General features: G+C 72.2%; 59 protein-coding genes and 1 tRNA gene (2 of these 60 only partly in view). 35 read left to right on the top strand and 25 right to left on the bottom strand.

What is annotated here, in order from left to right; genetic code table 11:
- On the bottom strand, window positions 1-344 hold the 5' portion of the coding sequence (locus ACF09E_RS21150) for an NUDIX hydrolase (protein WP_392206499.1). It extends 127 nt beyond the left edge of the window; the window shows 344 of its 471 coding nt (coding positions 1-344); the start codon lies at window positions 342-344; its stop codon lies beyond the left edge, outside the window.
- Window positions 345-362: 18 nt separating this feature from the next.
- Here ACF09E_RS21150 and ACF09E_RS21145 point away from each other — a divergent pair, with 18 nt between their 5' ends.
- The 10 genes from ACF09E_RS21145 (at window position 363) to ACF09E_RS21100 (ending at window position 7,283) form a co-directional block, all read left to right on the top strand.
- Window positions 363-1,142: a GntR family transcriptional regulator gene (locus tag ACF09E_RS21145; protein WP_392206498.1), complete on the top strand. Its 780-nt coding sequence runs from the start codon at window positions 363-365 to the stop codon at window positions 1,140-1,142.
- 138 nt (window positions 1,143-1,280) lie between these two features.
- The gene (locus ACF09E_RS21140; RefSeq protein ID WP_392206497.1) at window positions 1,281-1,637 is read left to right on the top strand and encodes a hypothetical protein; all 357 of its coding nucleotides are present in this window, start codon (window positions 1,281-1,283) and stop codon (window positions 1,635-1,637) included.
- A gap of 2 nt (window positions 1,638-1,639) precedes the next feature.
- Window positions 1,640-3,007 carry an FtsK/SpoIIIE domain-containing protein gene (locus ACF09E_RS21135; RefSeq protein WP_392206496.1) on the top strand — a complete coding sequence of 456 codons (1,368 nt, stop codon included), beginning with the start codon at window positions 1,640-1,642 and terminating at the stop codon, window positions 3,005-3,007.
- Between the two features lie 88 nt (window positions 3,008-3,095).
- Window positions 3,096-3,725, top strand: coding sequence for a DUF2637 domain-containing protein (locus ACF09E_RS21130; RefSeq protein ID WP_392206495.1), 630 nt, complete (start codon window positions 3,096-3,098; stop codon window positions 3,723-3,725).
- Window positions 3,726-3,742: 17 nt separating this feature from the next.
- The gene (locus ACF09E_RS21125; RefSeq protein ID WP_062753302.1) at window positions 3,743-3,937 is read left to right on the top strand and encodes a mobile element transfer protein; all 195 of its coding nucleotides are present in this window, start codon (window positions 3,743-3,745) and stop codon (window positions 3,935-3,937) included.
- Window positions 3,938-3,950: 13 nt separating this feature from the next.
- Window positions 3,951-4,109 (top strand): hypothetical protein, encoded by a 159-nt coding sequence (locus ACF09E_RS21120; RefSeq protein ID WP_104860443.1) that lies wholly within the window; start codon window positions 3,951-3,953, stop codon window positions 4,107-4,109.
- Window positions 4,110-4,135: 26 nt separating this feature from the next.
- Complete coding sequence (locus ACF09E_RS21115; protein WP_392206494.1) at window positions 4,136-4,453, top strand: SpdD-like protein; 318 nt, start codon at window positions 4,136-4,138, stop codon at window positions 4,451-4,453.
- A gap of 90 nt (window positions 4,454-4,543) precedes the next feature.
- Window positions 4,544-5,935, top strand: a complete 1,392-nt coding sequence (gene repSA, locus ACF09E_RS21110; protein ID WP_392206493.1) for a replication initiator protein RepSA — start codon at window positions 4,544-4,546, stop codon at window positions 5,933-5,935.
- Window positions 5,932-6,123 (top strand): helix-turn-helix domain-containing protein, encoded by a 192-nt coding sequence (locus ACF09E_RS21105; protein WP_062753308.1) that lies wholly within the window; start codon window positions 5,932-5,934, stop codon window positions 6,121-6,123. Before repSA ends, ACF09E_RS21105 begins: the two co-directional genes overlap by 4 nt.
- Window positions 6,123-7,283 (top strand): tyrosine-type recombinase/integrase, encoded by a 1,161-nt coding sequence (locus ACF09E_RS21100; protein WP_392206492.1) that lies wholly within the window; start codon window positions 6,123-6,125, stop codon window positions 7,281-7,283. Before ACF09E_RS21105 ends, ACF09E_RS21100 begins: the two co-directional genes overlap by 1 nt.
- 76 nt (window positions 7,284-7,359) lie before the next feature.
- Here the strand turns inward: ACF09E_RS21100 and ACF09E_RS21095 are convergent.
- Window positions 7,360-7,436, bottom strand: a tRNA-Thr gene (locus tag ACF09E_RS21095).
- Window positions 7,437-7,618: 182 nt separating this feature from the next.
- Here ACF09E_RS21095 and ACF09E_RS21090 point away from each other — a divergent pair.
- The 3 genes from ACF09E_RS21090 to ACF09E_RS21080 all read left to right on the top strand — a co-directional run bounded on the left by ACF09E_RS21090 (window position 7,619) and on the right by ACF09E_RS21080 (window position 10,170).
- Window positions 7,619-8,716 carry a sn-glycerol-3-phosphate ABC transporter ATP-binding protein UgpC gene (locus tag ACF09E_RS21090; RefSeq protein WP_361853245.1) on the top strand — a complete coding sequence of 366 codons (1,098 nt, stop codon included), beginning with the start codon at window positions 7,619-7,621 and terminating at the stop codon, window positions 8,714-8,716.
- A 232-nt stretch (window positions 8,717-8,948) separates the two neighbouring features.
- Entirely contained in the window at window positions 8,949-9,359 is a 411-nt protein-coding gene (locus ACF09E_RS21085; RefSeq protein WP_073911627.1) for a hypothetical protein, read from the top strand.
- Between the two features lie 94 nt (window positions 9,360-9,453).
- Entirely contained in the window at window positions 9,454-10,170 is a 717-nt protein-coding gene (locus ACF09E_RS21080; protein WP_361853242.1) for a nucleotidyltransferase family protein, read from the top strand.
- A gap of 101 nt (window positions 10,171-10,271) precedes the next feature.
- Here ACF09E_RS21080 and ACF09E_RS21075 read toward each other — a convergent pair whose 3' ends face one another.
- The 6 genes from ACF09E_RS21075 to ACF09E_RS21050 form a co-directional block, all read right to left on the bottom strand.
- Window positions 10,272-11,876, bottom strand: coding sequence for a DoxX family membrane protein (locus tag ACF09E_RS21075; protein WP_361853134.1), 1,605 nt, complete (start codon window positions 11,874-11,876; stop codon window positions 10,272-10,274).
- A 107-nt stretch (window positions 11,877-11,983) separates the two neighbouring features.
- Window positions 11,984-12,943 carry a 23S rRNA (guanosine(2251)-2'-O)-methyltransferase RlmB gene (gene rlmB, locus ACF09E_RS21070; RefSeq protein WP_361853131.1) on the bottom strand — a complete coding sequence of 320 codons (960 nt, stop codon included), beginning with the start codon at window positions 12,941-12,943 and terminating at the stop codon, window positions 11,984-11,986.
- 76 nt (window positions 12,944-13,019) lie between these two features.
- The gene (gene cysS, locus ACF09E_RS21065; protein ID WP_392206491.1) at window positions 13,020-14,417 is read right to left on the bottom strand and encodes a cysteine--tRNA ligase; all 1,398 of its coding nucleotides are present in this window, start codon (window positions 14,415-14,417) and stop codon (window positions 13,020-13,022) included.
- A gap of 124 nt (window positions 14,418-14,541) precedes the next feature.
- The gene (ispF, locus tag ACF09E_RS21060) at window positions 14,542-15,051 is read right to left on the bottom strand and encodes a 2-C-methyl-D-erythritol 2,4-cyclodiphosphate synthase (protein WP_392206490.1); all 510 of its coding nucleotides are present in this window, start codon (window positions 15,049-15,051) and stop codon (window positions 14,542-14,544) included.
- Window positions 15,041-15,790, bottom strand: a complete 750-nt coding sequence (gene ispD, locus ACF09E_RS21055; protein WP_361853124.1) for a 2-C-methyl-D-erythritol 4-phosphate cytidylyltransferase — start codon at window positions 15,788-15,790, stop codon at window positions 15,041-15,043. The genes ispF and ispD overlap by 11 nt, the downstream gene beginning before the upstream one ends.
- 341 nt (window positions 15,791-16,131) lie before the next feature.
- Window positions 16,132-16,614 (bottom strand): CarD family transcriptional regulator, encoded by a 483-nt coding sequence (locus ACF09E_RS21050; protein WP_003953493.1) that lies wholly within the window; start codon window positions 16,612-16,614, stop codon window positions 16,132-16,134.
- A 659-nt stretch (window positions 16,615-17,273) separates the two neighbouring features.
- Between ACF09E_RS21050 and ACF09E_RS21045 the strand changes: the two genes are divergently transcribed.
- Window positions 17,274-17,915 (top strand): DUF461 domain-containing protein, encoded by a 642-nt coding sequence (locus ACF09E_RS21045; protein ID WP_388792259.1) that lies wholly within the window; start codon window positions 17,274-17,276, stop codon window positions 17,913-17,915.
- A 119-nt stretch (window positions 17,916-18,034) separates the two neighbouring features.
- Here the strand turns inward: ACF09E_RS21045 and ACF09E_RS21040 are convergent, their stop codons facing one another.
- Window positions 18,035-18,715 (bottom strand): response regulator transcription factor, encoded by a 681-nt coding sequence (locus ACF09E_RS21040; protein WP_015035162.1) that lies wholly within the window; start codon window positions 18,713-18,715, stop codon window positions 18,035-18,037.
- Window positions 18,712-19,941 carry a sensor histidine kinase gene (locus ACF09E_RS21035; RefSeq protein ID WP_388792257.1) on the bottom strand — a complete coding sequence of 410 codons (1,230 nt, stop codon included), beginning with the start codon at window positions 19,939-19,941 and terminating at the stop codon, window positions 18,712-18,714. Before ACF09E_RS21035 ends, ACF09E_RS21040 begins: the two co-directional genes overlap by 4 nt.
- A gap of 279 nt (window positions 19,942-20,220) precedes the next feature.
- Between ACF09E_RS21035 and phoU the strand changes: the two genes are divergently transcribed.
- Both phoU and ACF09E_RS21025 read left to right on the top strand, forming a co-directional pair.
- On the top strand, window positions 20,221-20,901 hold the full coding sequence (gene phoU, locus ACF09E_RS21030) for a phosphate signaling complex protein PhoU (protein ID WP_148003163.1): 681 nt from the start codon (window positions 20,221-20,223) through the stop codon (window positions 20,899-20,901).
- Between the two features lie 91 nt (window positions 20,902-20,992).
- Complete coding sequence (locus ACF09E_RS21025) at window positions 20,993-21,151, top strand: hypothetical protein (RefSeq protein WP_361853118.1); 159 nt, start codon at window positions 20,993-20,995, stop codon at window positions 21,149-21,151.
- A 169-nt stretch (window positions 21,152-21,320) separates the two neighbouring features.
- Here ACF09E_RS21025 and ACF09E_RS21020 read toward each other — a convergent pair whose 3' ends face one another.
- Entirely contained in the window at window positions 21,321-21,788 is a 468-nt protein-coding gene (locus ACF09E_RS21020; protein ID WP_392206489.1) for a GNAT family N-acetyltransferase, read from the bottom strand.
- A 582-nt stretch (window positions 21,789-22,370) separates the two neighbouring features.
- Window positions 22,371-22,790 (bottom strand): hypothetical protein, encoded by a 420-nt coding sequence (locus tag ACF09E_RS21015; protein WP_392206488.1) that lies wholly within the window; start codon window positions 22,788-22,790, stop codon window positions 22,371-22,373.
- 859 nt (window positions 22,791-23,649) lie between these two features.
- On the opposite strand from ACF09E_RS21015, the gene ACF09E_RS21010 reads away from it, so the two are divergent.
- Window positions 23,650-23,904 carry a hypothetical protein gene (locus ACF09E_RS21010; protein ID WP_392206487.1) on the top strand — a complete coding sequence of 85 codons (255 nt, stop codon included), beginning with the start codon at window positions 23,650-23,652 and terminating at the stop codon, window positions 23,902-23,904.
- Between the two features lie 159 nt (window positions 23,905-24,063).
- On the opposite strand, the gene ACF09E_RS21005 is transcribed toward ACF09E_RS21010, so the two are convergent.
- Both ACF09E_RS21005 and ACF09E_RS21000 read right to left on the bottom strand, forming a co-directional pair.
- Complete coding sequence (locus ACF09E_RS21005; protein ID WP_392206486.1) at window positions 24,064-24,624, bottom strand: AAA family ATPase; 561 nt, start codon at window positions 24,622-24,624, stop codon at window positions 24,064-24,066.
- Window positions 24,621-25,379, bottom strand: a complete 759-nt coding sequence (locus tag ACF09E_RS21000; RefSeq protein WP_392206724.1) for a GntR family transcriptional regulator — start codon at window positions 25,377-25,379, stop codon at window positions 24,621-24,623. Before ACF09E_RS21000 ends, ACF09E_RS21005 begins: the two co-directional genes overlap by 4 nt.
- A gap of 235 nt (window positions 25,380-25,614) precedes the next feature.
- Between ACF09E_RS21000 and ACF09E_RS20995 the strand changes: the two genes are divergently transcribed.
- From ACF09E_RS20995 to ACF09E_RS20970, 6 genes are all read left to right on the top strand, one after another.
- Window positions 25,615-26,004: a hypothetical protein gene (locus ACF09E_RS20995; RefSeq protein WP_392206485.1), complete on the top strand. Its 390-nt coding sequence runs from the start codon at window positions 25,615-25,617 to the stop codon at window positions 26,002-26,004.
- Window positions 26,001-26,453: a helix-turn-helix domain-containing protein gene (locus ACF09E_RS20990; protein WP_392206484.1), complete on the top strand. Its 453-nt coding sequence runs from the start codon at window positions 26,001-26,003 to the stop codon at window positions 26,451-26,453. The genes ACF09E_RS20995 and ACF09E_RS20990 overlap by 4 nt, the downstream gene beginning before the upstream one ends.
- Window positions 26,450-26,995 (top strand): HNH endonuclease, encoded by a 546-nt coding sequence (locus ACF09E_RS20985; RefSeq protein ID WP_392206483.1) that lies wholly within the window; start codon window positions 26,450-26,452, stop codon window positions 26,993-26,995. Before ACF09E_RS20990 ends, ACF09E_RS20985 begins: the two co-directional genes overlap by 4 nt.
- Window positions 26,992-28,647, top strand: coding sequence for an ATP-binding protein (locus ACF09E_RS20980; protein ID WP_392206482.1), 1,656 nt, complete (start codon window positions 26,992-26,994; stop codon window positions 28,645-28,647). Before ACF09E_RS20985 ends, ACF09E_RS20980 begins: the two co-directional genes overlap by 4 nt.
- Before the next feature lie 241 nt (window positions 28,648-28,888).
- Complete coding sequence (locus tag ACF09E_RS20975; protein ID WP_365548806.1) at window positions 28,889-29,110, top strand: helix-turn-helix domain-containing protein; 222 nt, start codon at window positions 28,889-28,891, stop codon at window positions 29,108-29,110.
- A 551-nt stretch (window positions 29,111-29,661) separates the two neighbouring features.
- Window positions 29,662-30,897, top strand: coding sequence for a tyrosine-type recombinase/integrase (locus tag ACF09E_RS20970; protein WP_392206481.1), 1,236 nt, complete (start codon window positions 29,662-29,664; stop codon window positions 30,895-30,897).
- A gap of 78 nt (window positions 30,898-30,975) precedes the next feature.
- Here the strand turns inward: ACF09E_RS20970 and ACF09E_RS20965 are convergent, their stop codons facing one another.
- Complete coding sequence (locus ACF09E_RS20965) at window positions 30,976-31,737, bottom strand: phosphoglyceromutase (protein WP_392206480.1); 762 nt, start codon at window positions 31,735-31,737, stop codon at window positions 30,976-30,978.
- 126 nt (window positions 31,738-31,863) lie between these two features.
- On the opposite strand from ACF09E_RS20965, the gene ACF09E_RS20960 reads away from it, so the two are divergent.
- Window positions 31,864-33,333 carry an MDR family MFS transporter gene (locus ACF09E_RS20960; protein WP_392206479.1) on the top strand — a complete coding sequence of 490 codons (1,470 nt, stop codon included), beginning with the start codon at window positions 31,864-31,866 and terminating at the stop codon, window positions 33,331-33,333.
- Here the strand turns inward: ACF09E_RS20960 and ACF09E_RS20955 are convergent.
- The gene (locus tag ACF09E_RS20955) at window positions 33,296-34,354 is read right to left on the bottom strand and encodes an MBL fold metallo-hydrolase (RefSeq protein WP_392206478.1); all 1,059 of its coding nucleotides are present in this window, start codon (window positions 34,352-34,354) and stop codon (window positions 33,296-33,298) included. The two genes, ACF09E_RS20960 and ACF09E_RS20955, sit on opposite strands and share 38 nt — an antisense overlap.
- 104 nt (window positions 34,355-34,458) lie before the next feature.
- Here ACF09E_RS20955 and ACF09E_RS20950 point away from each other — a divergent pair, with 104 nt between their 5' ends.
- On the top strand, window positions 34,459-35,436 hold the full coding sequence (locus ACF09E_RS20950) for an AraC family transcriptional regulator (RefSeq protein ID WP_392206477.1): 978 nt from the start codon (window positions 34,459-34,461) through the stop codon (window positions 35,434-35,436).
- Between the two features lie 21 nt (window positions 35,437-35,457).
- Here ACF09E_RS20950 and ACF09E_RS20945 read toward each other — a convergent pair whose 3' ends face one another.
- The gene (locus tag ACF09E_RS20945) at window positions 35,458-35,973 is read right to left on the bottom strand and encodes a YbjN domain-containing protein (RefSeq protein WP_392206476.1); all 516 of its coding nucleotides are present in this window, start codon (window positions 35,971-35,973) and stop codon (window positions 35,458-35,460) included.
- The gene (mshA, locus tag ACF09E_RS20940; protein ID WP_388792244.1) at window positions 35,966-37,333 is read right to left on the bottom strand and encodes a D-inositol-3-phosphate glycosyltransferase; all 1,368 of its coding nucleotides are present in this window, start codon (window positions 37,331-37,333) and stop codon (window positions 35,966-35,968) included. Before mshA ends, ACF09E_RS20945 begins: the two co-directional genes overlap by 8 nt.
- A 364-nt stretch (window positions 37,334-37,697) precedes the next feature.
- Between mshA and ACF09E_RS20935 the strand changes: the two genes are divergently transcribed.
- The 3 genes from ACF09E_RS20935 to ACF09E_RS20925 all read left to right on the top strand — a co-directional run bounded on the left by ACF09E_RS20935 (window position 37,698) and on the right by ACF09E_RS20925 (window position 41,604).
- Window positions 37,698-38,531: a class I SAM-dependent methyltransferase gene (locus ACF09E_RS20935; RefSeq protein WP_392206475.1), complete on the top strand. Its 834-nt coding sequence runs from the start codon at window positions 37,698-37,700 to the stop codon at window positions 38,529-38,531.
- 202 nt (window positions 38,532-38,733) lie between these two features.
- On the top strand, window positions 38,734-39,783 hold the full coding sequence (locus ACF09E_RS20930; RefSeq protein WP_392206474.1) for a C40 family peptidase: 1,050 nt from the start codon (window positions 38,734-38,736) through the stop codon (window positions 39,781-39,783).
- Window positions 39,784-40,341: 558 nt separating this feature from the next.
- On the top strand, window positions 40,342-41,604 hold the full coding sequence (locus ACF09E_RS20925) for a PP2C family protein-serine/threonine phosphatase (protein WP_392206473.1): 1,263 nt from the start codon (window positions 40,342-40,344) through the stop codon (window positions 41,602-41,604).
- 227 nt (window positions 41,605-41,831) lie between these two features.
- Here the strand turns inward: ACF09E_RS20925 and ACF09E_RS20920 are convergent, their stop codons facing one another.
- From ACF09E_RS20920 to ACF09E_RS20910, 3 genes are all read right to left on the bottom strand, one after another.
- Window positions 41,832-42,173, bottom strand: coding sequence for a DUF2516 family protein (locus tag ACF09E_RS20920; protein ID WP_361860015.1), 342 nt, complete (start codon window positions 42,171-42,173; stop codon window positions 41,832-41,834).
- A gap of 89 nt (window positions 42,174-42,262) precedes the next feature.
- Window positions 42,263-42,859 (bottom strand): hypothetical protein, encoded by a 597-nt coding sequence (locus ACF09E_RS20915; protein ID WP_392206472.1) that lies wholly within the window; start codon window positions 42,857-42,859, stop codon window positions 42,263-42,265.
- Between the two features lie 53 nt (window positions 42,860-42,912).
- A complete protein-coding gene (locus tag ACF09E_RS20910; protein WP_392206471.1) occupies window positions 42,913-43,416 on the bottom strand; it encodes a helix-turn-helix domain-containing protein in 504 nt (167 codons plus the stop codon).
- 190 nt (window positions 43,417-43,606) lie between these two features.
- Between ACF09E_RS20910 and ACF09E_RS20905 the strand changes: the two genes are divergently transcribed.
- From ACF09E_RS20905 to ACF09E_RS20885, 5 genes are all read left to right on the top strand, one after another.
- Window positions 43,607-44,128, top strand: a complete 522-nt coding sequence (locus ACF09E_RS20905; protein WP_392206470.1) for a hypothetical protein — start codon at window positions 43,607-43,609, stop codon at window positions 44,126-44,128.
- The gene (locus tag ACF09E_RS20900) at window positions 44,125-44,538 is read left to right on the top strand and encodes a hypothetical protein (protein WP_392206469.1); all 414 of its coding nucleotides are present in this window, start codon (window positions 44,125-44,127) and stop codon (window positions 44,536-44,538) included. Before ACF09E_RS20905 ends, ACF09E_RS20900 begins: the two co-directional genes overlap by 4 nt.
- Before the next feature lie 245 nt (window positions 44,539-44,783).
- Entirely contained in the window at window positions 44,784-45,476 is a 693-nt protein-coding gene (locus ACF09E_RS20895; RefSeq protein ID WP_392206468.1) for a TOPRIM nucleotidyl transferase/hydrolase domain-containing protein, read from the top strand.
- Window positions 45,477-45,580: 104 nt separating this feature from the next.
- Entirely contained in the window at window positions 45,581-45,976 is a 396-nt protein-coding gene (locus ACF09E_RS20890; protein WP_392206467.1) for a helix-turn-helix transcriptional regulator, read from the top strand.
- A 109-nt stretch (window positions 45,977-46,085) separates the two neighbouring features.
- A complete protein-coding gene (locus ACF09E_RS20885; protein WP_392206466.1) occupies window positions 46,086-46,502 on the top strand; it encodes a VOC family protein in 417 nt (138 codons plus the stop codon).
- Between the two features lie 238 nt (window positions 46,503-46,740).
- Here the strand turns inward: ACF09E_RS20885 and ACF09E_RS20880 are convergent, their stop codons facing one another.
- Entirely contained in the window at window positions 46,741-47,490 is a 750-nt protein-coding gene (locus tag ACF09E_RS20880) for a methyltransferase domain-containing protein (protein WP_392206465.1), read from the bottom strand.
- A gap of 569 nt (window positions 47,491-48,059) precedes the next feature.
- Between ACF09E_RS20880 and ACF09E_RS20875 the strand changes: the two genes are divergently transcribed.
- Both ACF09E_RS20875 and ACF09E_RS20870 read left to right on the top strand, forming a co-directional pair.
- Window positions 48,060-48,545 carry a MarR family winged helix-turn-helix transcriptional regulator gene (locus tag ACF09E_RS20875; protein ID WP_388792222.1) on the top strand — a complete coding sequence of 162 codons (486 nt, stop codon included), beginning with the start codon at window positions 48,060-48,062 and terminating at the stop codon, window positions 48,543-48,545.
- A gap of 183 nt (window positions 48,546-48,728) precedes the next feature.
- Entirely contained in the window at window positions 48,729-50,216 is a 1,488-nt protein-coding gene (locus ACF09E_RS20870; protein WP_392206723.1) for an MFS transporter, read from the top strand.
- A gap of 122 nt (window positions 50,217-50,338) precedes the next feature.
- On the opposite strand, the gene ACF09E_RS20865 is transcribed toward ACF09E_RS20870, so the two are convergent.
- From ACF09E_RS20865 to ACF09E_RS20855, 3 genes are all read right to left on the bottom strand, one after another.
- Window positions 50,339-52,546: a HelD family protein gene (locus ACF09E_RS20865; protein ID WP_392206464.1), complete on the bottom strand. Its 2,208-nt coding sequence runs from the start codon at window positions 52,544-52,546 to the stop codon at window positions 50,339-50,341.
- Between the two features lie 71 nt (window positions 52,547-52,617).
- On the bottom strand, window positions 52,618-53,271 hold the full coding sequence (locus ACF09E_RS20860) for a TetR/AcrR family transcriptional regulator (protein WP_392206463.1): 654 nt from the start codon (window positions 53,269-53,271) through the stop codon (window positions 52,618-52,620).
- On the bottom strand, window positions 53,268-53,949 hold the 3' portion of the coding sequence (locus tag ACF09E_RS20855) for a TetR/AcrR family transcriptional regulator (RefSeq protein WP_392206462.1). The gene runs 71 nt beyond the window's last position; the window shows 682 of its 753 coding nt (coding positions 72-753); its start codon lies off the right edge, out of view; its stop codon occupies window positions 53,268-53,270. Before ACF09E_RS20855 ends, ACF09E_RS20860 begins: the two co-directional genes overlap by 4 nt.

Below are 53,949 nucleotides of genomic sequence, written 5' to 3'. Positions count from 1 at the left end.
AGCCACTCGACCGCGGTCGACTCCGTGGAGGTTCGTTCCTCGCCGCCCGACGGCTTGCAGCGGAAGACCAGGGCCACGATGCCGCGGGTCGTGTTCTTGTAGACCCCGGTCAGTTCCTCGACCTCTACCTGGATGCCGGTCTCCTCCCAGACCTCGCGGGCCACGCCCTCTTCCGGGGCCTCCGTGAGTTCGAGGACGCCGCCCGGGAGTTCCCACGTGCCGTTGTCCGCGCGGCGGATCGCGAGGAGGCGGCCGTCTTCGCGTACGACTGCGCCCGCGACCGACACGGAGTGCAGTGGCGTTGACGTCGTCTCTCGGGCGCTGTTACTCATGTACAGGAGCATAGGAGAGTGAGAAGGACTATGGGAACGACAGCAGGAGGTGGGAGGGCCGTACCCCGGTACGTCCAGATCGCCGAGGAGATCGTGCAGCAGATCAAGGCCGGTGTTCTCAAGCCCGGCGACCTGGTGCCGAGTGAGTCCGAGCTCGTCGAGCGGTACGGCGTCGCCGGCGGGACCATCCGTAAGGCGATGGTCGAGGTCCGTGCGAGCGGGCTCGTGGAGACGCGGCACGGCAAGGGGTCGATCGTGAAGGACCGGCCGCCCGTGCGGCTGCGCTCCTCGGACCGGTTTCGGGCCTCGCACCGCCGGGGCGGGAAGGCTGCCTACCTCGCCGAGTCCGCCCAGTCCGGCGCCACCGCCAAAGTGAGCGTCCTCTACATCGGGCCGATGGCAGCGCCGGAGGACATCGCCGAGCGCCTGGGCGTCGACACCGGTACGCAGGTGCTCGCGCGGCGGCGTCTGTACTTCCGTAACGGCGTTCCCGTCGAGACGGCCTCCTCCTACCTCCCGTGGGACGTGGTCAAGGACATCCCTCAGCTCTTCTCCGAGAACCCCGGCCCCGGCGGGATCTACGCCCGGCTGGAGGACGACGGACACGTCTTCACCGAGTTCGTCGAGACGTTGCAGGCTCGGCCGGCAGCCAAGGCTGAAGCCTCCGAACTCGCCCTGAGCCCCGGGGCCCCCGTCGTTCACCTGCTGCGGAACGCCGTCACCAAGACCGGTCGCGTCGTCGAGGTCTGCGACACCCTCATGGCCGCTGACCAGTTCGTCTTCGAGTACCGGATCCCTGCCGCCGACTGACACACGGTCAACTCACCTCAACCCGCTTGGACTTCTTCGTCCGGGCGGGTTGACTCATGTATAGGAGTCAGGCACTCTTCTTCATGTCACTCATATACATGAGTGACGGAGTCCAGCACTTCTAGAGGAGTGATCTCTGTGCGTCAGATCCCCGTCGACACCTCTGCGGCCTCCGTGATGGTCGCCCAGCCCCCGCAGCCCAAGGTGAAGGACCGCCGTACCGGCGAGCGCGCCATGGACACCGAGACCGGCGCCGCGCTGTCGACCGTGGACGTGATGTTCGCGGCGAACGGCGAGGTCGAGATCCTGACCGTGACCGTCCCGGAGACCGGCGTCTCCGCCGACCTCGTCATGGGCACCCCGGTCGCCGTCACCGGCCTGATCGCCCGTCCCTGGGAGAACGAGTTCAACGGCCAGCGCCGGCACGGCATCGCCTTCCGCGCCGTCGCGGTCACCTCGCTCGTCGGCAGCGCGGCGAACCAGAAGGCCGCTTGATCATGGAATGGTCGATCCTCTCCGCCGTGGTGGTCGTCGTCGCCCTCGCCGGTCTCCTGCGATGGCGGCGGCCCGCCTGGTACTGGATGACCTTCGGGGTCGTACTCGCCACCCTTCGGGTCCTGGGTCGGTACTCCTCGGTCATGGACGCCTGCGGACTGACCGTTCCTCCGCCCCGCTGGCGCCTCGCCATCGCCCGGATGGCCAACCGGCCCGTGCCGGAGCCCCGCGCCCCGCGCATCCTGCGGCTTCGACCCACCCGCACCGGCCTCGTCTTACGGCTGGGGCTCCGGCCCGGACAGGACGCCTTCGACGTGGCCGCCTCGTGCGACCGGCTCCGGCACTCGTTCGGCATGCACGGCGTCGCCTCGCGAGAGATCCGCTCCGGCGTCGTCGAACTGCGGATGACCGGTTACGACGTACTCAAGCGGGTCCAGATGCCCGCGGGCGTCGAGCGCTCGACCATGCGCTTGCCGGTCGCCCTGCGGGAGGACGGCGCCGTCCACTACCGCGACTACCGCACCACCCCGCACGCCCTCACGATCGGAGCCACCAAGTCCGGGAAGTCCGTCTACCAGCGGAACCTGGTCGCCGAACTCGCCGCCCAGAAAGTGGCCTTGATCGGGATCGACTGCAAGCAAGGAGTCGAGCTGTTCCCCCTGGCCCGTCGCTTCTCCGCCCTCGCCGACAACCCCGACACCGCCGCCGACCTCCTCGACGCCCTCATCTCGCACATGGAAGGCGTCTACCAACTCATCCGCGCCGAACAACGCATCACCGCCGACACCCCGGACGCCGACATCGCCGCCGACATCTGGGACCTGCCCGACCACCTCCGTCCCGTTCCCGTGGTCGTCCTCGTCGACGAGGTCGCCGAACTCGCCCTCTTCGCCACGAAGGAAGAGGAGAAGCAGCGGGACCGGATCATCACCGCACTCGCCCGGCTCGCCCAGCTCGGCCGCGCCGCCGGCATCTACCTGGAGATCTGCGGGCAGCGCTTCGGCTCCGAACTCGGCAAGGGCATCACCATGCTCCGCGCCCAGCTCAGCGTCCGTACCGCCCACCGCGTCAACGACGAGACCAGCGCCAACATGGCCTTCGGCGACATCGCACCGGACGCCGTGCTCGCCACCGTCCAGATCCCCGTCGAGTCGCCCGGCCTCGCGATCACCGGCGACGCCTCCGGCGGCTGGGCCCGCATCCGTACGCCCCACACCTCGCTCCGTACGGCCGTCAACGCCTGCAACAAGTACGCGCACCTCACCCCGGACCTGCCCGGCCTCGCCGCGTTCCGGCCCGCCGTCGAGCCGCCCGCGCACCCGGCCAAGGTTCCGGCCCCGGCATCCACCGAGTCCCCGGCCACCGCCTGACCCTCCCCGTCCCACCCGGTCGGCGCGACCACACCGCGCCACATCCCTACCCCGCCATGCCCGGAACGCCCGAAAAGGAGGTGCCGACATGACCAGCAAGCTCCGCGTCGACGCCGTGCTGGTCCAAGCCCTGATCGCCGGTGCGCTGTCCTTCGCCCACCTTCACGACCTGGCCGCTGCTGCCGGTCAGACCGGATGGAAGGCGTGGGCCTACCCCGTCTCCGTCGACCTGCTCCTGGTCGCCGCCTGGCGTCGGCTCCGCTCGGACGGTTCGTCCCGGCTCGCCTGGTGCTGGTTCCTGGTCTCCCTGTTCGCCTCGCTCGGTGCGAACGTCGCCACCGCCGGGTTCCTCGACCTCGCCCATCCACCCGGCTGGCTGCGCTTCGGCGTCGCCGGATGGCCCGCGGTCGCCTTCCTCGGCGGCACGCTGCTCGCGCACTCGCCGGCTCCGACGGCCGCAGAGTCCCGCCCGGTGGTCGAACCGGAGCCGACCGAAAGCGTGTCGACCGAGGTGGAGCCCACCCGGCCCGCGCCGACAACCGCGCTCTCCGTGCCCGCACCCCCCGTGCCCGTCCCCGCCGCCCTCGTCGAGCACGCCCGCAAGCTCGCCGACGACCACCACGCCCGCACGGGCCACCCCATCGACACCGAGACCCTGCGAGCCCGTCTCGGCGTCCCCGCGCCCATGGCGGACGCCATCGCCGCCCAACTCTCCTGATCAGAACGGAGAACGCCATGTCCCCTCGCGACCACTTCCACTCCGTCATGCGCATCGGCCCCGTGCAGATCGGCACCCACCGCGACCGCCACGGCCGCACCAAGTACGCCGCCGTCTGCACCTCCGACCGCTGCGGCTGGTCCTCCGACTACTCCAGCTCCTCCGCCGCGCAGCTCGCGGCCCGTACCCACCGCTGCCGCATCTCCGACTGAACGGACACCGCTCGTGGACGTCCCGCTCTGGCTCGCCCTGGTCGTCGTCGGCGCCCTCGGCATCAAGCTCATCCGCCCGCCCTGGTGGCTCGTCGCCGTGCTTCTCCTCGGCGGCTTCCTCCTCGCCGACAGCCTGCTGGCCCCCGTCATCGACACCGCGATCTCCAAGTGACCCGACCCGGAAGGGAGAACCACCCCATGTTCCGACCCAAGATCCCGACCATGCCGACGCCGACCGGCCTCGTCTCCCCGCCCGCCGTCGTCCGGTCGACCGCCTTCGAGCCGACCACCGTCGAGCCCGTGCAGACGCCCCCGGCTCCGGTCGCCCAGCGCCCCACCGTCCAGATCACTCCCGGCACCGCACTCGCCGTCATCGGCGCCGGCACCGCCGTCGTCCTGGTCGTCGGAACGGTCCTGGTCTCGATGCTCCTCGCGACCGCCGTCACGGCGGCATCGGTCGCCGTCTGCGCCGTCGTCGTCCGTTCGCTGATCGCGTCCTCGGCCAAGCGCCGCTGACCGGCCCCCGGGCGGCCTCGATACCGCCAAGCATCCGCCGCCCGGGAGCCGTACCCCTCACCGATCTCTCAACCGGAAGGAACACCCATCATGGATCAGCGCGCCGCCGCCACCGCGGCGGGCCTGGACCCGGCCACCCTCCACGACGTCCTCCGCGTCGCCGCCGCCCCCGACTTCGACCGCTGGCGGGACCAGGTGCACCGCACCGGCGGTTGTTCCGACCCCGTGCACCTGACCGGCTGGTCCCTCGCCAAGGACCGCACGTCCGGCGAGACCCTCCGCCGATACTCCACGGAGGCCGAGCCCGGCGGCCGTCTCCGCGTCGCCTGCGGCAACCGCCGGGCCTCCCGCTGCCCCTCCTGCGCCCACACGTACTCCGGGGACACGTACCACCTGATCCGCGCAGGCCTGGCCGGCGACGAGTCCAAAGCCATCCCCGCGACCATCCGCGACCACCCCCGGGTCTTCGCCACCCTCACCGCCCCGTCCTTCGGCCCCGTGCACAACCGGCCCGACCGCGGCGCCTGCCGCTGCGGCGCCCGCCACCCGGAGAACGACCCCGTCCTGGGCACGGCGCTCGACCCCGAGTCGTACGACTACGCCGGAGCCGTCCTCTTCAACAACCACGCCGGTCAGCTCTGGCAGCGCTTCACCAACCGGCTGCGGCGCGAACTCGCCGCCCGTGCCGGGCTCACCCAGCGAGAGCTGAAGGACGTCTTACGGGTCTCGTACGGGAAGGTCGCCGAGTTCCAGAAGCGCGGCGCCATCCACTTCCACGCCGTGATCCGGCTCGACGGAGCGGACGGACCCGGCACCGTCCCGCCCTCGTGGGCCACTGTGCAGCTCCTCGACGATGCGATTCACGCCGCCGCCGTCCACACGTACACGACCATCACCGTCCCGGCCGCCGGAGACCAGCCGCTCCGACGGTTCCAGTGGGGCCGCCAGCTCGACATCCGTCCGGTCAAGGCGTTCGGAGACGGCTCCGACATCACCGAAGAGGCGGTGGCCGCGTACGTCGCGAAGTACGCCACGAAGGCCGCCGAGGCCACCGGCAGCCTCGACCGACGGATCGGCAACCGGGAGGTGCTCGACCTCCTGGACGTGGCCGACCACCCCCGCCGCCTCATCGAGGCCTGCCTCGACCTGGCCCCGCTCTACCCGGACCGCAAGCTCACCGCCTGGGCCCACATGCTCGGCTTCCGCGGCCACTTCTCCACCAAGTCCCGCCGCTACTCGACCACTCTCGGCACCCTCCGCCAGATCCGCGCCGACTACCGCGCCGCTCAGGAACGCGTGGACGCCGACCCGGACACCGTGCTCGTCCTCGCCTCCTGGCAGTACGCCGGACACGGCCACACCCTCGGCGAGGCTGCCCTCGCCGCGACCATCTCGCGCGGAATCCAGCTCAACCGCCAGACCGCCCGCGAAGCCCTGCGCGACCAACTCACCTCGGAGACACCGGAAGGAGCCGCAGCATGACCACCGCCACCACCGACGAACTGCTGACCGTGCCCGAGGTCATGGCGCGGCTCAAGCTCGGACGCTCCACCGTCTACGACCTCATCCGCTCGCGCCGCCTCACCTCGATCACCGTCGGCCGTGCGCGCCGCATCCCGGTCGACGCGGTACGGGATTTCATCTCGTACGAGATCGGGGAGGCCGCCTGATGGCCGCCCAGCGCAAGCGCAACCCCAACGGCGCCGGCACCATCACCCAGCGGAAGGACGGACGCTTCCAGGCCGCCGTCTACGTCCTCCAGCCCGACGGCACCCGCGCCCGGAAGTTCGCGTACGGCAAGACCTGGGCCGAGTGCGACACAAAGCGCCGCGCGCTCCTCGACAAGGTCGCGACCGGCACCCCCGTGCCCACCCGTTCGGCGAAGCTCTCCGAGTGGCTGACGTACTGGCTGGAGAGCGTCGTCGAGCCGCGCCGCAAGCTCAGCACCTACGACAAGTACGAGGCGCACGTCCGCCTCTACCTCTCCCCCATGCTCGGCACGAAGCGGCTGGAGTCCCTCAGCGTGCCGGACGTCCGGCGCTTCCTGCTCCAGCTGGAGAAGAAGACCACCGCCGCCACCGCCAAGGAGTCCCACCGCGTGCTGCGTACGGCCCTCTCCGCCGCCTGCCGGGAGGAGTTGATCGTCCGGAACGTCGCCAAGCTCGTGGAACCGCCCAGGGCCGCCGCACGCGACCTCAGCCCGTGGTCCCTCGACGAGACGCTCGACTTCCTCGCCGTCGCCCGCCGGGACCCGCTCTACGCGGCCTTCGTGCTCGCCATCGCCATGGGGCTCCGCCGGGGCGAGATCGTCGGGCTGCGCTGGAACGACATCGACCTGGAGAACCGCGTCCTCCTGGTCCGCCAGCAGGTCCAGCGCCGTCGCGGAGTCCTCTACAACGACGAGACAAAGGGACGTCGCTCCCGCGCGATCCCGCTCCCCGCCATGTGCCTGGCTCCCCTGCGCTGGCATCGGATGCGGCAGAAGAGGACGTACGAAGCGGCCGGTACGGAGTGGTCGGCCGCAGGCTACGTCTTCGCCACCCGCACCGGCCGTCCCGTCGAGCCCCGCAACGTCCACCGCTCCTTCGTCCGCGTCAGCGAGGCGGCCGGCCTCCGTCCCATCCGCCTCCACGACGCCCGGCACGGGTGCGCGACGCTCCTCACCGCCGCCGGGGTGGCGCCCCGCGTCGTGATGGAGATCCTGGGCCACAGCCAGATCAGCCTGACCATGGACGTGTACACCCATGTCGTCCAGGACACCCAGCGCGAGGCCATCAGCCACATGGACCGGCTCCTCCAGCGACGGAAGCCCCGCCCCGACCGCCCCTGACCGCCCCCGTTGATGTCACCCATAGATGTCAAAGACCCCCGACCAAGATCGGCCGGGGGTCTTCGGCGTTCCTACCTGGAGCCCCCTGTCGGGTTCGAACCGACGACCCCCGCTTTACAAGAGCGGTGCTCTGGCCAGCTGAGCTAAGGAGGCAGCGAGTGCAGTGTAACCAACCTCGTCCCGGCCGAGGTCGGAAATCTCACCCCGGTCGGACTGCTGACAGATCCCCCGGCGGCAGGTAGCGTCACGTGCAGTTCATCCAGGTGGACTAGACCTCAATCCTTCCTTTACTCGGATCGTCCGGCACGTTCCTGCCGGTGAAGGGACACATCACCATGGCTTCCGTCACTTTCGACAAGGCGACCCGGGTGTACCCCGGTGCCACCAAGGCCTCCGTCGACCAGCTCGACATCGAGATCGCCGACGGCGAGTTCCTCGTCCTCGTCGGGCCCTCCGGCTGTGGCAAGTCGACCTCCCTGCGCATGCTCGCGGGTCTCGAGGACGTCAACGCCGGCTCCATCCGCATCGGTGACCGCGACGTCACGCACCTGCCGCCGAAGGACCGGGACATCGCGATGGTGTTCCAGAACTACGCGCTGTACCCGCACATGACCGTCGCCGACAACATGGGCTTCGCGCTCAAGATCGCCGGTGTCAACAAGTCCGAGATCCGCGCCAAGGTCGAAGAGGCCGCGAAGATCCTGGACCTCACCGAGTACCTGGACCGCAAGCCGAAGGCGCTCTCCGGTGGTCAGCGCCAGCGTGTCGCCATGGGTCGCGCCATCGTGCGTGAGCCGCAGGTCTTCCTCATGGACGAGCCGCTGTCGAACCTCGACGCCAAGCTCCGCGTCTCGACCCGTACGCAGATCGCCGGCCTCCAGCGCCGTCTCGGGATCACCACGGTCTACGTCACCCACGACCAGACCGAGGCCCTCACCATGGGCGACCGCGTCGCCGTCCTCAAGGACGGTCTGCTCCAGCAGGTCGACTCGCCGCGCAACATGTACGACAGGCCGGCCAACCTCTTCGTCGCCGGCTTCATCGGCTCCCCCGCCATGAACCTGGTCGAGGTCCCGATCACCGACGGCGGCGTGAAGTTCGGCAACAGCATCGTCCCGGTCTCCCGCGACGCCATCGCCGCCGCCTCCGCCAACGGCGACACCACCGTGACCGTCGGCGTCCGCCCCGAGCACTTCGACGTCTCGGGTCCGACGAGCAAGGACGGCCTGGCCGTCACCGTGAACGTCGTCGAGGAGCTCGGCTCCGACGGCTTCGTGTACGGCTCCACCCGCGTCGGCGGCGAGGACAAGGACCTGGTCGTCCGCGTCGGCGGCCGCGACGTCCCCGCCAAGGGCACGACGCTGCACGTCGTCCCGCGCGCCGCCGAGCTCCACGTCTTCTCGACGTCGACCGGCGCCCGCCTGAGCGACTGACCCCCGGCGGCCGAGCCCGCCCCAGGACGGCCGAACGACCCCGTATCCCCAGCGGATGCGGGGTCGTTCGCCATGGTGCGGGACATCGCGGGGTTTAGCGGAGAGAACCCCCGCGTCCCCGGCCCGGCAGCACCCTCCGCGTCAACACGGAATTCGAAAAGCCACTTCGAACCATCCCCCGCGAGAGTGACTAAATGTCGCCATATCACTACCGGCCGCTACGCTCGCCTGCGTGACGCCTACTGCCCGCCGAATCGGCCGCTCTCTCGCCCTCGTCCTGCCCGTCGTCCTGGTCCTCTCGGGAACGCTCGCGGTGTCCGCCGTTCCGTGGGCCGGCGAGGACGCCGGGACCCAGCTGACGGCCTCCTCCTCCGAGGTCTCCGTCCGGGCCAAGTCCCGGGCCCCGCAGGACGTTCTGCGCGACCAGCTCCTCGCCGAGCTCCAGGAGAAGGACCCCGGGGTCGCCCTCACCCACCTCCAGCGCGAGGTGGAGAACCGGCCCTCCCTCGCCAAGCACTGCATGTCCATCGCCCGTTCCCTCGGCCGCGCGGCCGTCGAGCAGTACGGCCCGTCCCGCGCCCAGGGCTTCTCGCGGCCGGTCTGCGACACCTCGTACGCGACCGGCGTGATGCGCGCGAGCTGAGCGACGACGCCGAAGCGACGACGCTGAACCACGACGCGCGTCCGGCCGTCGGGCGTCCGACCGCCGGACGTACGGGGCGCCTATCGTTCCCCGTATGCACACCTCTCCGACGCAGGCCGTGGTCCTGGCGGGCGGCCAGGGCTCACGGCTCCGCCCGTACACCGACGACCGCCCCAAGCCGATGGTCGAGATCCCGGGCACCGGGACCCCGATCATCGGCCATCAGCTTTCCTGGCTTGCCGCCGAGGGCGTGACCGACGCCGTCGTCTCCTGCGGCCACCTCGCCGAAGTGCTCCAGGAGTGGCTGGAGGAGGCCGACCTGCCCCTCAAGGTGACGACGGTCGTCGAGACCGAGCCCCTGGGCCGCGGCGGCGGCCTCAAGTACGCCGCCGCGCACCTGCCCGAGCCGGACCGGCCCTGGTACGCCACCAACGGCGACATCTGGACCCGTTTCTCGCTGCGCGAGATGGCCGCCTTCCACGACGAGCGCGACGCCGTCGCCACCCTCGCCCTGGCCCGCCCCCGCATCCCGTGGGGCGCCGTCGAGACCGACACCTTCGGCCACATCACCGACTTCGTCGAGGCGCCGCCGTCGCCGTACCTCATCAACGCCGGCGTGTACGTCTTCTCCGCGGCCTTCACGGGGCTCCTCCCGGACCTGGGCGACCACGAGCGCACCACGTTCCCCCGGCTCGCCCGCGAGAAGCGGCTGGCCGGCTTCCCGCTGCCGCAGGGCGCCTACTGGCGGGCCATCGACACCGCCAAGGACCTCACCGAGGCCGCCAAGGAGCTCGCCGCGCAGCGCGGGTGACCGGCCGGGGGCGGACCCGCCCCCGGCGACACCACGGAGGAGGGCGGCACCGCGCGAACGCGGTGCCGCCCTCCTCCGTGCCGGGAGCGTGCTGCGGGGCCTCAGCCCAGCAGCCCGCCGATCGGGTTCTTCGCCCCGCCCGAGGTCGAGCCGCTCTCCGAGGGCGTGCCCGTCGAGCCGGTCGAGCCGCCGCCGGAGCCGCCGCCCGAGGTGCCGCCGCCACCCGTGGTGCTCGGGGTGTCGCTGGTGGACGGCGGGGGCTCCGGGTCGGACCGGGTGGGCGTACGGCTGCCGCCGCCACCGCCGGTGCCCGCGCCCTGCGTGGCCGTCGGACGCTGCTCCTGGGTCCGGGTGGCCTCGCGGGTGGTCTCGGTGGGCCGGGTCGCCTCCTTCGTCTCCTCGCGCTCGGCCGGGGCGTCGCTGGTCGCGGCGGGCGCGGGAGCGGTGGAGGCCTTCTCGGAGGGGGCGCGGCGCGTCGGCTCGGTGGGGAGCGGCCGGCCCGGGAGGTGGTTGATCGGGTCGTCGTTGGGGCCCGGGACCGTGACCATCTCGGTGGAGCGGACGGCGCCGCCGAGGACGGAGCCGATGAGGAGGGTGAGGCCGACGACGACCGCGGCGACGAGGCTGCTGCGGCGCATGACGCGGCGGCGCAGGTCCCACAGGTCGGCGCGCGGTCCGAGGGTGCGCCAGGCCTCGCCGGCGAGGCGGCCGTCGATCGAGTAGACGGGGGCGCCGGCGATGATCAGCGGGGACCAGGCGGCCAGGAAGATGATGTCGGCGGAGTCGTAGACCGGGACGGTCCGCCAGCTGACCGTGAGGAGCAGCGCGGCGGAGAGCAGCGCGCCCACGACGGCGGCGACGCGCTGCCAGAGGCCGAGGACGGTGAGGACGCCGACGACGACCTGGAGGAAGGCGACGGTGAGTCCGGCGCCGACCGGGTGCTGGAGGGCGAAGTCGCGGAGGGGTTCGGCGAGCGGCCAGGGGTGCAGGGAGTTGAGCCACTTCACCATGGAGCCGCGCTCGCCGCCGTCGAAGTAGACGGGGTCGCAGAGCTTGCCCATGCCCGCGTAGATGGAGATGAAGCCGAGGAAGACGCGGAGCGGGAGGAGGACGACGCCGAGGTTCATCCGGCGGCCCGGGTAGTAGGCGTGCCGGACGTTGTCCTGGCCGTGGCGCTGCGCGGCGCGGCCCTCCGGCTTCTCCTCCTCGTACGCGCCCGAGCCGGGGCCTTCGGCCTCGGGGCGGAGCTCGTACAGGTCGTCGTAGGCGCCCTCGGCGCGGCGCATCGGCGGCAGCAGGGGGCCGGAGTCGGCGGGCACCACCGGGGTGGGCATGGTGTCGTCGATGCGCGGGATGGCCTGGGTGGCGCCGCCGTCCAGCGCGGCGAGGCCCCCGCGGCCGCCCACCGGCTCCAGGGTGGAGACGGAGGATTCCCGTACGGCCTGGAGGAGGCCGGTCGCGCCCGGGGAGGACTTTCCGGTCCACACGACGGGACGACGGCGCGGTCCGCCCGCTCCTGCCCCGGCCCCGGACAGGGCTGCGGTGCGGGCGCCGGCGCCGATCTTCGGCTGCGGGGCCGGCGCGAGCCGCACACGGAAGCTGGCGTGGTTCACGATCACCTGGGCGGGATCGGAATCCACCTTGACCATGCTCAACGCGGGCTGATCGTCGAACCCCGGCCGGGGCGTTCTGGTGTCCACACTCATCTAACCGAGTGATCTGGGTTTAGGACACTGCCTTGACGGCTCGCAAATGTCCGAGACCCGTCAAGATCACGCCACGGCCGGGGCCGGAACCGACTGTCGGCCCGGTGTCAGCGGGCCATCCGGCGGCGGGCCGCCTCGTAGAGCACGACACCGGCCGCGACGCCGGCGTTCAGCGACTCGGCGCCGCCCGGCATGGGGATGCGGACGAGGAAGTCGCAGGTCTCGCCGACGAGGCGGGACAGGCCCTTGCCCTCGGAGCCGACGACGATGACGACCGGACCGCCGAGCTCCTCCAGCTCGTGCACCTCGCGGTCGCCGTCGGCGGCGAGGCCGACGACCGTGACGCCGGCCTTCTGGTACTGCTCCAGGCAGCGCGTCAGGTTGGTGGCGCGGGCGACCGGGGTACGGGCGGCGGTGCCGGCCGAGGTCTTCCACGCTCCGGCGGTCATGCCGGCGGCGCGGCGCTCGGGGACGACGACGCCGTGGCCGCCGAAGGCGGAGACCGAGCGGACGACGGCGCCGAGGTTGCGCGGGTCGGTGACGCCGTCGAGGGCGACGATCAGCGGGTCGTCGTGGTCGTCGAACGCGGCCGTGACGAGGTCCTCGGGGTGCGCGTACTCGTACGGCGGGACCTGGAGGACGAGGCCCTGGTGGTTCAGGCCGTTCGTCATCCGGTCGAGCTCGGGGCGCGGCGCCTCCATGATGTTGATGTTGCCGCGGCCGGTGGCGAGGTTCAGGGCCTCGCGCACGCGCTCGTCGTTGTCGATGAACTGCTGCACGTACAGCGTCGAGGCGGGCACGCCGTCGCGCAGGGCCTCGAAGACCGGGTTGCGGCCGACGACCATCTCGGACTGGCCCTTGCCGCCGCGGCGGGCGACGGGCTTGCGCTTGGCCGCCTGGCGGGCCATCGCGTTGGAGACGCGGTAGGCCTTGTGGCCCTTGCGGTCCTCGGCCCTGGGCGTCGGGCCCTTGCCTTCGAGGCCCTTGCGCCGCTGGCCACCGCTGCCGATCGTCGCACCCTTCTTGTTCGACGTGCGGCGGTTCCTGCGCTGGCTGTTCCCGGCCATGACTACCTGTTTCCTCTGCTGACGTACAAAGTCTGTAACTGAAGTGTGCCGCCCGGGGGCCCGAGCGGCACGTCTTCTAACGGTTGCCCAGCGTCCAGCGGGGGCCGTCGGGGCTGTCCTCGATGGCGAGGCCGGACTGGCCCAGCTGGTCGCGGATCGCGTCCGCGGTCGCCCAGTCCTTGCGCTCGCGCGCCGACTCCCGCTGCTGGAGCACGAGCCGTACGAGGGTGTCGACGGCGCCGTGGAGCTCGTCGCCGCCACCGCCCTCCTCGGCCCAGTGCGGGTCGAGCGGGTCCAGGCCGAGGACGCCGAGCATGGCCCGGACCTCGGCGAGGCGGGCGATGGCCTCGTCCTTGTCGTCCGCGGCGAGGGCGCTGTTGCCCTGGCGGACGGTGGTGTGGATGATCGCGAGCGCGTGCGGCACGCCCAGGTCGTCGTCCATGGCCTCGGCGAAGGCCGGCGGCACCTCGGCGGCGGGGGCGACGTCCTTGCCGGCCTTCTCGGTGGCGCGCTGGACGAAGCCCTCGATGCGGCCGAACGCCGACTCGGCCTCGCGCAGGGACTCCTCGCTGTACTCGATCATCGACCGGTAGTGCGGGGTGCCCAGGTAGTAGCGGAGGACGATGGGGCGCCAGTTCTTCACCATCTCGGACACCAGCACGCTGTTGCCGAGCGACTTCGACATCTTCTCGCCGCTCATGGTGACCCAGGCGTTGTGCACCCAGTACTGGGCGAAGGAGTCGCCGAAGGCCTTGGCCTGGGCGATCTCGTTCTCGTGGTGCGGGAAGATCAGGTCGAGGCCGCCGCCGTGGATGTCGAAGGCGGAGCCCAGGTACTTGTGGGCCATCGCCGAGCACTCCAGGTGCCAGCCGGGGCGGCCGCGGCCCCACGGGGTCTCCCAGTCGGGCTCGCCCGGCTTGGTCGCCTTCCACATGGCGAAGTCCCGGGGGTCGCGCTTGCCGGCGACGCCCTCGTCGGGCTGGCGGAGGTCGTCGATGTCCTGGTTCGACAGCTCCAGGTAGCCCGGGAACGAGCGCACGTCGAAGTAGACGCTGCCGTCGGCCTCGTACGCGTGACCGCGCTCGATGAGGCCGCGCATCATCTCGATCATCTCGGGGACGTGCCCGGTGGCGCGCGGCTCGTAGCTCGGCGGCAGGCAACCGAGCGCCTCGTAGCCGGAGTTGAACGCGCGCTCGTTCTCGTAGCCGATGGACCACCAGGGGCGGCCCTGCTCGGCGCCCTTCCTGATGATCTTGTCGTCGATGTCGGTGACGTTGCGGATGAACGTGACGTCGTAGCCGCGGTACGCGAACCAGCGGCGCATGATGTCGAAGTTCAGCCCCGATCGGATGTGGCCGATGTGCGGGGCCGCCTGGACGGTGGCACCACAGAGGTAGATCGAGACCTGGCCCGGCGTGAGCGGGGTGAAGTCACGGATCTGCCGGGCGCTGGTGTCGTACAGGCGAATAGTCACCACTCCAGGGTAGTGGGCGGGTGGTAGTGCCCCGATACCTGTTCCCCGTCTCCGATGACGTTTTTCACCGGTACCGGTGGATGCCGGTACCGGTGAACGGGACGGCGGGCGCCCCGGGACGTCCCTACGCCCGCGCCACCGGGTACACGAGGGCGGTCGCCAGCGCCGCGAGCCCCTCCGCACGACCCGTCAGGCCGAGGCCGTCCGTGGTGGTGCCGGAGACGGAGACCGGCGCGCCGGCCGCCTCGCTCAGCGCCTTCTGCGCCTCGTCGCGCCGCTTGCCGACCTTGGGGCGGACGCCGATGACCTGGACGGCGATGTTGCCGATCTCGAACCCCTCGGCGCGCACGATCCGGGCGGCCTCGGCGAGCAGGGTGACGCCGGAGGCGCCGGCGTACTCGGGGCGGGAGGTGCCGAAGTGGGCGCCGAGGTCGCCGATGCCGGCGGCGGAGAAGAGCGCGTCGCAGGCGGCGTGAGCGGCGACGTCTCCGTCGGAGTGCCCGGCGAGGCCGTACCCGTCGCTCGCGGACTCGTCCCACAGGAGGCCCGCGCACCAGAGTTCGCGGCCCTTCTCGAAGGCGTGGACGTCGGTACCGATGCCGGTACGGGGAAGGTGCATCGACTCAGAAGCCATCGTTGGCCCTCCTGCGGGCGAGTACGGCCTCGGCGAGGACGAGGTCGAGGGGGCGGGTCACCTTGAAGGCCTCCTCGTGGCCGGGCACGACGGCGACGGGCGCGCCGAGCCGCTCGACCATACCGGCGTCGTCGGTGGCCCCCTCGCCGGTGAGGGCGACGGTGGCGTGGGCGTTCACCAGGGTGTCGTGGTCGAAGCCCTGGGGTGTCTGGACGGCGCGGAGCCGGGCCCGGACGGGGGTGGCGACGACCTGCTCGGGGTCGCCGGGGCGCTCGGCCGGCTCGACCTCCTTGACCGTGTCGGCGACGGGGAGGGCGGGGACGACGGCGACGGCCCCGTCCCGGACGGCCTCGATGACCGCGTCCACGGTGTCGACGGGGACGAGCGGGCGGGCGGCGTCGTGGACGAGGACGGTGGAGATGCCCTCGGGGAGCGCGTCGAGCCCGAGGCGCACGGACTCCTGGCGGGTGTCCCCGCCGGGGACGACGAGGTAGTCGGTGCGCTCGGGGAGGGCGTGGGCGTCGAGGAGGTTCTTGACCTCGGCGGCGCCGTCGCGGGGCGCGACCACGACGACGAGCGAGACCGCGCGGGAGGCGGCCATCGCGCGGACGGCGTGGATGAGCATGGGGGTGCCGTTCAGCGTGCGCAGTGCTTTGGGGGCGCCCGGACCGAGGCGTACGCCCCGTCCGGCCGCCGGGATCACCACGGCGGTACGAGAAGGACGCGCTTCGTCTGACATCGGTTGCACTCCGGCAGGTTTGTTTCCGCGGCCGACATGGGTATGGCCTCACCGTGCCGGACGCTCCGCCTTGACCGGGCCCTTTCCGTGACGACGGTCGAGGCGTCGGCGCCCGCGCACAGGGGTTCGGACGTAACAGGGGGAACGAGAGCATACGGAGATGAACACGCGTGCGCGAACGTGCGTACGGGACAGGCGTGTACAGGACATACGGGGGACCGCCGGGGCGGTCGTGAAAATGCCGAAGCGCCCGGCGGCAGCACTGTGTGGATCACAGTACGCCGACGGGCACCGCGGCATCGCTTCACTTGGTTGCGCGCTCGGATGTCGTCAGAGCACGCTCAGGACGCGAGGACCTCGTCGAGGAGAGCCTCGGCCTTGTCCTCGTTCGTGTTCTCCGCGAGGGCCAGCTCGCTGACCAGGATCTGCCGTGCCTTGGCGAGCATGCGCTTCTCACCGGCGGAGAGACCGCGCTCGCGCTCGCGCCGCCACAGGTCGCGGACTACTTCGGCGACCTTGATGACATCGCCGGAGGCGAGCTTCTCGAGATTTGCCTTGTAGCGACGGGACCAGTTCGTCGGCTCTTCGGCGTACGGTGCGCGCAGCACCTCGAAGACCCGGTCCAGCCCGTCCTGACCGACCACGTCGCGAACACCGACGAACTCCGCATTGTCCGCCGGCACACGAACCGTCAGGTCGCCCTGCGCGACCTTGAGCACCAAGTAGGTCTTGTCCACGCCTTTGATCTGGCGAGTTTCGATGGCCTCGATCAGCGCGGCCCCGTGATGGGGATAGACCACGGTGTCGCCAACCTTGAACGTCATGTGACAGGTACCCCTTCCGTGGCTATCCAGGGTAACACGGATACAGCTTCTTCTGAATGGCGTTTTCGCAGGTCAGGGCATATCTCGGGGCTTGACAACAGCAACACGAACGTGCTGCGGCGGGCTTCCGGAAGGCGGTATTCGCAGGTCGGAGCGGCTGTGCGGACGGAGAGAAACGCGCACGTTACACCTACCCGAACCCCCTCAAGAGAGGCTCGATGTCCCGTTTTGTCGGGTTCGGAGTGCCCTTCCCAACGTACTCCGTTCGAGGATCGTCCACCCGTACGGATGCATCGCGGGGTGATTCCGTAATTGATCAGCGGGCGCCGGTCGGGGATTTTCGGAGGCGAGGCTCCGGTGAATGCGGCGCGGCCCCCGAATTGATCAAGGCAGTTATGTGAACAACAGGTCAATGGGTCGTGATCCGGCCACGACGGCCGACGCACCGGAAGTGCCGTGGGCCCGCCCGCCGGGCCCGCCCCCGGTGACCCCGTGGCCGGTAAGGGGCGGGTCGGGTGCGGGACGGAGAGTGCGGCTCGGTAACCTGAGCGCGCTGACACACCCTTAGCCGATCTTCGGTCTTGTCGTCGGTCCTTGGTTCCACAGCTGTCCGAAGCCTGTCCGTAGCCTGTCCGTACGTCCTAGGAGATGCCGCCGCCGTGAGCCGCAGCCTTCGACGCGGCGCCCTCGCCGCCACCGCCATCGTTCTCTCCGTCGCCGCGCTGTCCGCCTGTGGTGCGGGCAACGACGCGCAGACGCTCGGCATCAAGCCGGACAACGCCGCCGTCACGGTGGACGACGTCAAGATCCAGAACGCGCTGGTGATCACCCAGCCCCTGGACGTGGCCAAGGGCCCGGCCGTCGTCTCGGCCACCGTCTTCAACAACGGCGACGAGCCCCAGACCCTGGAGTCCATCACCCTCCCGGGCAGCGCCGGCACCGCGGTGGCGCTCAAGGCCGCCTCCGGCACCGGACCGATCGTCGTCCCGGCCAACGGCTCCGTCGTGATCGGCGGCGAGGGCAACGCCTCCGCGGTCATCGCGAACGGCAGCGAGGCCACCCGCGACGGCGACGCGCAGAAGGTCGTCTTCAAGCTGAGCCGGACCGGCGACGTGGGCCTGAGCGCCTTCGTGGTCCCGGCCGCCAGCTACTTCAAGGACTTCGGCCCCACCATCCTCCCGGCTCCCCCGGGCGCCCAGCCGACCGCCTCCGCCTCGCCCTCGGGCGCGGCCGAGGGCGAGCACGGCGGAGAGGCCTCCGGCGAGCCGTCGGGCGAGGCGAGCCACGCGGCCGGCCACTGACCCGTACACACGCGGAAAGGGCGCCCTCCCCGGCGGGGAGGGCGCCCTTCGCCGTACGCGGCGACGGCGGCGGTCGGGACCGGGCCGGCGCACCGCCGGCGTCCCGGCCGGGCCGGTGTCTACGGCTCGAACTTGTAGCCCAGGCCGCGGACCGTGACCAGGTAGCGCGGAGCGCCCGGGTCGGGCTCGATCTTGGCGCGGAGACGCTTGACGTGGACGTCGAGGGTCTTGGTGTCGCCGACGTAGTCCGCGCCCCAGACCCGGTCGATGAGCTGCATGCGGGTCAGTACGCGGCCCGCGTTGCGCAGCAGCATCTCCAGGAGGTCGAACTCCTTCAGGGGCAGGTCGACCTTGCCGCCCGCGACCGTCACCACGTGGCGGTCGACGTCCATGCGGACCGGACCGGCCTCCAGGGCCGCGGGGGTGACCTCCTCCGGCTCGCCGCGGCGGCGCAGCACCGCGCGGATGCGGGCGACCAGCTCCCGCGAGGAGAAGGGCTTCGTCACGTAGTCGTCGGCTCCTATCTCCAGCCCGACGACCTTGTCGATCTCGCTGTCCTTGGCCGTCACCATGATGACGGGGACGTTCGAGCGCCCGCGGAGCTGCCGGCACACCTCGGTGCCGGGCAGGCCCGGAAGCATCAGGTCGAGGAGGACGAGGTCGGCCCCGTTGCGCTCGAACTCGTCGAGGCCGTCGGGCCCGGTCGCCGCTACCGCGACTTCGAAACCCTCCTTGCGAAGCATGTAGGACAGGGCGTCGCTGAAGGATTCCTCATCCTCGACGACAAGCACTCGGGTCACGGAAGGACCTCCGGGGCAGGAAGCGGTTCGGTCATGAGATCAGGGGTGGGGGACGAGGCGGGTCGGCGGTCCCGTACGGCGCCCGCCTCGGGCAGCCGCAAGGTGAAGGTGGAGCCCTGGCCCTCGGTGCTCCAGACGGTGACCTCTCCGCCGTGGGAGGCGGCCACGTGCTTGACGATGGCCAGGCCGAGTCCGGTGCCGCCGGTGGCACGGGAGCGGGCCGGGTCGACGCGGTAGAAGCGCTCGAAGACGCGCTCCTTGTCCTTGTCGGGGATGCCGATGCCCTGGTCGGTGACGGCTATCTCGATCAGGTCGCCGCCGGGAGCGGCGATCTTGCGGGCCGCGATGCCGACGCGGGTGTGGGCGGGTGAGTAGTTGACGGCGTTCTCGACCAGGTTGCCGAGGGCGGCGGCGAGCTGGCCGCGGCTGCCCCAGACCCGCAGGTCGGCGGTGCCTCCGGACGCCATGGTGATCTGCTTGGTGGTGGCGGTGTGCCGGGAGCGGTCGATCGCCTCGTCGACGAGTTCGTCCACGGACACCGGCTCGGAGTCCTCCAGCGGGTCGTCGTTCTGCACGCGGGAGAGGTCGATGAGCTCCTGTACGAGGTTGGTGAGGCGGGTCGCCTCGATCTGCATGCGGCCGGCGAAGCGGGTGACCGCCTCGGGGTCGTCCGAGGCGTCCATGACGGCCTCGGAGAGCAGGGAGAGCGCGCCCGTCGGGGTCTTGAGCTCATGGCTGACGTTGGCGACGAAGTCGCGCCGTACCGCCTCGATGCGGCGGGCCTCGGTGAGGTCCTCGACCAGCAGCAGCACGAGCCGCGAGCCCAGCGGGGCGACCCGCGCGGACACGGCGAGCGCCTCGCCGCGGCCGCTGCCGCGCCGGGCCAGGTCCAGCTCGACCTGTCGTATCTCGCCGTCGCGGCGGGTGTCACGGGCCATGTTGAGCATCGGCTCGACGGCCAGTTTCCCGCCGCGGACCAGGCCGAGCGCGTACGCCGCCGAGCTGGCCTTCACCACGGAGTCGCTCTCGTCGAGGACGACCGCGGAGGAGCGCAGTACGGACAGCACGGTGTCGACGCCGGGCGGGAGCACGGCGTCGGTGTGCAGGGAGGTGCGGGTGGGTCTGGCCTGGTCGCGCTCGCTCCAGCGGAACGCCAGCATGGCGATCACGCCGGTGCACACGCCGGCGATCGCGGCCAGGGCGGCGACCGCCGCGTTCACGTCCATGCCTCCCAGGTTATGCGGGTGCGAGGACTCTCTCCCAGCCGTCCGAGTGGCTCCTCGAACACTCGTCGCTCAGAGTTCACCCCGAGGACCGGAGTGATTCACATGCTCCGGGAGGGCCGACGGCTTACGTCGCCCAGAGTTCACCTTGGGGAAAGTATTGATTCATGTGTGCGGGTGGAGCCGGACGCGTGCGGGACGGAAGGTGGGAGCGTGGGGATCCGAGGCCCCCATCCGGACCCCCCCGGAGCTTTGCCGAGCTGTGCGTAGAGAGGGACATCCATGCGGGACGCGTACCACGAGGAACTGGACTCGATCGGCGAGAGCCTGGTCGAGATGGCCCGCCTCGTCGGGTCCGCGGTCGGACGCGCCACCACGGCGATGCTCGACGCGGACCTCAAGCTGGCGGAGAGCGTGATCGCCGCCGACCAGAAGGTCGACGACCTCCAGCACGAGCTGGAGGCCCGGGCGATAGCGCTGCTCGCGCGGCAGCAGCCGGTCGCGACGGACCTGCGGATCGTGGTCACGTCGCTGCGGATGAGCGCCGACCTGGAGCGCTCGGGCGACCTGGCGCAGCACGTGGCGAAGCTCGCCCGGCTGCGGTTCCCCGACACGGCGGTGCCCCGGGACCTGCACGCGACCATCCTGGAGATGGGGCAGCTGGCGCAGCGCCTGATGGCGAAGGCGGCGGAGGTCATCATCACGAAGGACGTCGACCTGGCGCTGCAGCTGGAGACGGACGACGACGAGATGGACCTGCTGCACCGGACGCTGTTCCAGCACCTGATCGACGACCGCTGGAAGCACGGCATCGAGACGGCGGTCGACGTCACGCTGCTCGGCCGCTACTACGAGCGGTTCGCGGACCACGCGGTGTCGGTGGCGAAGCGCGTGGTGTACCTGGTGACGGGCGAGCACGCGGACGAGCTGCAGGCGGCGGACGCGCCGGTCGAGGGCGCGTAGGCGCGCGGGCGCCGATGCGCCGTTGATGCGCCGGTCCGGGTGGGCATGCAATGGGGGGAGGCGATGTGCGCCTCGAAAGGGAGGGACCCCCATGGCCGATTCCCCCAACCCGACCGCGACCACCTCAGGGGCGGAGGCACCGCGCGAGGCGGTGCACCTGCCCCTGCTGGGCGCCTGCGGCTGCGGCTCCGGCTGCGGCTGCGGCTGCCAGTCGGGCGGCCCGTGCCAGTGCGGCGGCTGCTCCGGCTGACCGGGATGCGCGGAAGGGGCGGGGCGAGGACGCGACATCAGCGCCCTCGGCCCGCCTCGGCCCGGCATGGGCCGGTTCGGTCCGCGTCCCGGGCCGGTGTGGTCCGCCCCGACCTGCTCGGCCTGCTCGGACTGGTCCGGTCCGCCCCGGGCCGGCTCGTTCCCTCTGACTAGAGGTCCAGCACGCCGACGACCTGCTCGCCGCTGGTCTCCCCCGTGGGGCGGAAGCCGAGCCGCTCGTAGAAGGCGCCGGGCCCGTCCCGGCCGGGTTCCCAGGTGACGTACAGCTGCGAGGCGCCGCGCCGGCGCAGTTCGTCGCGGACGGCTTCGACGGCGAACCGGCCGTACCCCCTGCCCTGCCCGTCGGCGGCGATGTTGAGCCGCCAGAGACCGCTGCGGCGGTCGTCGGGGTCCTTCTCGGGGTTCCACTGGAGGTCGAGGAAGGCCATCAGGAACCCGACGAGCTCGTCCCCGTCGAAGACCAGCCGCGGCCAGGCGGCCTCCCCGAAGGCGTACGCCTCGGCAAGGGAGCGCACGACGGGGGCGACGTTCCGCTCCTGATGGGGATGCACGCGCAGGGCGAGCGCGGCGTCGACGGTGGCGGGGGTGATCTTCTCCAGACGGAGCGACGTACTCATGGGGCGGAGGCTAGCGAGGACGTACGGATCCGGCGCGCGATTTCCCGCCGCGCGGGCGTCCGGTGGCCGCACCGAAGCCCGCCCGGAGCCGTCGCCGGGCCGGGGCCGGGTGTGGAGGAGCCCCCCGCCCGGCGTGGCCGGTGGGGGGCTCTTCCCTGGCTGGGGCTGTTACTTCTTGCCCTGGGTCTGGCGGGCCCGTCTTCCGCCCCTGGTCAGAGGGTCGCGCACCCCAAGTGACCTGCGGTCGAGCGGTTGTTGTTGGGCGTTGTTGGCCGTCGCTGGTCACCGTCGGAGGGCCCAGAGAGGGCCCAGCTCGGGCCCTCCGTAGCCGCTAGCGCTAGCAGTACGGCCCGCTAACGTTAGCGCCCCCGCTAGCGGGCCAAACCAGCCGTGAGCAGCCTGTTAGCCGTTAGCCGCCGCTCCGGCCGCCACGCCGGAGCTCGGCGTGGGGCGGTTGGCTGAGATCGGCCGGCGGGCTGCTATCGCCAGGCGTCGGCGAAGAGCGAGAAGGACCGCCCTTCGGGCGGACGCCCCTCGCCCGCCCACTGTCCCGTCTCAGTGGAGTTTGACCAGCGCTGGACTCTAGTCCGCAGTACAGCCCCAGTAGGCAATCTCGGCCGGTTCGCCATCCCGGTACAACACTGTGCACCGGCCTATCCCACGGCCGATCGGGTCGAGCAATCGACGTGTCGCAGCGTCCCACTGGTCACGCGTGGGTCGCCCGTCGGGAGCCCAGCTGCGGATCTCCTCCTCGGTCATGGGGCGCATCATGGCGAACTGGTCACCTGCATCAGCGTCGATCAGCTCGTAGAAGTCGAGCACCGTGCAGGTCCCTCCGGTCAGGATGTACTCCCGCCAGCCCTCGTCCTCCCACAGCTCGACGATGCCCCGCCCCGGAAAGCCGTGATCATCCTTCGCCAACTCCTGGCTCTGAGCCTGCCGGAACGCAGCCGCCAGATCCTTCTGGTACGGCCCGGTCGCCGTCCACTCGTTGCCACCCACAGCACAACCCTCCCTGGTCGCCGACCCTCGGTTTCGCCGCAGGCTAACCTCCACCTCTGACAGGGCCGGCCGTTCGACGCCCGCGCCTGATCGAGATTGAAGAGGCAATCGGCCCGCGCGGCTATGGCCCCTCCTCTGAGCGCCGGTACCGCGCCTGGGGTGAGGTCTGAGGGCCCGGGCGCCTACCGCGCTGCGCGGAGTTCTGGAAAGGCTTTTCAGAGGGGGATGGCGATGCTCTCCCTCGGCCACCCTCGCTTCTGAAAAGCCTCTTCTCCTCGCCCTAGAGAGTTGAGGAAAAACAGCGTCCGCAGCGTCCACGTCTCTTCCCGCATTGTTCCTGACCTGCGGTTTCCGTGCGGACGCTGAACAAAATGTATAGCGTCCGCCAGCATCCGCAGCGTCCGCAGGATCCACTCCGTTCTAAGAGCGTCACCCCAGGTCAGAGCGCTCTTAGAGCGGAACGGCTGTCGGATGCTGCGAACGCTGGACCTCCCCGTGTCACGGCACCGCGTACAGACAAGAGGAGCACGCCGCCCCCGCCCGGGTGCTCCTCTTGTCTGTACGCGGCTACGGCTCCGGGGTCCTTGGTCGGCGAGGACGGAGCGCTGTCACTTGTCTTGTCGCTTGTCGCCCCGCAGGTCAGAGCGCCCTGGGCGTCGCCAAGACCGGCGTACGGGTGTGTCCGGTCGGGCGACAAGCGACAAGGCCAGGAGCGCATACCGGCCCACCCCGGGACGGCGATCGCCGCAGCGCGAGCGGAGCGAGCTGCCAAAGGTCGCGTGCCCGCAGGGCACCCCTTGATAATTGCCCGCAGGAAGCTCCGCTGCGTCCCTAGAATCCGGCCTCGATGAAGAGACGAGTGCAGTTCACCGAGCAGGTTGCGCGCTTCCGCGACTACATGCCGACCGAGGATCGGGACACGTTCCTGCGTATCGTCGCCAGGATCACAGCTGACCCCGAGGGCGCCGGCAGCCACCTCGCCTACACGAGCGACACTGTGACGCGCTCGGTGTGGGAAGACCACGTAATGGTCCACTACGTCGTCACGACCTTCTTCGTGATCGTCATCGAGCTTGACATCTACGACCCATCGCGCGGTTTCAACGAGGTGTAGACAGCACGACAGGAGCCGACCACGACGTGGGCGCCTCCACCCGCACGTGGCTGAACACATTCACGGGTACGCCGACACCTGCTAGATCTAGCAGCCGTTGCCGCTAGGTCTAGCAGGGGCGCTAGCAGTCGAATGTGCTCCTGACCTGGGATCTAGCGTCTAGCACTCAGATTTCAGCCCGGCCCCTTCCAGCGCTTTCAGCACTGAATCGGGGTCACCGCCGTAGAGGATGTGCGGCTCCTCAGTCGCAGGAGGGACGAACCGGGTCCGGTAGCGGGCGAGGTCGTTCTCCGAGAAGTAGATCGAGTTCGGATCCGCTTCGTGTTGGGCGTTCCTCTGGCTCACCCGCGACCAGAGTTCCTCGTGGCTCGCTTCCAGGTAGACGAGCAGCGACAGGGCGCCCGCGTCCGTGGCGATTGCCATCCACCGCGCGCGGTCGTCGGGGGTCCAGAATCCGTGGTCGACCACCACGTTGCGGCCGGCCCGGAGGTGGTCACCGAGCTCCACGGCGATCTCTTCGAGCACCGGGCGCTCCAGGGTCGGGAACGTGCCCCGCGGGAAGTCGACGCCGTACACGCCGTGTCGGCGGAACATCTCCTCGTCCGGGCACAGCCGGACGAACCCGCGAGCCGTGAGCGCGCGCGAGAGCGTCGTCTTGCCCGACCCCGGAAGCCCCGCCATGAGCACGCAGAAGGGCCCTGCGGCCTGGTCCGCCGTCACTGCGCGAGCTCCGATTCCGTGAGCCACGTCCGGCCAGGGCCGCCGAGGTCCACGCCGTACTCCACGACGCGGTCCCCGCTGTCGACGAACTTCGCGGTCATCACGACCACCGGTTCCGCGGGCGGGTTCGCGGGGTCCAGCTCCAGGAGCTCCGCGTCCGCCGACGTCAGGAGCCGGGCCGACGCCGTGTCGATCCGGCGGGTGATCGGCCGTCCCGTGGCCTGTGCGATGAGTTGGAGGGACGTTCCGCCCGTCAGACGCTCGCTCTCCGCCAGCTGCGGGACGAGCTTCCCGTACTGCGCCGGGATCCACGACGTGGAGTGCGCGACGATGCCGTGCCGGTCTCGGTAGACGCGACTACGGCGGATCACGTCCGCGCCGGGCTCGATGTCGAGCACCCGCGCCACGTCGGCCGGCGCCGGAACCACAGCCGCTGCATGGGAGTCGGACCGTTCGCCCGCTCCCCAGCTCGACCCGCTGCGGCGGCCCCGATCCTGGCGCTGTGCGCCGGAGGACATGGGGGCGGGACGGTCGATCACCTCGGTGCCGATGCCGTGGATTCCCCGGATGAGCCCGTCGGTGCGGAGCTTCCGGAGCGCCTTCTCAGCGGTCGCGGTGCTGACGCTCCACTCCTGGGAGAGGGTCTTGATGCTGGGCAGCAACTCGCCCGGCTGAAGCTGGCCGGACGTGATCAGTTCCTCGTAGTGCGCGGCGATCCGTGCGTACGGCGCCCGATGCCCGACCTGATCCGACACCACGTCAACTCCCTTGCCTCATTGGACGTGTTCCCTAGCGTACCGCTTGACACCCTAGGGTGCCCTAGGGAACCTTAGGGATGTGCCCGCCGGTCGGATCGATCGAAGCGGATACCGCTCCCTGCATGGGGGCTGAGGCATGGAAACGTCCTGGTCAATGGCCTAGGACAAAGCAGGGAGCGGCTCCCTACCGCCAAGCAGATAGCCGCTCCCCGACCCACGAAGGGGCATTCCCATGATGCCTGGATCTCTTGCTCTTGGGTTAGTCAGTCGCCCGGTCGGCGGTCACGTCGACGCGTTCGGCGACCCGGACCCGAACGAGCCGGTACGGATCAGCGTCCCCGTCGCGGCGCATGTGTCGTTCGCGGAGCTGCTGACGCTGCTGGTGACGACGCCGGGCGTCTGCCTGGAGGACACGGACCTGGTCAGGGACGACGTGGTGCGTGACTCGGTTCGGTTCGCGCTGATCACCACGGACCTCCTCTCGCTGGACCAGCGGTCCGAGCGCGTCATGGCCGTCTACCGGGGTGACGCGCCCGGGAGTCACGCCCTGCCGCCGTTCGAGTACTTGCGGTGCGTCGGCTCCGCGATCACCCGCGTGTTCGGGCTGGAGGCGGCGCTGTGACGATCGCACCCGAGACCCCGTGGAACCTGCCCGCCCCGACGCCGGCCGAGGGGAACCTGCGGCTCGCGGCGGCCATCGTCGAGGCCGATCTGACCTACGCCGAACTCGCCGAACAGATCCAGGTCGACCCCAAGACCGTGGAGCGCTGGGTGAACGAGCCCGGACGCCGCCCCTACGCCCGGCACGCCCACGCCGTCGCCCGCGTCCTCGGGACGACCGTGTGGGACCTGTGGCCCGCCATGCGGCCGAAGGAGCTGACCCCGCAGGCACCGTCCGTGGTGCCGGTGCCGCCCGTGCTGCTGGCGGCCGCGAGGGACGCGCTGAGCCGGGTCGAGAACCTCGACCTCGGCACGGCGAGCCCGACCGCCATGGCCATGCACCTGGGCTCCCTGTCCGCTGCGCTGCGGACCGTGCTCGACCTGGTCGACGTCTCCGGGGTGACCGGGTGAGCCTGCACGCCTCTCCACGGCTCAACGCTGCCCGCCGTCGCAGCCGCAAGGCCCAGCTCGCGGCCCGCGACGGCTGGCGGTGCGCCTACTGCCGGCACCGCTTCCGCGACCTGCGGGAGGCGACGATGGACCACGTCGTGCCGATCTCGCTCTACCGGACGTGGTCCGCGAACGCCCTCGTACTCGCCTGCCAGCCCTGCAACCACGCCAAGGCCGACCGACTGTTTCTGTCGCTCGCGCTGCTGCTGGTCTGGTCGACCGACCTCGCGTTCACCGGTGTTCAGCCGACCGACGAGACGTCCCCGGGGCCCCAACAGTCGGCCGACTCGAAGTCGATCGAGTTGGGCCCGGACGGGGTCGACTGGCTGATGCTCGCGCGGATCGTTCACGCCCGTTCATCGGCCACGCGGTCTACCCCTGACCAGGCGCAGCACCGTGAACGGGTCGAGCGTCACGTGCGGGTCGGTCGGCTCGACCACGGGCGGCGTACGGCCCGAATGAACACCTGTGAGCAGTCGACCGATCGAGGGGTGAGCGCGTGAACAGCACCACCAAGCCGGTGAACGGAACCGCCCGACCGATCACCCCCGTCGGGTCGACCGACGCGGCGCCCGTGAACACCGGGCAGTCGGCCATGAACACCGGACGGGGGTCCGTGAACAAGCGCCCGCCGGTCGACGACGGGGGCAAGAAGCCGTCGGCCGCCGTGCGGCTGGTCGCCCTGGCGCGGGAGCGGTACCGGTTCGTCATGTCGACCGACGGCCGCCCCTACGCGGTCGCGATCGACGGCCCGAACATCGCCCTGCCCCTACGCGGCCGGTCCGGCGTCCGCCAGCGTCTCGCCCGCCTATACGCGGAGACGTTCGACGGCGACGTGGCCTCGCAGTCCGCGCTGGCGGACGCCATGACCGTGCTGGAGGGCATCGCCGAGTCGGACGACCCGGTACAGGTGCACCTGCGGGTCGGGCACGACGACGCCGGGACGATCGTGGTCGACCTCGGCACCGCCGACGGCCGCGCGGTCACCGTCACCGCCGGCGGCTGGCACGTCGTCGAGCGCTCCCCCGTCCTCTTCCGCCGCTCCGGGGCCATGGCGCCCATGCCCGCGCCGGTCTTGCTCGGGGACGGGCTGTCCATGCTCCACAGCCTGCTGAACATGGACGAGTCCGCCTTCCGGCAACTCGTCACGTGGCTGATCGCGGCGTGGATGCCGACCATCCCGCACCCCGTCCTCACCTTCAAGGGCGAGCAGGGCACGGGGAAGTCCGCCGCCGCGCAGATGATGGTCAACCTGATCGATCCCTCTCCGGCCGCGAAGCGCTCGCAGCCGCGGGACCACAAGGCGTGGGCGACGCAGGCGTTCAGCTCCTGGGCGCTGTGCCTGGACAACATCTCCACGCTGCCGCAGTGGCTCTCCGACACCCTGTGCAAGGCGGTCACCGGAGACGGGATCGTCGACCGGGCCCTCTACACCGACGACGACGTCGTGGTCCTCTCCTTCCGTCGGGTGCTGGCCATGACGACGATCGACGCCGGAGCTCTCGCCGGGGACCTGGCGGAGCGGCTGCTCATGCTCGACCTCCAGTTGATCGCCCCGGAGCAGCGGCGTACGGAGGAGGAGTTGGCGACCGCGTTCGAGACCATCCGGCCGGCCGTCCTCGGCTCGCTCTTCGACCTCCTCGCCGCCGTCCTCGCCGTCCTGCCGAACGTGAAGCTGGACTCGCTGCCCCGCATGGCCGACTTCGCCCGCATCCTGGCGGCCGTCGACCAGGTCATGGAGTGGACGACGCTGGACGACTACCTGGCCGCGTCCGCGAACGTCGCCGGGGACGCGTTGGAGGGCGACCCGTTCGGCTCCGCACTCGCCACGCTGGTCGAGCAGTGCGGGACATGGACCGGCACCGCCGCCCAGCTCCTTGAGCACGTCCAGCCTCCGGGCGGCATCCGACCGCCCACGTGGCCCAAGGACGCGACCCGCGCCGGTGGGAAGGTCAAGCGCCTCGCCCCGCTCCTGCGGTCGATCGGCATCACCGTGGACGACACGCAACGCAGCCGGGACCGGCACCGCCACAAGCTCCTCATCCTGACCCGGACCGACCTCCCGCAGGAGACAGCGTCCGCACCCCCGACAGGCTCCCTGTGGCCCGACGTACCACCGATCGGACAGGGCCACAGGCCCTCTGACCAGTACTGACGAAGCCGGACCGGGCCGCACACCAGCGGCCCGGACACGGCCAGAGCTGCGGACGCTATCGCCGTCCAGTGCCCGCAGCGTCCACACCAGCGTCCACCACCCTCACCTCATCCGACCTGCGAAAACTGGTCGGTGCGGACGCTGGGACGCTGCGGACGCTGAAATGCAGCAACTCTCCAGGACGGCCCACCGGCACCACTCCCACCCTCCGCGCACCGGATACGAGGAGTCACCCAACCCCATGGCCAACGAGCCGATCGAGACCCTGCGCGCCGGACTCCCGGACCGCTACCTCACCCCCGAGGACATCGCCTCGATGTTCTCCGTCCCCATCGAGACCGTCTACCGCTGGCGCAAGCAGCGCACCGGGCCGCCCGGCTTCCGTGTCGGCCGCCACGTCCGCTACGACCCCGCCGCCGTCCGCACCTGGGTCCAGCACCAGGAAGCCACCGACGCCGCCTGACCCGCCGGCCGAGCGGGAGGTAGGGCCCCTCCCCGCTACCCGTGACGCCGTCACACCCCCGTCACACCCCACCGTCACACCTCCGCCGGAACCGCTCAGGTAGAGGGAGCCCTTTACCCCGGTAGAGGGGACGGTAAAGGCCACTGACCTGCAAGGTAAGGCGGGTAAGGGGGCCGCGTCACGACCGTCACGAAGTCGGTAACCCCGGGGCGCCTCGCTCCCGCTGGCCCCGTCGGGACCCGGCGGCCCATGTGGCTGCCGCCCGGGATTCGAACCCGGGGTTCCGCAGCCGGGCGAACCGGCGTGCGGAGTCCTCGGCCGCTAGACGACGACAACCGCGCGCAGCCTATCCGGCCAGGGAGACAGGGAGAACTCCCTCACCGCCTCCCTGGCCCGCCTCCCTGCCGGTGACCTGCCCAAACCCCCATCCAGGGAGGCAGGGAGGCACCCTCCCTAGCCGCCCCGAAACCCCTCCACAGCCACTTCCACGGCACCCCCATGCCTCCCTCCCTGAGGGCAGGCGCACCACCAACCGAGAGGACACAGCCCACATGGCTGGCAGCATCCAGGACCGTTGGTTCAAGACCGAGACCGACGCCAGCGGAAAGACCGTCCGCACCAAGACCGCCCGCCACGGCAGCGGCCTGCGCTACAGGGCCCGCTACTTCGCGCCCGACGGCAAGCGGAAGTCCAAGTCTTTCGCCGACGGGCAGAAGCGTCTCGCCGAGCAGTGGCTCAGCAGCATCAGCGCGGACGTGGCCCGGGGCCAGTACATCGACCCGAACGCGGCCCGGACGACCTTCCAGGAGTTCGCGGAGGGGTGGCTGGCGAGCCAGAGCGGCGACCCGAACACCAAGGCGTCGATGCAGTCCCAGCTCAAGCTCCACGCCTTCCCGCGGATCGGGTCCCGCCCGTTGGGCTCGTTCCAGCCGAGCCACATCCGCGAGTTCGTGACGCAGCTCGAAGCTTCCGGCATGTCCGGCTCGTACGCTCGCGTCATCTTCTCCAACGTGCGCGCCATCCTGAGCGCGGCCGTCGAGGACGGCTGCCTGCCTCGGAACCCCTGCAACTCGCGCACGGTGACGCTCCCCGAGATGGGCGCCCGACGCGTGGTCCCCTGGCTGCCGGAACGGGTCTTCGCCATGCGCTCCGCCTTGGTCGAGCGGTTCCAGCCCATGGTGGACGTGGGTGCCGGATGCGGTCTCCGGCAGGGCGAGATCCTCGGGCTGTCCGTCGAAGAGCTGGACTTCGAGAACGCCACGCTGCACGTCGTACAGCAGCTCAAGCTGAGTCTGAGCCAACCGGTGTTCGCCCCGCCGAAGGGCGGCAAGCTGCGTGACGTCCCCCTGCCCGACCCCGTGGCGGACGCGCTCAAGGCCCACATGAAGCTCTTCCCGCCGGTCGAGATCACGTTGCCCTGGATGCGCGCCGGCGGTCCGCCCGTGACCAAGCGCCTGCTCTTCACCGGTCCGCTGGGCGGGCACGTCTGGCGCACGTCGCTGAACGAGGACCACTGGAAGCCGGCGCTGGCCAAGGTGGGCGTCATCCCCGCGGCGAAGAGCCGGGAGCACACCGCCGCGCGAGAGCACGGCATGCACGCCCTGAGGCACTTCTATGCCTCGGTGCTCCTGGACGCCGGAGAGAGCATCAAGGCCGTCAGCGAGTACCTGGGGCACTCCGACCCGGGGCTCACGCTGAAGGTCTACGCCCACCTGATGCCGAGCAGCCGGGACCGCGCGCGGCAGGCACTCGGCAGGGCCCTGAGGCCTGACGACTCCCCGCGCTGAGGGCCCAGCATGGGCCCAGAGCACGAAAATGCCCCCGATCTGCGCCGTGTGCGCAGGTCAGGGGCATGATCACTTTTCTTACTTCTTCTTGCCCTGGTTCTTGACCGCCTCGATGGCGGCCGCCGCGGCCTCCGGGTCGAGGTAGGTGCCGCCCGGGTTGAGGGGCTTGAAGTTCTCGTCCAGCTCGTAGGAGAGCGGGATGCCCGTCGGGATGTTGAGGCCCGCGATGGCCTCGTCCGAGATGCCGTCGAGGTGCTTCACGAGCGCGCGGAGGCTGTTGCCGTGGGCCGCGACCAGGACCGTGCGGCCCGAGAGCAGGTCCGGGACGATCGCGTCGTACCAGTACGGGAGCATGCGCTCCACGACGTCCTTCAGGCACTCGGTGTCCGGGCGCAGCTCCGGCGGGATCGTCGCGTAGCGGGCGTCGTGCGCCTGCGAGAACTCGCTGTCGTCCGAGAGCGGCGGCGGCGGGGTGTCGTACGAGCGGCGCCAGAGCATGAACTGCTCCTCGCCGAACTCGGCGAGGGTCTGGGCCTTGTCCTTGCCCTGCAGGGCGCCGTAGTGGCGCTCGTTCAGGCGCCACGAGCGGTTGACCGGGATCCAGTGGCGGTCCGCGGACTCCAGCGCGAGCTGGGCGGTGCGGATGGCGCGCTTCTGGAGGGAGGTGTGCAGGACGTCGGGGAGCAGGCCGGCGTCCTTCAGCAGCTCGCCGCCGCGCGTCGCCTCCTTCTCACCCTTGGCGGTGAGGTTCACGTCCACCCAACCGGTGAACAGATTCTTCTCGTTCCACTCGCTCTCGCCATGGCGGAGGAGGATCAGCTTGTACGGTGCGTCGGCCATGCGTACGAGCCTAATGGACCTCCGACGATTGACGCGCGTCGTCAATTCGCTGGCGTCCGACACCTGAGATACGTAAGTTACGAGGGCCGCAAGCGGGACTTACACACAGCAGGGGGCCGGCCACACATGTCCATCGACTCGCTCAGACGATCAGCCAGCGCGACCGTCTCCGGGCTTCCGCGGGGCTTCTGGTGGCTGTGGCTGTCGACCCTCGTCAACCGCACCGGGGCCTTCGTCCTCACCTTCCTCTCCCTCTACCTGACGGTGGAGCTCGGGCACTCGGCCTGGTTCGCCGGACTCGTCGTCGCCCTCCACGGCCTCGGCGGCGTCGCCGGCTCGCCGCTCGGCGGCGCGCTCACCGACCGCTGGGGCCGCCGCCCCACGATGGTCACCATGCACCTCGCGGCCGCCGCGTCCGCCGCCGCCCTCGCCGTCGTCACCAGCGCCTGGGCGATCGCGACGGTCGTCCTCCTCATGGGCGTCGCGATGCAGGCGGTCCGGCCCTCGATCAACGCGACCATCGCCGACATGGTCCCCGCCCACGACGTGCGCCGGGCCTACGCCCTCAACTACTGGGCCCTCAACCTCGGCTTCGCCATCGCCTCCATCGGCGGCGGGGCCGCGATCTTCCTCGGGTACCGGACGCTGTTCGTCGTGGACGCCGTCGCGACCACCCTGTGCGCCGTCATCGTCTTCCTCCGGCTCCCCGAGACCCGCCCCGAGGCGAAGACCGACCAGGCCGGCCGGCCGGTCGCCGCGGCCGAGGTCAGCATGCTGACCGTGCTGCGCGACGCGCCCTTCCGCACCCTCGTCCTGCTCAACCTCCTCGTCTGCCTGGTCTTCACCGCCCCCTGGATCGGCCTCCCCCTCACCATGGCGGACCAGGGCCTCTCACCCTCGTCCTACGGTGTCGTGATCGCCGTCAACGGCATCGTGATCGTCGGCTTCCAGCTCCTCGTCAACAGGCTGACCGACAAGCGCTCCCCCGTCGTCCTGCTCACCCTCTCCTCGCTGCTCTTCGCCCTCGGCACCGGCGCCACCGCCCTCGCCGGCTCCTCCGTGGTGGCCTTCGCCGCGACCGTCGTCGTCTGGACCGTCGGCGAGATGATCCACGTACCGACGAACGCCGCGGCCACCGCGCTCCTCGCTCCCGAGCACGCCCGTGGCCGCTACCAGGGCGTCATGGGCATGTCCTGGGCCGTCGCCGGGTTCGTCGCCCCGATCGGCGCCGGCGCGATCGTCGGCGGGCCCGGTCCCGACGTCCTGTGGGCCGCGACCTTCGCCATCGGCATCCTCGCCGCCGTCGGCTACACCCTGCGGCTCCGCAAGGCCCTCTGCGAGGACGGCGGCGGCGGTACGGGGGCGGCCGACGGTGCCCGGAAGGCCGACGGCGCCCGGGAGACCGACGGCGGCGGCGTCCGGGTCGTCGACGGCGGCACCCTGCCGGACGACGGCGGCGACGAGGTCGGAGTCGTCGTCGTGAGCGTCGGCGATGTCGGCGACATCAGTGCTGCCGGCGACGCCGTCCACGTCGTCGCCGCCGGCGGGACGTCCGCCGTCAGCCCCTCGGCCGGCGCTCCCGCCCCGCGAGCCTGAAACCCTTCCCGTCCCTGCGCACTTCGGCGGTGCCCGAGCCGCCGAAGTGCGCGGGGACGACCAGTTCCCGCCGGTCGGCGGCCCGTTCGAGGATCCGGCGGCGGCTCGCCGCGGCCCCCCGGGCGTCCAGGCAGAAGCAGCTGTTGTGCGCGGGGTCGAGGATCTGCACGGGGCTGTGCAGCAGGTCGCCCACGAACACCGCGTGCTCCCCCTTCGACGCGAGCCGCAGGACGGCCGAGCCGGGCGTGTGCCCGGGCGCGGACTCCAGGGTGAGGTGCTCGTCGATGCGGTGGAACCCGTCCCAGAGCACGGCCTGCCCCGAGCGGTGGAGGGGCGCGACGCTGTCCTCGTAGACGAGGCGGTCGTGCGGCGCGCGGCCGCCGCCGTAGGCGTTGTCCGGGCCGAAGTGGGCGTCGTCCGCCGCCGGCAGGAGGTACTCGGCGCGCGGGAAGGTCGGCACCCACTCCGGGCCGGCACCGCCACTGCCACCGTCACCGGCACCGCCACTACCACCGGCACCGGCACCGGCACTGCCACCGGCACCGCCGCCGTCACCGCCGCCCGCACCGCCCTGATCTCCGTCGCCCTCCCCGCGCCCCGCCCCGTCCGAGCCGTCGGCCGCCCGGGTGTTCCAGCCGACGTGGTCGGCGTGGAGGTGGGTGTTGACGACGACGTCCACGTCCTCCGGCCGTACCCCGGCGCGCTCCAGGCGGCCGAGGAAGTCCCCCCGCCAGTGGTGGAACCGCGGCGCGCCGGGGCGCTCGCGCCCGTTGCCCACCCCCGTGTCGACCAGCACCGTCCGGCCCGCGCTGCGCAGCACCCAGGTCTGCAGCGCCATGACCGCCCGGTCGCCCTCCGGGTCCCAGTGGTCCGGTGCCAGCCAGTCGCGGTTGTCCCGCCACGTCCGCCCGGCGGCCGTGGGGACGAGCTCGGCGGCGCCCGCGAACGGCCCCTGCCATTCGACGACCCGGACGATCTCGACGTCCCCCAGCACCGTGCGCTCTGCGCTCTCCTGTGTCATGCCTCGACGTTAGGCAGCGCCGGTGAGACTCTCCATGCCCCTACGGCTCCACCGGATACGCGTACGGCTCACCCGGGGCCCCGGGGCGGGGCTACGCTGGCGCGATGGACGTGGTGAGCGACGCGATCTCGGCGGTACGGATCGGGCGGCCCTCCTCCCGGCGGGTGCGGGTCGCCGGCCGCTGGTGCACCCGGCTCGCGGCGTACGGGGGCGCGGGCTTCCACGTCGTCCTGGAGGGGCACTGCTGGCTGCTGCCCGACGGCGGTGAGCCGGTCGCTCTGGGCCCCGGCGACGCCGTCCTGCTGCCGCACGGCACCGGACACGTGATGGCGGACGGCCCCGCCGACGAGGCGAGGCTCGCGCGCGCCGTGCCCTTCGAGCGGTGGCTGGACGGAACGGCGTCGCGGCCCCCGCCCGCCGGTCCCGGGGAGGCCGCGGGGGACGGCCCCGCGGTCGAGATGCTGTGCGGCAAGTACCGGCTCGACCGCAGCCACGTCCATCCGCTCCTCGCGGAGCTCCCCCCGGTGGTGCACCTGCCGCACCGGGCCGGCCCCGGCGGCTCCGGCGACGGGGGCGCCGATTCCGGCCTCCGCGCCGCCATCGCCCTCCTCGGCGGCGAGGTGGGCGAGCGGCTGCCCGGCTCCGCGGTCGCCCTGCCGAGCCTGCTCGACCTGCTCCTCGTCTACATGATCCGGTCCTGGACGGCGGGATCGGGCGGCGCGGGCGGGAGCTGGCCGGCGGCCCTCGGCGACCCGGTGACCGCCGCCGCCCTGCGGGCGGTGCACTCCGACCCGGCCGCCGCGTGGACCGTCGACCTGCTGGCGGCCGAGGCCGGGGTGTCCCGTCCCACGCTGGCCCGCCGGTTCACCGGTCTCGTGGGCCGGCCCCCGATGGCGTACCTCACCTGGTGGCGGCTGACCCGTGCGGCCGCGCTGCTCCGGGACACCGGGGATCCGCTGGCCGCCGTCGCCCGGCGCGTCGGCTACAGCACGCCGTACGCCCTGTCGCACGCCTTCCGCCGGGAGTTCGGCACCACTCCGGGCCGGTACCGCGCGGGCCTGGCCGCCGCCACCGCCGACTGAGCGCGCGCCGCGCCGCGCGGGTCACTCGGCGGCGGTACCGGCACCGGGCTTCTGGGTCAGGTTCTTGAACGCGTCGAGGTTCCGGGTCGACTCGCCGCGCGAGACCCGCCACTCGTACTCGCGCCGGATCGCCGAGGCGAAACCGAGCTCCAGGAGCGTGTTGAAGTCGCCGTCCGCCGCCTCCAGGACCGAACCGAGCAGCCGGTCGAGCTCCTCGGGCGTCACCGCGGCGAGCGGCAGCTTGCCGGCCAGATAGACGTCGCCGAGACCGTCGATCGCGTAACTCACCCCGTACAGCCGGAGGTTGCGCTCCAGCAGCCAGCGGTGGACCCCCGGCTCGTTCTCGTCCGGGTGTCGGATGACGAAGGCGTTGAGGGAGAGCGAGTGGCGACCGAGGCGCAGCGAGAGCGTCGTGAACAGCTTGCGCGTGCCGGGGAGCTTCACCACGTACGAGCCCGGCTCGGGGGACTCCCACTCCAGTTCCGCGTCCTTGAAGGTGTCCTCGACGATCCGTCGGACGTCCTCGGTCTCAGCCATGGTGGGAGCGTACGCGACGGCGGGTGTCGCGCAGCCGGTGGTCGTGTACGGCGGCCGTGTAGACGTCCGCCGTGCCCGACGCCGCCGTGTCCCAGCCGAAGGAGCCCGCGTGCAGCGCCGCCGCGGCTCCCATCCGGTCCGAGAGGGACGGGTCCGCCACGAAGCGCCCGAGCGCGCGGGCGTAGTCCACCGGGTCGTGCCCCTGGACGAGGAAGCCGGTCACACCGTCCCGTACGGCGACGGGCAGGCCGCCCACCGCGGCCGCGACGACGGGGGTGCCGGCCGCCTGCGCCTCGATCGCGACCAGGCCGAAGGACTCGCTGTAGGACGGCATGACGAGGACGCTCGCCGCGCGGAACCAGTCGGCGAGCCGGTCCTGGCCCACCGGCGGGTGGAAGCGCACGAGGTCCGCCAGACCGAGCCGGGCGGCCAGCTTCTGCAGCTCCTCCGGCTTCGCCAGACCGCTGCCGCTCGGTCCGCCGACCACGGGCACGATCATGCGCGAGCGCAGCGAGGGCTCCCGGTCGAGCAGCTCGGCGGCGGCGCGCAGCAGGATGTCCGGCGCCTTCAGCGGCTGGATGCGGCCGGCGAAGACCGGGATGAAGGCGTCCTGCGGCAGCCCGAGCCGGGCGCGGGCGGCGGCCCGGCCGTCGGCGGGGCGGAAGTGGTCCAGGTTGACGCCGGGGTGGACGACCGCGATCTTGCCGGGGTCGGCGTCGTAGAAGCGGGCCAGCTCGTCGGCCTCCTCCGCCGTGTTCGCGATGAGCCGGTCGGCCGCGTCGACGATCTGCGTCTCGCCGATCACCCGGGCGGCGGGCTCGGGGGTGTCGCCCTCGGCGAGCGCTGCGTTCTTGACCTTCGCCATGGTGTGCATGGCGTGGACGAGCGGGACGCCCCAGCGCTGGGCGGCCAGCCAGCCGACGTGGCCGGAGAGCCAGTAGTGGGAGTGGACGAGGTCGTAGTGGCCGGGCCGGTGGCCCGCCCACGCCTGCATCACCCCGTGGGTGAAGGCGCAGAGCTGGGCCGGCAGCTCCTCCTTGGCCAGGCCCTCGTACGGTCCGGCGTCGACGTGCCGGACGAGGACGCCGGGGGTGAGCTCGACGACCGGGGGGAGGCCGCCCGTGGTGGCCCGGGTGAAGATCTCGACCTCGATGTCGATGGCGGCGAGTCGTTTCGCCAGCTCGACTATGTAGACGTTCATGCCGCCCGCGTCACCCGTGCCCGGCTGGTGCAGCGGGGAGGTGTGAACGCTGAGCATGGCCACGCGGCGGGGGGTGCGGTTCCGGCCGGGGAGCCGGAGCCGGGCCGGTGCCGGGTGCCGGTGCCGGGTGCCGGCGAACCGGGACACGTACTGGCTCACGTCGGCGGTCCTTCCGCTCGGGGGCGAACGCATCGGGTCCGACACGTCGGGGCCGGTCGCGTCGGGCTGAGCGCGTCCGGCCGGTCGGGTCGGTGCCGGACCCACCGCCGGACCCGCGGTCGGGGTACGGCGCCGGTCCCGGTGCCGACCCCGGTACGGGGCTCGGCGGGAACCCGGTACCAGGCGTCGGTGCCGGCCTCGTTCCCGAGCCCGGCGCCGTGGGCATGGCGGCGGGAGGACGTGGTGCGCCCTCCGGCCGGGACAACACCGGAACGGAACCTTTCATTTCCACCCCGGACGCCGCTTTGCCAATTCATTACCGGGGGCGCTCAACCCCCCACCCCCACCCCGTAACCTTTCGGACATGGCCCCGCGCACCACCCGCCCCCACAGCTCCGCCCAGGGCCGCCCCCGGTCCCCCTCGCCCGTCGGCACCCCCACCCGCGGGACCACCAACCCCAACCGTCTGCGCCGCATGGACCGCTGGATCGCCGCCGTCCACGGCCCCGCGCTGCGCCGCTCCCCCGAGCCGCCGCTCGCCGTGGACCTGGGCTACGGAGCCGCCCCCTGGACCGCCGTCGAGCTCCTCGCCCGGCTGCGCACCGCCGAACCCCGCACCCGGCTGTACGGCATCGAGATCGAGCCCGCCCGCGTCGAGGCCGCGAAGCCCTACGAGCACGAGGGCCTCTCCTTCCTGCACGGCGGCTTCGAGGTGCCCGTGCCCGGCCGGGTCGCCCTGATCCGGGCGGCGAACGTGCTGCGCCAGTACGACGAGGAGCAGGTCACGGCGGTCTGGGAGCGGCTGCGCGGGCGGCTCGCGCCGGGCGGGCTGCTCGTGGAGGGCACCTGCGACGAGATCGGGCGCCGGCACGTCTGGGTCGCGCTCGACGCGGGCGGGCCGCGGACGGTGACCTTCGCGACCCGGCTCGGATCGCTCGACCGGCCCTCGGACCTGGCGGAGCGGCTGCCGAAGGCGCTGATCCACCGCAACGTGCCGGGCGAGCCGGTGCACGCGTTCCTGCGGGACTTCGACCGGGCCTGGGCGGCGGCGGCCCCGTACGCCTCCCTCGGCGCACGGCAGCGGTGGATCCGCTCGGCCCGCGACCTGGCGGCGGACTGGCCGCTGACGGACGGGCCCCGGCGGTGGCGCCAGGGCGAACTGACGGTGCGGTGGGAGGCGCTGGCGCCGCGGAGGTGAGCGGGCCCGCCCACCTGCCGACTTCCGCCGCATCTCCCCCACTCCGGGAACGCATCGCCCGTATCTCTCGTCCCCCGTGGGGGGACCTGACCCGGTAGGCCCTGGTCTCCCCTGTTGCTTTACGGTTTCGCATGGCACTATCGCCAAGGTCAGCAGCAAGTTACTGACGGTAAATCAGATCTGGTCACTTGAGGGGGAGCTCGTGAACCGACGCCGCCACGCCACCGCCGCGATCACCGTGATCTGCGCCTTGACCGTGCTGGCCTCGCCCGCGCTGACCCTCCAGGCCGCCGCCTCGCCGCTTCCGCCGCCGGCTCCCAAGAAGACGCTGGAGGAGGTGCGCAAGGAGATAGACACCCTGTACCACCAGGCCGCCGTCGCCACCGACGCGTACAACCTCGCGGAGGAGCGGACGAAGCAGCAGACGGACGAGATCGTCCGGGTGGCCCTGATGATCGTGGAGGGCCGCGAGAAGATCGAGTCCCTCAAGGCCCGGGCCGGCGCCACCGCCCGCGCCCAGTACCGCAACGGCGGTCTCCCCGACGGCGCACAGCTTGTCCTCACGACCGACCCCCAGCTCTTCCTCGACAACGCGGGGCGCCTCAAGGCCGGAGCGAAGGCCACCACCGACCTGCTCGGCGAAATGAACCGCACCCAGGCCCAGTTGGACGTCTACGCCAAGGACGCCGGCGTGAACTGGACCAAGCTGGAGGCCAACCGCGTGCGGCAGGCCCAGGCGAAGAAGGAGATCGACGGCAAGATCGCCGCCGCGAAGAAGCTGGAGTCCGAACTCGCCGCCGAGGAGCGGGAGCGGCTGCGCCGGCTGGAGGAGCAGGCGCAGTCCCGGGCCCAGACGACCTGGCTCGGCACCGGCGTCCTCGCCGGCCTCAAGGGGGACACGACTCCGGCCGCGAAGAAGGCGATCGAGTTCGCGACCGCGCAGATCGGCAAGCCGTACGTGTGGGGCGCCGAGGGGCCGGACTCGTACGACTGCTCCGGCCTGACCCAGCTCGCCTGGGGCACGGCCGGCCACCCGATACCCCGCACCTCGCAGGAGCAGTGGCGACTGCTGCCCCGCGTGGACGTCAAGGACATGCGGCCGGGCGACCTGATCGTCTACTTCAAGGACGCGAGCCACATCGGGATGTACGTCGGCAACGGCACGATGGTGCACGCACCGCGCCCCGGCCGGAACGTGACGCTCGCGGGAGCGGGCTCGATGGAGATCCTGGGCGTGGTCCGCCCGTCGTGAGGCGGTCGTGAGGCGATCGCGAGGCGGCCTAGGACGGTCGTGAGGCGGTCGTGATGCCGGGGGACGTCGGGCGTGAGGCCGGGCGGACGTCGGGCGTGAGATCGGCGGGACGTCGGGCGTGACGCCGGGCGTGGCTCGTGGAGTGAGGACCGGCGGGCCGGACGCGGGCACGGCGGCGGGCCGGGGCGCGGGCCCGAGTCGGGCGGCGGGGTTCCGTCCGGCGTGAGGCATCCCACGCCCGGTCACGGAACCGCGCGGCGCCGTCCCGGCGTGACCTTTCTCATTGCTCCGGGGGCGCCTTGGCCGCCGTACGGGGGCAAGTACCTCCCCTTCCGCGGCATATGCCAATCCCGCCACGGAGGCCGACCCGCTGATCACCATTCCGCTGCGCACCGCCCTACCGCTATGGTCCGGGACGGGCGGGACGCCACCCGGCGCCCTGCGCACCCTCGGGGGGAGGGAAGGAAACCCGGACCGATGCCCGTATCCGTACCGCGTCAGAGAAACGTCTCTGCCGTTGCGGGACCCGGCGACGTCGCCCCTACGGACGCCACCGCCATGGACGCCACCGCTATGACAGGCACAGTCACAGGCACCGACCGCACCGATCTCACCCTCCTGGTCGTCGAGGACGACCCGGCGGGTGTCCTCGCCGTACCCGAACTCCTCGACGCCGCGGACGCCGCCGGCACCCGGGTCCGCATCCGCACCGCCCGCAACCTCACCGAGGCCGAGCGGCTCCTCACCGACGACGTCCACTGCGTCCTCGTCGACCTGTCGCTGCCCGGCCCCCGGGCCGCCGCGGGGGACGACCCGCTCGCTCCCCTGCGGCACATCCTGCGGCTGGCCCCGCGGCACGCGGTCCTCGCCCTCGCGACCTCCGCGGACGCCGAGCTGGCGGCCGAGGCCGTCCGCGTCGGCGCCCAGGACCACCTCTTCCGCGAGGAGCTCGACGGACGGCTGCTGAGCCGCGCCATCCGGTACGCGGTCGAGCGCAAGCGCGCCGACGCCGTCCAGGTGAAGCTCGCCGAGTCCCGGCTCCGCGCGCAGGAGAACGCCCGCCTGGAGCGCGGCCTGCTCCCCACGCCCCTCCTGGAGGGTTCCGACCTCAGGTTCGCGGCCCGCTACCGGCCCGGCCGCTCCCGCGCGCTCCTCGGCGGCGACTTCTACGACGTGGTCCGCACCCCGGACGGCACCGTCCACGCCATGATCGGCGACGTGTGCGGCCACGGCCCCGACGAGGCCGCGCTCGGCGTCGAGCTGCGGATCGCCTGGCGGGCCCTGACCTTCGCGGGCCTGTGCGGGGACGAGCTGCTCTCCACGATGCAGCAGGTCCTGGAGCACGAGCGGGAGAGCGAGGAGATCTTCGCGACCCTCTGCACCGTGGACATCGCGCCCGACGGGCGCCGCGCGGGCCTCTGCCTCGCGGGGCACCCCTCGCCGCTGATCGCGCGCCAGGGGCGGGCCGCCCGCCTGCTGCCGTACGAGGACGGCGGCCCGGCGCTCGGGCTGCTGCCGCGCGCCCGCTGGCCGCGCCGGCAGGTCGAGCTCGGCGGGGCGTGGAGCCTGCTGATGTACACGGACGGACTGATCGAGGGGCGGTCGGCGGGTCCCGGCTCGCCGCGGCTCGGCCAGGACGGGATGGTCGGCATGATCAACCGGCAGCTGACCTCGGGTCTGCGGGGCGACGAGCTCCTGGACGCGGCGGTGACGGAGGTCCGGTCCCTGAACGGCGGAGAGCTGACGGACGACGTCGCGGTCCTGGCCCTGGAGAGGGACCGGGACGGGGACAGGGCACGGGGCCGGACGCCCGCGGTCTGAGCGACCGGGATGGGCGGCTCGGAGGCCCGGGGCCGGACGACCACGGTCTGACCAACCCGCCCCGGGCGGCTCGGAGGCCCGGCAGGCGAGGAGGGCCCGCCCGCGGGAACGTGCGCGGAAAGGCGGAAAGGGGACAGGACCCGGGGCGGGTGCCCCGGGTCCTGTCCCCTCGTCGCGTCCGTGGCGCCGTACCGGCGCCGCCCTCGGCCGTGTCACGGCCTCCGGTTCTAGCGGCCGCCGTTGTACGGGCCGTACGGTCCGTCGCTGCTGGAGCCGCCGCCCCGGCGCCCGCCGCCGCCCGACACCTGCTGGAGCGCGGGGCGGACGTCCACCATGAAGACGATGGCCGCGATCACGCCCGCGATCTGCAGGAACAGCATCGGGAAGAGCAGGTTCAGGGCGAGGTTGATGCCCAGGACGATCAGCCAGAACTTCTTCGTCTGCTTCTCGGCGGCGCGGTACGCGTCCTCGCGCGCCATGGCGGCGAAGACGAGCGCGGCGACGGCGAAGCCGGTGAAGATCAGGAACATCACCAGAGAGAGGAGGGAGTCGAATCCCGCGCGCAACATGCTGAGCACCGCCTAGGGAAGAGGGGAAGAGCGCCTCGCGGTCAAGGTACCCGGTTCAACGCACCAGGTACCCGGATTGGTGCCCGGTACTACGCCTTCTCGGCGGAGGCGCCGGCCTTCTTGGCGGGTGCCTTGCGGGCGGTGGTCCTGCGGACGGGGGCCTTCTTGGCCGCCGCGGGCTCGGAGGCGGGCTCGGGCACGACGGCGGCCTTCACCGGCTCCTCGGCCTTCGCGTCCTCGTCCTTCGACGCCTCCGGCTCGACGACGATGGCGATCTCGGTGATCTCCTCGGCGACCTCGCCGCGCCAGGCCCGGACGGCCTCCTCGCCGTGGGCGGCGACCTCCTCGTACTTCTCGCGCGCCTTGACGGCGTACTCGGCGGCCACGCCGACGCCGCGCAGGGCGAGGTCCTGGGCGGTCTCGCCGAGCTTCTTCAGGTCCGTGTCGAGTCCGCCGACGACGTCGGCGAACCGCGACTGCACGGAGGCCTGGGCCTCCTTCGCCTGCGCGGTCACCTTCTCCTGCACGGCCTTGGGATCGGTGTTGCGCACGGCCTCGATGCGGGCGGGCGCCTCGGCGGCGATCTGCTCGATCAGGCCGGGAACCTTCTTGGCCTGCTGCACGGCGAGGTCCGCGGTGCCGGCGGCGAAGTAGAGGGGGGTACGCAGTTCGTCGATGATGGCCATGCTGGTGGTCCTCCCGGATGTGGCGTGCGCAAGCGAGCGCTGGTCAGGGGCGGTCAGGCATCGGGCGACGCGTCGACGGGCCGCTCGGCGGCCGCGGCGCGGGCGCCTGCGGGGTCTTCGGTCGTGCCGGCGGGCCCGCCGGGTCCACCGGCCGCTGAGTCGGGGGTCGCGGACTCGGCGGGCGCCTCGGCGCTTCCGGCGGCCGCGGCCTCAGCGGCGTTCTCCTTGCGGAAGGAGTCGTAGATCTGGAGCAGCACCTGCTTCTGCCGCTCGTTGATCGAGGGATCGGCGAGAACGACGGCCCGCGTCTCCAGCTCCTCCCGCTCCGTCTCGTCGAGGATCCCGGCCCGTACGTAGAGCGTCTCGGCGGAGATCCGCAGCGCCTTCGCGACCTGCTGCAACACCTCGGCGCTGGGCTTCCGCAGCCCCCGCTCGATCTGGCTCAGGTACGGGTTGGACACCCCGGCGGCGTCGGCCAGCTGCCGCAGGGACAGCTGCGCGGTCCTCCGCTGCTCGCGGAGGTACTCACCGAGGTTGCCGACGTTGAGCGATGCCATGCCCCGACCATGCCAGCCTTTGCTAACTCTTGCAAGCAGCCGCTTGCAAGAGTCGCCCTCGGCCGGGCGACGGGACCGTGTGACTCGCAGCGATGACTCTCACTTCGCAGGGATGTCTGTCATCAGTCGCCCTTAGTGCCGAGTGGCAATCCCCCAGGCCCTGGCTGTGTGAGCCACTAGGTTGGTGAGCGTGAAGACACGGGGGCAGAGGTATCGGTATGTGGGCCCGCCTGAGCTGAAGGAGCTCGTCCGGGCGGGCGGTGAGGGGCGGAACATCCGATCGGCGGCGGACTTCGGCGAGTGGGTCTCGGCGCTGACCCTGGACGAGCTGGCCGAGCCGTTCACGTTCGTCGTCGATGGCGGCGGGGTGCTGCGACTGGCTCCGCGGCGCAGTGAGCACGTGGTGTGTGCCGGCGGCGGAGAGGTGCTGAGCGCCGGCGAGATGAGCTTCCGTGAGGAGTCCGGGCGGTGGGTGGTCGAGGAGGTCAGCAATCAGTCGACCGGCTACTGCCCGGACATCGACTCATGGCCCGCCGTGGCCGAGGCTCTGGATCGGATCGGGGTCCATCGACCGTCCGGATTCACGCACGAGGTCGTCTTTCGCCGATGCCACTCCTGCCGGGAGCTCAACATCGTGCGGGAGAGGGACTTCGTATGCGTCTTCTGCGGCAAGGACCTGCCACGGGAGTGGAACGTCGGGGAGCCCGGGTGACTGGTCAGACCGCGAAGATCGCATTGCCTTGCGAGTGCGGCAGCATGGCGGTGCGGCAGGTGAACCAGTTCATCCTTCACGATGAGCTGTGGTGGGATTCGGAGTTCTCTTGTGGGTCCTGCGGCACGTACCTGTGCGAACACGCTGGTCCCGAACCAGCACCTGATGATGTTGTTCGGGAGGCTCTCCTCGCGGCGCATGGGTCCGTCAGACTGCGGCTGGTCGGTTCGGTTCCCAGTCTCGTCCCAGCATTGAAGGTCTTTCGGGAGGTGTCGGCGGCCTCGTTGTCGCGGGCTCGTGAACTGGTTGGAGAGCTGAGCCGCGATGGTCTGGTGGGGACGTTGTCGGAGATGGAGTTCCTGAAGGCCCGGCTGCAGACGCGTGGAGTTCCCGTCGTCGTCGATCGGTAGCCCACGACGCCCGCACCGGCACACTTCGACATTGGCTACAACCCCACTGCGAACGCGCGCCCTGTGACACCTGGCCCGAGCAACTGGTGACAACTATCGCTGCGAACTCGACCGAGAGGACCAGGTCAGATCCCCCGCTCGGTGACAGTTATCGCTGCCAGTCACAGACCGGTACGGCGTCGGAGGCCCCCGCCGCCCCGGAAATCCCCGTGATCCTCGCCGCCCCGGCTGGGAGACTGAGGCCCATGGAGACGATGACGGAGCGCTTCCGAGCGGCGGTCCGGGAGTGGGCGGCCGACGGGGCGGGAGCCCCGGCAGCCGCCGCGGTCGCCCGCGCGCTCGCGGCCGGCACCGGGCCGCGCACTGCGGTGCTCGTGGAGGGGGTCAGCGACCACGTCGCGCTCGACGCCCTCGCGGCCCGGCACGGCCGCTCCCTCGACGCCGAGGGCATCGCTGTCGTCCCGCTCGGCGGCGCGACCAACATCGGCAGATTCGTGCACCTCCTCGGGCCCGGGGGGCTCGGCGTGCCGCTCGCCGGTCTGTGCGACGCCGGCGAGGAGCGCCACTTCTCGGCCGCCCTCGAACGGGAGGGGCTGGGCCACGGGCTCACCCGCGCCGGCATGGAGCCGCTCGGCTTCTACGTCTGCGATGCCGACCTGGAGGAGGAGCTGATCCGTTCCCTCGGCGCCGCGGCAGTGCAGCAGGTCATCGAGGCCCAGGGGGACCTGCGGGCCTTCCGTATCTTCCAGAAGCAGCCCGCGCAGCGGCAGCGCGAGGTCGAGCGGCAGCTGCGCCGCTTCATGGGCACCATCAGCGGCCGCAAGAGCCAGTACGCCCGCTCGCTCGTCGACGCCCTCGACCTCCACGAGGTGCCCCGCCCGCTCGACCGGCTCCTCGCCCACGTGACCGCGTCCCCGCAGCCGGCCCCCCGCGACTGACACCGGTCCCCCACCCCGGAAAACCCCCGCCCCGGTCTTGGCGCGCCCCGTCCGCAGCTCCCGGCCCCGCGCCCCACCCGTGCCGCCGTGCCATCCTTGTGGGCGTGGCACTGGAGGACCTGGTACGGCTGCGGCGGGCGCGGGACACGATGGACCGCGACTACGCGCAGCCGCTCGACGTCCCGGCGCTCGCCGCCGTCGCCCTCATGTCCAGCGGACACTTCGCCCGCAGCTTTCGCGCCGCCTACGGCGAGACCCCGTACAGCTACCTCATGACCCGCCGCGTCGAACGCGCCAAGGCGCTGCTCCGCCGGGGCGACATGAGCGTCACGGACGTCTGCTTCGCCGTCGGGTGCACCTCGCTCGGCTCCTTCAGCTCCCGCTTCACCGAGCTCGTCGGCGAGACCCCGTCCGCCTACCGGGCCCGCCCCCACGAGGACGGCGCCGCGATCCCGGCGTGCGTCGCGAAGGTCCGCACGCGGCCGGTCCGCCGGCCCTGACCCCGGGGCCGGGCACCACCGCCGGGCCCGGCGGCCCCCGACACCGCCGCCCCCGGATCGGTCGGTTTCGGAGAAGCGGAATCCGGTGGCCGGCCGTAGCTTCGAAGGCATGAACGTCAAGCTCTCGCAGTGCTTCATCGCAGTCGACGACCACGACAAGGCCCTCGCCTTCTACCGCGACGCCCTCGGCCTGGAGGTGCGGAACGACGTCGGTTTCGAGGGGATGCGCTGGGTGACCGTGGGGTCCCCCGCCCAGCCGGACGTGGAGATCGTCCTCGAACCGCCGCTCGCCGACCCCAACGCCTCCCCCGCCGACCGGCAGGCGGTGGCCGAGCTGCTCGCCAAGGGCATGCTGCGCGGCGTCATCTTCTCCACCGACGACGTCGACGCCACCTTCGAGCAGGTCCGGGCCGCCGGCGGCGAGGTCCTCCAGGAGCCGGTGGACCAGCCGTACGGCGTCCGCGACTGCGCCTTCCGTGACCCGGCGGGCAACATGCTGCGCTTCACCCAGCCCCGGTCCGCGTAGCGCCCCCGCGCGGTCCGCGAGGGGACGCTCCGGCCCTGCGGCGGGGTGCGCCGACCCGTGGAAACCGGGCCGGCGCGCCCCACTCCGGCGCGGGGCAGACGTGTCCGTCCCGGGTCCGGCGCACCCGCCGCGGGTGAGACGCGCCCCCTCCCGGGTCCGGCGCCCCCGCCGCAGGTGAGACGCGCCCCCATCCCGGGTCCGGCGCCCGCCCCGGGGCAGGCGCGCCCCCGCCAGCCGGTCAGGCGCGGCAGCGCAGCATCACCAGCGGCGGGTGGGCGAGGAGGTCCGCCCAGAAGTCCTCGCCGTACTTCTCGACGCCCTCCTCCGACACCCACAGCGGGACCCACTCCAGGTCCCGGAACCCGGCCGCCCGCAGGCACTCCTCGTAGACCTCGCGACGCGGGACCGTGCCGAGGATGCTGATCGGCTCCGGGTCGAGAAGCGCCGTCACCCGGACGCGCGGCCCGGCCTCGGCCTCCTCCCCCGTCGGCTCGCAGCGGAAGCCGTACCGGGGGAGGGAGTCGCAGTCGAACCGGTAGTCGGGCCGCTGGGCGAGCACGAAGAACTCGCCGCCCGGCTTCAGGTTGCGGTGGATGTTGCGGCACATCCGCTCGAGCCCCACGATGTCCTCGGCGTAGTTGAGACACTGCACGCCGAGGGCGATGTCGTACTTCTGCTCCAGGACGGGGAGTTCGGCCACGTCACCGACCTCGTAGCGCACGCCGCCGAGCGGGTCGCGCCGCTCGAAGTCCTGCGCGGCGGCGATCATCTCGGCGGAGATGTCGACGCCGAGGACCTCCGTGGCGCCGCGCCGCCTGAACTCCCGGCTGTAGAAGCCGGTCCCGCACGCCAGGTCGAGGATCGACCTGCCCGTCACGTCCCCGACCGTGCCCAGGAAGCTGGGCACCTCCCCGTACCGCATCATCGGCAGGGACTTGAATCCCTCGAACGCCTCACCGATGCCGTCGTACTGCTGACGCACGCCCATATGGCGCCCCCTCGTGTCCTTCGTCGTGTGGTTCGAAGTCCTGCGCGCCCGTCGAGTCTGCCCCGCCGGGGACCGCCCGCCGTACTGGCGGATGACACGAGAGGTGGGCGGGGCGACCCTTGTATCTGCCAACACCCATGAGCGGTTCCGTGGTTGGATCGACGGTCAGCGCGCCCAGGCGTCGAGCACCTCGAAGTCCCGCGCCGTCAGACCCCGTTGGGGGTCGACCCGATGGAGCAGGGCCCGTCCGGGGTGATGCGCGGCGACCCAGTCGCGGTCCGCCGCGCGGATCTCGTCGTCGACCCAGACGAACGACCGCCCACCGGCCCGTGCCCTTCCCCGCCCCTCCCGACCGTCCCACCCGCCCGGGTGGGTGACCCCGGCCCGCGCCCCCCGGCGGACTCCACCCCGCCTGGATGCGGGATCCCGGCCCGCGCCCCCCGGCGGATCCCGCCCCGTGGCGGATCCCGCCCCGTGTGGACGCGGGACCCGCCCCTCGCCCTCCACCCCACCCATTCGTCCACTTCGCGATAATCCGCGACGGACCCATCCTCGCTACCCTTGCAGCCATGACCGCCATGGCACCCACCCGCACCGAGCCCGATCTCTCCTATCTGCTCGACCACACCAGTCACGCCCTGCGGACCCGGATGAGCGCCGCGCTCGACGCGATCGGGCTCACCCCCCGGATGCACTGCGTCCTCGTGCACGCCCTGGAGGAGGAGCGCACCCAGGCGCAGCTCGCGGAGATCGGGGACATGGACAAGACGACCATGGTCGTCACCGTCGACGCCCTGGAGAAGGCCGGGCTCGCCGAGCGCCGCCCCTCCAGCACCGACCGGCGCGCGCGGATCATCGCCGTGACCGAGGAAGGGGCGAAGGTCGCCCGGGAGAGCCAGAAGATCGTCGACGGCGTCCACGAGAGCGCCCTCTCGTCACTTCCCGACGACGCGCGCGCCGCCCTGCTCCACGCCCTGAACCTGCTGGTCACCGGCCATCTGGAGACCCCGATCGAGAGCCCCAGGCCGGCCCGCCGGGCCCGTCAGCGCGGCTGAGCCGGGCCGATGCGGTCGAGACGGGTCAGGGCCACCCTCACGATCGTCTCGTAAAAAATAGTCTGCAACAAAACCTTCTGCTAACGTCACTCCTGTCGGCTCCACCGAACAGGAGTGATCCCCGTGCCCGTACCCGCCCGCACCTCCTCGCGCCAACTCGCCCTGGGCGTCCTCGCCACCGGCATGCTCATGACGATCCTCGACGGCAGCATCGTCACCGTCGCCATGCCCGCCATCCAGAGCGACCTCGGCTTCACTCCCGTCGGCCTCAGCTGGGTCGTCAACGCCTACCTGATCGCCTTCGGCTCGCTCCTGCTCCTCGCAGGGCGCCTCGGCGACCTCCTCGGCCGCCGGCGGATGTTCCTCGCGGGCACCGCGGTCTTCACCGCCGCCTCGCTCCTCGCGGGAGTCGCCACCTCCCCCGGCGTCCTCATCGCCGCCCGCTTCCTCCAGGGCGCCGGCAGTGCGATGTCCTCCGCCGTCGGCCTCGGCATCCTCGTCACGCTCTTCACCGAACCGCGCGAACGGGCCCGCGCCATCGCCGTGTTCAGCTTCACCGGCGCCGCCGGCGCCTCCCTCGGCCAGGTCCTCGGCGGCCTCCTCACCGACGCCCTCGCCTGGAACTGGATCTTCTTCATCAACCTGCCCATCGGCCTCGCGACCCTCCTCGTGGCCCTCCGCGCCCTCCCCGCCGACCGGGGCGCCGGGCTCGGGGCCGGCGCCGACGTCCTCGGCGCGGCGCTCGTCACGAGCGGCCTCATGGCCGGGATCTACGCGGTCGTCAAGATCGAGGAGTACGGGGCGCGTTCGGCGCACACCCTCGGTCTCGGGGCCCTCGCACTCGCCCTCCTGGCCGGCTTCCTCGTCCGCCAGGCGAAGGCCGCGAACCCGCTCATGCCGCTGCGGATCCTGCGCTCGCGCAGCGTCTCCGGCGCCAACGCCGTCCAGATGCTGATGGTCGCCGCTCTCTTCTCCTTCCAGATCCTCGTCGCCCTCTACCTCCAGAAGGTCCTCGGGTACGGAGCCGCCGAGACGGGTCTCGCGATGCTCCCCGCGGCCGGCGCCATCGGAGCCGTCTCCCTCGGCGTGTCGGCCCGCCTGATCGCCCGCTTCGGCGAGCGGAACGTCCTGCTCACCGGCCTGGTCCTGCTCGTCGGCGTCCTCGGCCTGCTGGCCCGCGTCCCCGTGCGCGCCTCGTACGCCACCGACCTGCTCCCCGTGATGCTGCTCGCCGCCGGATTCGGCCTCGCGCTCCCCGCCCTCACCTCGCTCGCCATGTCGGGCGCCGAGGAGAAGGACGCGGGCCTCGCCTCCGGCCTGTTCAACACCACCCAGCAGATCGGCATGGCCCTCGGCATCGCCGTCCTCTCCACCCTGGCCGCGACCCGCACCGAGTCCCTCACCGCCGCGGGGCGCCCCGCGGCCGAGGCCCTGACCGGCGGCTACCGCCTGGCCTTCGCCGTCGGCGCCGGCCTGCTGCTCGCGGCCCTGGCCCTCGCCTTCACCGTGCTGCGCGCCCCGGGCAGGCCGGGGACGCCGAGCCCGGCGCAGGGCACGGAGACGGAAGCGGGGACGGAAGCGGGGTCGGAAGCGGGGTCGGGGATGCGGCCGGAGACGGAGGCGGAGGCGCGGACGGCGGAGGCCGAGTCCCCCGCCCCGACGGCGGCGTGAGCGCCGGCCGACCCCGGACGCCGACCGGCCGTTCGCCGACCCGGACGCCGACCGGCCGATCGCCGACCCGGCACCACGCACCCCTCCCGCCCGACCGCCCCGCCCCGCCCCGGACCCCGAACTCACCCCGCCCCGGCCCCGGTCGGCGCCGCCAGGCACTCCGGGAGTTCCGCCGCGTGGACCACGGTCAGCCGTGACACCGCCCGGGTGAGCGCCACGTAGAGCCGGTTCGGGCCCCGCGCCTCGGCCGCCACGATCGCGGCCGGTTCGACCACCACGACGTGGTCGAACTCCAGCCCCTTCACGACCGTGGCGGGCAGCACGGTCACCCGGTCCGCCGCCCCGCAGCCCCGTACCGCCTGCTCGACCGACCCCACCAGCGCGTCCGCCGTGATCACCCCGACCGAACCCTCCCCGGCGAGCGCCCCGCGCACCGCCTCGGCCGCCGCGCCGGGCAGGCCGGTGCGGCCGGTCGCCCGGGCGAGCGTCACCTCCCCGTCCGTCCGGACGGACCGGCCCGCCGGCACGTCGGAACCCAGGTGGGGCAGGAGCCGGTTGGCGAGGTCGACGACGGCCGCGGGAACGCGGTAGCCGAGGGTGAGCGGCACCACCGGCGTCCCGGGCTTGCCCAGATGGGCGAGCTGTTCCGGCCAGTCGCGGGCCGCCCACGGGGTGGTGCCCTGGGCGAGGTCCCCGAGGACGGTGAGGGACCCGAACCGGGTGCGGCGGGCGATCGCCCGGCACTCCATGGCCGAGAGGTCCTGCGCCTCGTCCACGACGACGTGTCCGTAGCCCTCGGGGTGCTCGATCAGACCGGCGAGCTCGTCGAGGAGGACGAGGTCGGCGGCCGTCCAGCGCGCCGAGCGGTATGAGCGGGGCGGCCGGTCCCAGCGGATCGCCGCCCACTCGCCCTCCGTCAGCACGGAGGAAGCGGAGGAAGCGGCGGACGCCGGGACCGGACCCCCGCCCGCCACCCGCACCGGCCCCGCGGCGGACGCCGAACCCGCCGTCGCCGAACCCGCCGGACCCACCGGCGCCGTCGCCGAACCCGCCGGACCCACCGGCGCCGTCGCCGGACCCGCCGGAACAACCGCGGAACCGGCCGACACCACCGCCGAACCCGCCAGCGCCGTCGCCGGATCCGTCAGCAGCGCCGCGAGCACCTCTTCCGGGCTCGTCCTCGGCCAGCACGCGTCCAGGAAGGCCGTCACCGCCCTCGACCGCTCGATCCGCCGTGCCCAGGCCGCGCCCATGGGCCCCCGCCGCCGCTCGGCCCGGAGCTGGAGGGCCCGCACGATCCGGGCCCGGACCCGTTCGCGGCCCGTGGCGTAGGGCGGGGCCTCCGCCCGTACGTCCGCGACGATCGCGGCGAGCTGCGCGGCGGGCAGCCGCCAGTGGGCCGAGCAGTCCGGCACCGCCAGGTCCTCCGCGGGCGCCGGGTCGACCCTGCCGTACAGCGCGCGGTGCAGCACCTCCGCCATCCGGGGGTCGTGCTTGACCCGGGCCGCCTCCTCGCCGTCCTCGGCGCGGACCGGGTGGCGGGCGATCTCGTCGGCGAGGGTGGCCTGGCGCACGCCGGTCTCGCCGAGCGAGGGCAGCACCTCGGAGATGTACGAGAGGAAGGCGCGGTGCGGGCCGAGGACGAGCAGCCCGGAGCGCCGGATCCGCTGCGGGTGGGTGTAGAGGAGGTACGCGGCCCGGTGCAGGCCCACGGCGGTCTTGCCGGTGCCGGGCGCGCCCTGGACACACAGGGAGTCGGCCGGGTCGGAGCGTACGAGGTCGTCCTGCTCGGGCTGGATGGTGGCCGCGATGTCCCGCATCGGCCCCACGCGGGGGCGCTCGATCTCCCCGGCGAGCAGGGCGCCGACCGTCACCTCGCCGCCCGCCGCGAGCGGTTCGTCCTCGAGCGCGGTCAGGTCCTCCGAGGCGCCCTCGCTGTACGGGGCCCAGCCGAAGCGGCGGCGCCGCAGCACGCCCTGCGGGTCGCGGGCGCCGGCCTGGTAGTAGGCGCGGGAGACGGGCGCGCGCCAGTCGACGACCAGCGGCGGGGCGGCCGGGTCCTCGCCGATCCGGCGACGGCCGATGTGGTGGACGCGTCCGTCGTCGAGGTCGAGGCGGCCGAAGAACAGCGGACCCGGGGGTTGTTCGCGCATCTCCTTGGCGCGGCTGCGCAGATGGCGGCCGAGCGCCTCGGCGTCGGCGCCGGACGCGGCGGTGTCCTCGCCGGTGACGACCTGGCCGGCGACGTCCTCGGTCATCCGGGTCAGGGCGGCGCGGCAGGCGTCGTGGTGGGAGCGTTCGCGGGCGAGCTCAAGGTCCAGTGACGTCATTCCGACAAGCCTAACGGAAAACATTACTGAGTTACATTTTTAACTTGGCATCGAGAGTGTCGGCGCCACGGTCAGAGCGAAAGCCCCTCCCGCAGCCCCCGGAACGCCAGCTCCGCCGCCGCCGCGGCGTCCGGCGCCAGCGCGTCGGCGGTCGCGCCCGCCGCGATCCGCGCCGTGTTCTCCTCCGCGAGGACCCGCAGCACCGTGACGATCTGCCCCGCGGCGAGCCGCGCCGCCAGCGGATCGACGGCCGGGGGGCCCGACCCGGCGGCCAGGGCGTCCGCGAGCGCGGCCTCCGACCGGACGCGGTAGGCGTGCAGGCGCCCGACCAGCGCCGGCGTGCCGAACAGCAGCCGGAGGTACGCCAGGACCGAGGGATGGTCGCAGAGTCCGGTCACCGGGTCGCGCCGGTCGAGCCCGTCGAGGAGATGGGCACACAGCGCGTCGAGCGGGGCCGTACCGGCGGCGCGGCCCGCGGTCACCACCCGGGCCGACTCGTCCTCGTGGTCGGCGAACCGGTGCAGGACCAGGTCCTCCTTGGCCGGGAAGTACCGGAAGAGGGTGGGCTTGGAGACCTCGGCGGCGGCCGCCACCTCCGCGACCGAGACGGCGTCGAAGCCCCGCTCCAGGAACAGCGCGACGGCCGCGTCCGACAGCGCCTGGCGGGTCCGCTCCTTCTTCCGTTCGCGCAGCCCGGGGGCGCCGGCCTCGCGGCCCGGGGTCACGAGGCCCGCCCCTCGACGTGGACGGCGACCCCGTCGAGGATCCGCGCCAGACCGAAGCGGAACTCGGCCTCGGGCTCGTCGGCCGCGTCCATCACACCCTCGTCCAGCATCCGCGCCACCTCGGGGTACCGCTCCGGATCGGCGAGCCGCCGCAGGGTGCGCCCGTACCGGGCGAGCGCCTCCCCGGGGTCGCCCCCGGCGGCGGCGACGGCGGACGCGAGGTCGGCCATGACCAGGGCGTCGTTCCGCACGTGACCGCTGACCAGCAGGGTCACCGAGATCTTGGCTCCGGCGTCGAGACCGGTGTCCGCCATGGCGGCGAGGGCCTTCTCCCACCAGGCGACCGCGTTCGGAGTGGCGGGCGGGCCCGATACGGGGACCCGCAGCATCCAGAGGTTGCGGTGGTAGACCTCGCGCAGCGCCCACGCCCAGGCCTCCATCGCCTCGCGCCAGGCGGTGCCGGCCGGGAACACCTCGGGCGGGGCCCCGGTGGCGGCCTCCGTCATCAGGACGTACAGCTCGCTCTTCGCGGAGACGTACCGGTACAGGGACATCGTCGAGGCGCCCACCTCCTTGGCGACCCTGCCCATGGACACGGCGTCGAGCCCCTCGGCCGAGGCGAGGGAGACGGCCGCGTCGACGATCCGGTCCAGGGTCAGGCCGGGCTTGGGCCCCTTG

Source organism: Streptomyces sp. NPDC014891, assembly GCF_043081085.1.
Taxonomy (GTDB): Bacteria; Actinomycetota; Actinomycetes; order Streptomycetales; family Streptomycetaceae; genus Streptomyces.
The sequence above is the reverse complement of the archived record's forward strand: the minus strand, read 5'-3'. Positions and strand labels throughout refer to the sequence as shown.

What these genes read in the sequence shown, in the direction of transcription:
- ACF09E_RS21075 (WP_361853134.1), bottom strand. Translation starts at nt 11,876, where the DNA reads ATGAGTGTGGACACCAGAACGCCCCGGCCGGGGTTCGACGATCAGCCC.
- ispD (WP_361853124.1), bottom strand. Translation starts at nt 15,790, where the DNA reads ATGTCAGACGAAGCGCGTCCTTCTCGTACCGCCGTGGTGATCCCGGCG.
- ACF09E_RS21025 (WP_361853118.1), top strand. Translation starts at nt 20,993, where the DNA reads ATGGCCGATTCCCCCAACCCGACCGCGACCACCTCAGGGGCGGAGGCA.
- ACF09E_RS20875 (WP_388792222.1), top strand. Translation starts at nt 48,060, where the DNA reads ATGACCGCCATGGCACCCACCCGCACCGAGCCCGATCTCTCCTATCTG.
- repSA (WP_392206493.1), top strand. Translation starts at nt 4,544, where the DNA reads ATGGATCAGCGCGCCGCCGCCACCGCGGCGGGCCTGGACCCGGCCACC.
- ACF09E_RS20950 (WP_392206477.1), top strand. Translation starts at nt 34,459, where the DNA reads ATGGACGTGGTGAGCGACGCGATCTCGGCGGTACGGATCGGGCGGCCC.
- ACF09E_RS21105 (WP_062753308.1), top strand. Translation starts at nt 5,932, where the DNA reads ATGACCACCGCCACCACCGACGAACTGCTGACCGTGCCCGAGGTCATG.
- ACF09E_RS20965 (WP_392206480.1), bottom strand. Translation starts at nt 31,737, where the DNA reads ATGGCCGACGCACCGTACAAGCTGATCCTCCTCCGCCATGGCGAGAGC.
- ACF09E_RS20910 (WP_392206471.1), bottom strand. Translation starts at nt 43,416, where the DNA reads ATGGCATCGCTCAACGTCGGCAACCTCGGTGAGTACCTCCGCGAGCAG.
- ACF09E_RS20880 (WP_392206465.1), bottom strand. Translation starts at nt 47,490, where the DNA reads ATGGGCGTGCGTCAGCAGTACGACGGCATCGGTGAGGCGTTCGAGGGA.
- ACF09E_RS20885 (WP_392206466.1), top strand. Translation starts at nt 46,086, where the DNA reads ATGAACGTCAAGCTCTCGCAGTGCTTCATCGCAGTCGACGACCACGAC.
- ACF09E_RS20960 (WP_392206479.1), top strand. Translation starts at nt 31,864, where the DNA reads ATGTCCATCGACTCGCTCAGACGATCAGCCAGCGCGACCGTCTCCGGG.
- ACF09E_RS20870 (WP_392206723.1), top strand. Translation starts at nt 48,729, where the DNA reads ATGCTCATGACGATCCTCGACGGCAGCATCGTCACCGTCGCCATGCCC.
- ACF09E_RS20955 (WP_392206478.1), bottom strand. Translation starts at nt 34,354, where the DNA reads ATGACACAGGAGAGCGCAGAGCGCACGGTGCTGGGGGACGTCGAGATC.
- ACF09E_RS20895 (WP_392206468.1), top strand. Translation starts at nt 44,784, where the DNA reads ATGGAGACGATGACGGAGCGCTTCCGAGCGGCGGTCCGGGAGTGGGCG.
- ACF09E_RS21145 (WP_392206498.1), top strand. Translation starts at nt 363, where the DNA reads ATGGGAACGACAGCAGGAGGTGGGAGGGCCGTACCCCGGTACGTCCAG.
- ACF09E_RS21130 (WP_392206495.1), top strand. Translation starts at nt 3,096, where the DNA reads ATGACCAGCAAGCTCCGCGTCGACGCCGTGCTGGTCCAAGCCCTGATC.
- ACF09E_RS21035 (WP_388792257.1), bottom strand. Translation starts at nt 19,941, where the DNA reads ATGGACGTGAACGCGGCGGTCGCCGCCCTGGCCGCGATCGCCGGCGTG.
- ACF09E_RS20920 (WP_361860015.1), bottom strand. Translation starts at nt 42,173, where the DNA reads ATGTTGCGCGCGGGATTCGACTCCCTCCTCTCTCTGGTGATGTTCCTG.
- ACF09E_RS20915 (WP_392206472.1), bottom strand. Translation starts at nt 42,859, where the DNA reads ATGGCCATCATCGACGAACTGCGTACCCCCCTCTACTTCGCCGCCGGC.
- ACF09E_RS20935 (WP_392206475.1), top strand. Translation starts at nt 37,698, where the DNA reads ATGGCCCCGCGCACCACCCGCCCCCACAGCTCCGCCCAGGGCCGCCCC.
- ACF09E_RS21020 (WP_392206489.1), bottom strand. Translation starts at nt 21,788, where the DNA reads ATGAGTACGTCGCTCCGTCTGGAGAAGATCACCCCCGCCACCGTCGAC.
- ACF09E_RS20995 (WP_392206485.1), top strand. Translation starts at nt 25,615, where the DNA reads ATGATGCCTGGATCTCTTGCTCTTGGGTTAGTCAGTCGCCCGGTCGGC.
- ACF09E_RS20865 (WP_392206464.1), bottom strand. Translation starts at nt 52,546, where the DNA reads ATGACGTCACTGGACCTTGAGCTCGCCCGCGAACGCTCCCACCACGAC.
- ACF09E_RS21125 (WP_062753302.1), top strand. Translation starts at nt 3,743, where the DNA reads ATGTCCCCTCGCGACCACTTCCACTCCGTCATGCGCATCGGCCCCGTG.
- ACF09E_RS20970 (WP_392206481.1), top strand. Translation starts at nt 29,662, where the DNA reads ATGGCTGGCAGCATCCAGGACCGTTGGTTCAAGACCGAGACCGACGCC.
- ACF09E_RS21090 (WP_361853245.1), top strand. Translation starts at nt 7,619, where the DNA reads ATGGCTTCCGTCACTTTCGACAAGGCGACCCGGGTGTACCCCGGTGCC.
- ACF09E_RS20945 (WP_392206476.1), bottom strand. Translation starts at nt 35,973, where the DNA reads ATGGCTGAGACCGAGGACGTCCGACGGATCGTCGAGGACACCTTCAAG.
- ACF09E_RS21100 (WP_392206492.1), top strand. Translation starts at nt 6,123, where the DNA reads ATGGCCGCCCAGCGCAAGCGCAACCCCAACGGCGCCGGCACCATCACC.
- phoU (WP_148003163.1), top strand. Translation starts at nt 20,221, where the DNA reads ATGCGGGACGCGTACCACGAGGAACTGGACTCGATCGGCGAGAGCCTG.
- ACF09E_RS20975 (WP_365548806.1), top strand. Translation starts at nt 28,889, where the DNA reads ATGGCCAACGAGCCGATCGAGACCCTGCGCGCCGGACTCCCGGACCGC.
- rlmB (WP_361853131.1), bottom strand. Translation starts at nt 12,943, where the DNA reads ATGGCCGGGAACAGCCAGCGCAGGAACCGCCGCACGTCGAACAAGAAG.
- ACF09E_RS21050 (WP_003953493.1), bottom strand. Translation starts at nt 16,614, where the DNA reads ATGACGTTCAAGGTTGGCGACACCGTGGTCTATCCCCATCACGGGGCC.
- ispF (WP_392206490.1), bottom strand. Translation starts at nt 15,051, where the DNA reads ATGGCTTCTGAGTCGATGCACCTTCCCCGTACCGGCATCGGTACCGAC.
- ACF09E_RS21080 (WP_361853242.1), top strand. Translation starts at nt 9,454, where the DNA reads ATGCACACCTCTCCGACGCAGGCCGTGGTCCTGGCGGGCGGCCAGGGC.
- ACF09E_RS20925 (WP_392206473.1), top strand. Translation starts at nt 40,342, where the DNA reads ATGGACGCCACCGCTATGACAGGCACAGTCACAGGCACCGACCGCACC.
- ACF09E_RS21135 (WP_392206496.1), top strand. Translation starts at nt 1,640, where the DNA reads ATGGAATGGTCGATCCTCTCCGCCGTGGTGGTCGTCGTCGCCCTCGCC.
- ACF09E_RS21115 (WP_392206494.1), top strand. Translation starts at nt 4,136, where the DNA reads ATGTTCCGACCCAAGATCCCGACCATGCCGACGCCGACCGGCCTCGTC.